The organism is Salinirussus salinus (assembly GCF_009831455.1).
GTDB lineage: Archaea > Halobacteriota > Halobacteria > Halobacteriales > Haloarculaceae > Salinirussus > Salinirussus salinus.
Window position 1 is genome coordinate 166996 of the sequence record NZ_WOWO01000001.1, and the last position, 53607, is coordinate 220602.

The 53607-nt window shown below is 69.2% G+C and carries 59 protein-coding genes and 1 tRNA gene (2 of these 60 cut by a window edge); 23 read left to right on the plus strand and 37 right to left on the minus strand.

Annotated features, from left to right (window positions below):
- Positions 1 to 660, minus strand: partial view of a DNA-directed RNA polymerase subunit B'' gene (locus tag GN153_RS00790; protein ID WP_159898807.1) — the beginning only. Its footprint begins 903 nt before the window's first position; 660 of the gene's 1563 nt are visible here — the first part of the coding sequence; its start codon is at positions 658 to 660; the stop codon falls past the left edge of the window.
- A complete protein-coding gene (locus tag GN153_RS00795) occupies positions 660 to 887 on the minus strand; it encodes a DNA-directed RNA polymerase subunit H (protein ID WP_159898809.1) in 228 nt (75 codons plus the stop codon). Before GN153_RS00795 ends, GN153_RS00790 begins: the two co-directional genes overlap by 1 nt.
- A 235-nt stretch (positions 888 to 1122) precedes the next feature.
- Between GN153_RS00795 and GN153_RS00800 the strand changes: the two genes are divergently transcribed.
- A tRNA-Asp gene (locus GN153_RS00800) sits at positions 1123 to 1195 on the plus strand.
- Positions 1196 to 1551: 356 nt separating this feature from the next.
- Here the strand turns inward: GN153_RS00800 and GN153_RS00805 are convergent.
- The gene (locus GN153_RS00805) at positions 1552 to 2763 is read right to left on the minus strand and encodes an APC family permease (protein WP_159898811.1); all 1212 of its coding nucleotides are present in this window, start codon (positions 2761 to 2763) and stop codon (positions 1552 to 1554) included.
- Between the two features lie 287 nt (positions 2764 to 3050).
- Between GN153_RS00805 and GN153_RS00810 the strand changes: the two genes are divergently transcribed.
- Positions 3051 to 3971 carry a sodium:calcium antiporter gene (locus GN153_RS00810; RefSeq protein WP_159898813.1) on the plus strand — a complete coding sequence of 307 codons (921 nt, stop codon included), beginning with the start codon at positions 3051 to 3053 and terminating at the stop codon, positions 3969 to 3971.
- 42 nt (positions 3972 to 4013) lie between these two features.
- Here GN153_RS00810 and GN153_RS00815 read toward each other — a convergent pair whose 3' ends face one another.
- Positions 4014 to 4487, minus strand: a complete 474-nt coding sequence (locus GN153_RS00815) for a redoxin domain-containing protein (RefSeq protein ID WP_159898815.1) — start codon at positions 4485 to 4487, stop codon at positions 4014 to 4016.
- 106 nt (positions 4488 to 4593) lie between these two features.
- Here GN153_RS00815 and GN153_RS00820 point away from each other — a divergent pair, with 106 nt between their 5' ends.
- The gene (locus GN153_RS00820; protein ID WP_159898817.1) at positions 4594 to 5628 is read left to right on the plus strand and encodes a sodium:calcium antiporter; all 1035 of its coding nucleotides are present in this window, start codon (positions 4594 to 4596) and stop codon (positions 5626 to 5628) included.
- 4 nt (positions 5629 to 5632) lie between these two features.
- Here the strand turns inward: GN153_RS00820 and GN153_RS00825 are convergent, their stop codons facing one another.
- Positions 5633 to 6289, minus strand: a complete 657-nt coding sequence (locus GN153_RS00825) for a helix-turn-helix domain-containing protein (RefSeq protein WP_159898819.1) — start codon at positions 6287 to 6289, stop codon at positions 5633 to 5635.
- 83 nt (positions 6290 to 6372) lie between these two features.
- Between GN153_RS00825 and GN153_RS00830 the strand changes: the two genes are divergently transcribed.
- A complete protein-coding gene (locus GN153_RS00830) occupies positions 6373 to 7734 on the plus strand; it encodes a cytochrome P450 (RefSeq protein WP_159898821.1) in 1362 nt (453 codons plus the stop codon).
- A gap of 60 nt (positions 7735 to 7794) precedes the next feature.
- Here the strand turns inward: GN153_RS00830 and GN153_RS00835 are convergent, their stop codons facing one another.
- The 4 genes from GN153_RS00835 to GN153_RS00850 form a co-directional block, all read right to left on the minus strand.
- Entirely contained in the window at positions 7795 to 7983 is a 189-nt protein-coding gene (locus GN153_RS00835; protein WP_159898823.1) for a hypothetical protein, read from the minus strand.
- 370 nt (positions 7984 to 8353) lie between these two features.
- A complete protein-coding gene (locus tag GN153_RS00840; protein ID WP_159898825.1) occupies positions 8354 to 9481 on the minus strand; it encodes an aminotransferase class V-fold PLP-dependent enzyme in 1128 nt (375 codons plus the stop codon).
- A 91-nt stretch (positions 9482 to 9572) separates the two neighbouring features.
- Positions 9573 to 9917 carry a fluoride efflux transporter FluC gene (locus GN153_RS00845; RefSeq protein WP_394350868.1) on the minus strand — a complete coding sequence of 115 codons (345 nt, stop codon included), beginning with the start codon at positions 9915 to 9917 and terminating at the stop codon, positions 9573 to 9575.
- A 22-nt stretch (positions 9918 to 9939) separates the two neighbouring features.
- Entirely contained in the window at positions 9940 to 10320 is a 381-nt protein-coding gene (locus tag GN153_RS00850; protein WP_159898829.1) for a fluoride efflux transporter FluC, read from the minus strand.
- A 105-nt stretch (positions 10321 to 10425) separates the two neighbouring features.
- Between GN153_RS00850 and GN153_RS00855 the strand changes: the two genes are divergently transcribed.
- The gene (locus GN153_RS00855; protein ID WP_159898831.1) at positions 10426 to 10869 is read left to right on the plus strand and encodes a DUF7382 domain-containing protein; all 444 of its coding nucleotides are present in this window, start codon (positions 10426 to 10428) and stop codon (positions 10867 to 10869) included.
- Here GN153_RS00855 and GN153_RS00860 read toward each other — a convergent pair.
- The 4 genes from GN153_RS00860 to GN153_RS00875 all read right to left on the minus strand — a co-directional run bounded on the left by GN153_RS00860 (position 10866) and on the right by GN153_RS00875 (position 13967).
- A complete protein-coding gene (locus GN153_RS00860; protein ID WP_159898833.1) occupies positions 10866 to 11597 on the minus strand; it encodes a protein-L-isoaspartate O-methyltransferase family protein in 732 nt (243 codons plus the stop codon). The two genes, GN153_RS00855 and GN153_RS00860, sit on opposite strands and share 4 nt — an antisense overlap.
- Before the next feature lie 44 nt (positions 11598 to 11641).
- Entirely contained in the window at positions 11642 to 12271 is a 630-nt protein-coding gene (locus GN153_RS00865; RefSeq protein WP_159898835.1) for a protein-L-isoaspartate(D-aspartate) O-methyltransferase, read from the minus strand.
- A 1-nt stretch (position 12272) separates the two neighbouring features.
- Positions 12273 to 12935, minus strand: coding sequence for an HVO_0476 family zinc finger protein (locus GN153_RS00870; protein ID WP_159898837.1), 663 nt, complete (start codon positions 12933 to 12935; stop codon positions 12273 to 12275).
- A gap of 75 nt (positions 12936 to 13010) precedes the next feature.
- On the minus strand, positions 13011 to 13967 hold the full coding sequence (locus GN153_RS00875) for an aminopeptidase (RefSeq protein ID WP_159898839.1): 957 nt from the start codon (positions 13965 to 13967) through the stop codon (positions 13011 to 13013).
- A gap of 90 nt (positions 13968 to 14057) precedes the next feature.
- Here GN153_RS00875 and GN153_RS00880 point away from each other — a divergent pair, with 90 nt between their 5' ends.
- From GN153_RS00880 to GN153_RS00895, 4 genes are all read left to right on the plus strand, one after another.
- Positions 14058 to 14534, plus strand: coding sequence for a hypothetical protein (locus GN153_RS00880; RefSeq protein ID WP_159898841.1), 477 nt, complete (start codon positions 14058 to 14060; stop codon positions 14532 to 14534).
- A 43-nt stretch (positions 14535 to 14577) separates the two neighbouring features.
- Positions 14578 to 14964: a DUF7522 family protein gene (locus GN153_RS00885; RefSeq protein WP_159898843.1), complete on the plus strand. Its 387-nt coding sequence runs from the start codon at positions 14578 to 14580 to the stop codon at positions 14962 to 14964.
- Between the two features lie 76 nt (positions 14965 to 15040).
- The gene (locus tag GN153_RS00890; RefSeq protein ID WP_159898845.1) at positions 15041 to 16291 is read left to right on the plus strand and encodes a DNA double-strand break repair nuclease NurA; all 1251 of its coding nucleotides are present in this window, start codon (positions 15041 to 15043) and stop codon (positions 16289 to 16291) included.
- A 112-nt stretch (positions 16292 to 16403) separates the two neighbouring features.
- Positions 16404 to 16601 carry a hypothetical protein gene (locus tag GN153_RS00895; RefSeq protein WP_159898847.1) on the plus strand — a complete coding sequence of 66 codons (198 nt, stop codon included), beginning with the start codon at positions 16404 to 16406 and terminating at the stop codon, positions 16599 to 16601.
- 43 nt (positions 16602 to 16644) lie between these two features.
- On the opposite strand, the gene GN153_RS00900 is transcribed toward GN153_RS00895, so the two are convergent.
- A complete protein-coding gene (locus GN153_RS00900) occupies positions 16645 to 16989 on the minus strand; it encodes a DUF7113 family protein (protein ID WP_159898849.1) in 345 nt (114 codons plus the stop codon).
- A gap of 100 nt (positions 16990 to 17089) precedes the next feature.
- Here GN153_RS00900 and GN153_RS00905 point away from each other — a divergent pair, with 100 nt between their 5' ends.
- Positions 17090 to 18934, plus strand: coding sequence for an ATP-binding protein (locus tag GN153_RS00905; protein ID WP_159898851.1), 1845 nt, complete (start codon positions 17090 to 17092; stop codon positions 18932 to 18934).
- A gap of 81 nt (positions 18935 to 19015) precedes the next feature.
- On the plus strand, positions 19016 to 19447 hold the full coding sequence (locus GN153_RS00910) for a universal stress protein (RefSeq protein WP_159898853.1): 432 nt from the start codon (positions 19016 to 19018) through the stop codon (positions 19445 to 19447).
- On the opposite strand, the gene GN153_RS00915 is transcribed toward GN153_RS00910, so the two are convergent.
- The 3 genes from GN153_RS00915 to GN153_RS00925 form a co-directional block, all read right to left on the minus strand.
- Entirely contained in the window at positions 19444 to 19965 is a 522-nt protein-coding gene (locus GN153_RS00915) for an NUDIX domain-containing protein (protein WP_159898856.1), read from the minus strand. The genes GN153_RS00910 and GN153_RS00915 overlap by 4 nt on opposite strands.
- Before the next feature lie 467 nt (positions 19966 to 20432).
- Entirely contained in the window at positions 20433 to 21485 is a 1053-nt protein-coding gene (locus GN153_RS00920) for a KaiC domain-containing protein (RefSeq protein WP_159898858.1), read from the minus strand.
- A 117-nt stretch (positions 21486 to 21602) separates the two neighbouring features.
- Positions 21603 to 21890, minus strand: a complete 288-nt coding sequence (locus tag GN153_RS00925) for a hypothetical protein (protein WP_159898860.1) — start codon at positions 21888 to 21890, stop codon at positions 21603 to 21605.
- A 127-nt stretch (positions 21891 to 22017) separates the two neighbouring features.
- Here GN153_RS00925 and GN153_RS00930 point away from each other — a divergent pair, with 127 nt between their 5' ends.
- Together GN153_RS00930 and GN153_RS00935 are read left to right on the plus strand one after the other, a co-directional pair.
- Positions 22018 to 22590: a response regulator transcription factor gene (locus GN153_RS00930; protein ID WP_159898862.1), complete on the plus strand. Its 573-nt coding sequence runs from the start codon at positions 22018 to 22020 to the stop codon at positions 22588 to 22590.
- A 72-nt stretch (positions 22591 to 22662) separates the two neighbouring features.
- Complete coding sequence (locus GN153_RS00935) at positions 22663 to 23232, plus strand: response regulator (protein WP_159898864.1); 570 nt, start codon at positions 22663 to 22665, stop codon at positions 23230 to 23232.
- A 23-nt stretch (positions 23233 to 23255) separates the two neighbouring features.
- Here GN153_RS00935 and GN153_RS00940 read toward each other — a convergent pair whose 3' ends face one another.
- Together GN153_RS00940 and GN153_RS17405 are read right to left on the minus strand one after the other, a co-directional pair.
- Positions 23256 to 23633, minus strand: a complete 378-nt coding sequence (locus tag GN153_RS00940) for a winged helix-turn-helix transcriptional regulator (RefSeq protein WP_159898866.1) — start codon at positions 23631 to 23633, stop codon at positions 23256 to 23258.
- Between the two features lie 63 nt (positions 23634 to 23696).
- On the minus strand, positions 23697 to 23867 hold the full coding sequence (locus tag GN153_RS17405) for a DUF7331 family protein (RefSeq protein ID WP_201287779.1): 171 nt from the start codon (positions 23865 to 23867) through the stop codon (positions 23697 to 23699).
- Positions 23868 to 24055: 188 nt separating this feature from the next.
- On the opposite strand from GN153_RS17405, the gene GN153_RS00945 reads away from it, so the two are divergent.
- The 3 genes from GN153_RS00945 to GN153_RS00955 are packed head-to-tail and all read left to right on the plus strand — an operon-like array spanning position 24056 to position 30878.
- Entirely contained in the window at positions 24056 to 25990 is a 1935-nt protein-coding gene (locus GN153_RS00945) for a COG1361 S-layer family protein (protein WP_159898868.1), read from the plus strand.
- A gap of 33 nt (positions 25991 to 26023) precedes the next feature.
- Positions 26024 to 28540, plus strand: coding sequence for an efflux RND transporter permease subunit (locus GN153_RS00950; protein WP_201287797.1), 2517 nt, complete (start codon positions 26024 to 26026; stop codon positions 28538 to 28540).
- Positions 28541 to 28577: 37 nt separating this feature from the next.
- Positions 28578 to 30878 (plus strand): DEAD/DEAH box helicase, encoded by a 2301-nt coding sequence (locus GN153_RS00955; RefSeq protein WP_159898872.1) that lies wholly within the window; start codon positions 28578 to 28580, stop codon positions 30876 to 30878.
- Positions 30879 to 30881: 3 nt separating this feature from the next.
- Here the strand turns inward: GN153_RS00955 and GN153_RS00960 are convergent, their stop codons facing one another.
- The gene (locus GN153_RS00960) at positions 30882 to 31295 is read right to left on the minus strand and encodes a DUF2237 family protein (protein WP_159898874.1); all 414 of its coding nucleotides are present in this window, start codon (positions 31293 to 31295) and stop codon (positions 30882 to 30884) included.
- A 71-nt stretch (positions 31296 to 31366) separates the two neighbouring features.
- Between GN153_RS00960 and GN153_RS00965 the strand changes: the two genes are divergently transcribed.
- Complete coding sequence (locus tag GN153_RS00965) at positions 31367 to 31696, plus strand: hypothetical protein (RefSeq protein WP_159898876.1); 330 nt, start codon at positions 31367 to 31369, stop codon at positions 31694 to 31696.
- 30 nt (positions 31697 to 31726) lie between these two features.
- On the opposite strand, the gene GN153_RS00970 is transcribed toward GN153_RS00965, so the two are convergent.
- Positions 31727 to 32398 carry an MBL fold metallo-hydrolase gene (locus tag GN153_RS00970; RefSeq protein WP_159898878.1) on the minus strand — a complete coding sequence of 224 codons (672 nt, stop codon included), beginning with the start codon at positions 32396 to 32398 and terminating at the stop codon, positions 31727 to 31729.
- Between the two features lie 162 nt (positions 32399 to 32560).
- On the opposite strand from GN153_RS00970, the gene GN153_RS00975 reads away from it, so the two are divergent.
- On the plus strand, positions 32561 to 32893 hold the full coding sequence (locus GN153_RS00975) for a cupin domain-containing protein (RefSeq protein ID WP_159898880.1): 333 nt from the start codon (positions 32561 to 32563) through the stop codon (positions 32891 to 32893).
- Positions 32894 to 32956: 63 nt separating this feature from the next.
- Positions 32957 to 33904, plus strand: coding sequence for a fumarylacetoacetate hydrolase family protein (locus tag GN153_RS00980; RefSeq protein ID WP_159898882.1), 948 nt, complete (start codon positions 32957 to 32959; stop codon positions 33902 to 33904).
- A gap of 34 nt (positions 33905 to 33938) precedes the next feature.
- Here the strand turns inward: GN153_RS00980 and GN153_RS00985 are convergent, their stop codons facing one another.
- Entirely contained in the window at positions 33939 to 35258 is a 1320-nt protein-coding gene (locus tag GN153_RS00985) for an MFS transporter (protein WP_159898884.1), read from the minus strand.
- A gap of 609 nt (positions 35259 to 35867) precedes the next feature.
- Here GN153_RS00985 and GN153_RS00990 point away from each other — a divergent pair.
- On the plus strand, positions 35868 to 36536 hold the full coding sequence (locus GN153_RS00990; RefSeq protein WP_159898886.1) for a cyclase family protein: 669 nt from the start codon (positions 35868 to 35870) through the stop codon (positions 36534 to 36536).
- Between the two features lie 38 nt (positions 36537 to 36574).
- Here the strand turns inward: GN153_RS00990 and GN153_RS00995 are convergent, their stop codons facing one another.
- Positions 36575 to 36832: a hypothetical protein gene (locus GN153_RS00995; RefSeq protein WP_159898888.1), complete on the minus strand. Its 258-nt coding sequence runs from the start codon at positions 36830 to 36832 to the stop codon at positions 36575 to 36577.
- A 212-nt stretch (positions 36833 to 37044) separates the two neighbouring features.
- Here GN153_RS00995 and GN153_RS01000 point away from each other — a divergent pair, with 212 nt between their 5' ends.
- Positions 37045 to 38442, plus strand: a complete 1398-nt coding sequence (locus GN153_RS01000; RefSeq protein WP_159898890.1) for a PAS domain S-box protein — start codon at positions 37045 to 37047, stop codon at positions 38440 to 38442.
- Positions 38443 to 38485: 43 nt separating this feature from the next.
- On the opposite strand, the gene GN153_RS01005 is transcribed toward GN153_RS01000, so the two are convergent.
- Entirely contained in the window at positions 38486 to 39454 is a 969-nt protein-coding gene (locus GN153_RS01005) for an aldo/keto reductase (RefSeq protein WP_159898892.1), read from the minus strand.
- A 447-nt stretch (positions 39455 to 39901) separates the two neighbouring features.
- On the opposite strand from GN153_RS01005, the gene argS reads away from it, so the two are divergent.
- A complete protein-coding gene (gene argS / locus GN153_RS01010) occupies positions 39902 to 41683 on the plus strand; it encodes an arginine--tRNA ligase (RefSeq protein WP_159898894.1) in 1782 nt (593 codons plus the stop codon).
- Between the two features lie 3 nt (positions 41684 to 41686).
- On the opposite strand, the gene GN153_RS01015 is transcribed toward argS, so the two are convergent.
- Positions 41687 to 42517, minus strand: coding sequence for a MinD/ParA family ATP-binding protein (locus GN153_RS01015; RefSeq protein ID WP_159898896.1), 831 nt, complete (start codon positions 42515 to 42517; stop codon positions 41687 to 41689).
- A gap of 159 nt (positions 42518 to 42676) precedes the next feature.
- On the opposite strand from GN153_RS01015, the gene prf1 reads away from it, so the two are divergent.
- Positions 42677 to 43915, plus strand: coding sequence for a peptide chain release factor aRF-1 (gene prf1 / locus GN153_RS01020; protein WP_159898898.1), 1239 nt, complete (start codon positions 42677 to 42679; stop codon positions 43913 to 43915).
- Positions 43916 to 43942: 27 nt separating this feature from the next.
- Here the strand turns inward: prf1 and GN153_RS01025 are convergent, their stop codons facing one another.
- The 12 genes from GN153_RS01025 to GN153_RS01080 form a co-directional block, all read right to left on the minus strand.
- Complete coding sequence (locus tag GN153_RS01025) at positions 43943 to 44362, minus strand: DUF6276 family protein (RefSeq protein WP_159898900.1); 420 nt, start codon at positions 44360 to 44362, stop codon at positions 43943 to 43945.
- 79 nt (positions 44363 to 44441) lie between these two features.
- Positions 44442 to 45131 carry a V-type ATP synthase subunit D gene (locus GN153_RS01030; RefSeq protein WP_159898902.1) on the minus strand — a complete coding sequence of 230 codons (690 nt, stop codon included), beginning with the start codon at positions 45129 to 45131 and terminating at the stop codon, positions 44442 to 44444.
- 60 nt (positions 45132 to 45191) lie between these two features.
- On the minus strand, positions 45192 to 46286 hold the full coding sequence (locus tag GN153_RS01035; protein WP_236544724.1) for a Brp/Blh family beta-carotene 15,15'-dioxygenase: 1095 nt from the start codon (positions 46284 to 46286) through the stop codon (positions 45192 to 45194).
- Complete coding sequence (locus tag GN153_RS01040; RefSeq protein ID WP_201287780.1) at positions 46262 to 46975, minus strand: lycopene cyclase domain-containing protein; 714 nt, start codon at positions 46973 to 46975, stop codon at positions 46262 to 46264. Before GN153_RS01040 ends, GN153_RS01035 begins: the two co-directional genes overlap by 25 nt.
- A gap of 52 nt (positions 46976 to 47027) precedes the next feature.
- Positions 47028 to 47834 carry a bacteriorhodopsin gene (locus GN153_RS01045; protein WP_159898904.1) on the minus strand — a complete coding sequence of 269 codons (807 nt, stop codon included), beginning with the start codon at positions 47832 to 47834 and terminating at the stop codon, positions 47028 to 47030.
- 208 nt (positions 47835 to 48042) lie between these two features.
- On the minus strand, positions 48043 to 49464 hold the full coding sequence (locus GN153_RS01050; RefSeq protein ID WP_159898906.1) for a V-type ATP synthase subunit B: 1422 nt from the start codon (positions 49462 to 49464) through the stop codon (positions 48043 to 48045).
- A gap of 2 nt (positions 49465 to 49466) precedes the next feature.
- Positions 49467 to 51227, minus strand: a complete 1761-nt coding sequence (locus GN153_RS01055) for an ATP synthase subunit A (RefSeq protein WP_159898908.1) — start codon at positions 51225 to 51227, stop codon at positions 49467 to 49469.
- Positions 51228 to 51229: 2 nt separating this feature from the next.
- On the minus strand, positions 51230 to 51553 hold the full coding sequence (locus tag GN153_RS01060; RefSeq protein ID WP_159898910.1) for a V-type ATP synthase subunit F: 324 nt from the start codon (positions 51551 to 51553) through the stop codon (positions 51230 to 51232).
- Entirely contained in the window at positions 51550 to 52617 is a 1068-nt protein-coding gene (locus tag GN153_RS01065; RefSeq protein ID WP_159898912.1) for a V-type ATP synthase subunit C, read from the minus strand. Before GN153_RS01065 ends, GN153_RS01060 begins: the two co-directional genes overlap by 4 nt.
- Positions 52614 to 53192: a V-type ATP synthase subunit E gene (locus GN153_RS01070; protein WP_159898914.1), complete on the minus strand. Its 579-nt coding sequence runs from the start codon at positions 53190 to 53192 to the stop codon at positions 52614 to 52616. The genes GN153_RS01065 and GN153_RS01070 overlap by 4 nt, the downstream gene beginning before the upstream one ends.
- A gap of 20 nt (positions 53193 to 53212) precedes the next feature.
- Positions 53213 to 53458: a hypothetical protein gene (locus tag GN153_RS01075; RefSeq protein ID WP_159898916.1), complete on the minus strand. Its 246-nt coding sequence runs from the start codon at positions 53456 to 53458 to the stop codon at positions 53213 to 53215.
- Positions 53459 to 53601: 143 nt separating this feature from the next.
- A protein-coding gene (locus GN153_RS01080; RefSeq protein WP_159898918.1) for a V-type ATP synthase subunit I crosses the window boundary here: on the minus strand, positions 53602 to 53607 show its final stretch. Its footprint extends 2268 nt past the window's final position; the window shows 6 of its 2274 coding nt (coding positions 2269-2274); the start codon falls outside the window, past its right edge; the stop codon is at positions 53602 to 53604.

The window sequence follows — 53607 nt, forward strand, 5'->3', positions numbered from 1 at the left end:
AGAAACCTGCAACAGGCCGTCGCGCTGGCGCTCGACGAGCACCAGGGCGCGATACCCGCGGCGCTGGCTGAAGGTCTTGGCGACCTCGATGGTGTCGCCGTACTTGGTGTCGGTCTCGGCGAGGATCTTGTTCGGTGCCAGGTCCTCGCTGGTCATCAGGACGCGCTCGGAGCCGTTGACGATGAAGTAGCCGCCGGGGTCGGCGGGGTCCTCGCCGATGTCGATCAGTTCCTCGCGGGTGAAGCCCGCGATGTTGCACTTCTCGGAGCCGACCATGACCGGCATCCGGCCGATCTTGGTCTCGGTCTGGTCGACGACCCGCTCCTCCTCCTCGATGCCGCCCTTGATGATGGCCATCTCCATGAAGACGGGGGCGGCGTAGGTGATGTTCCGGAGGCGGGCCTCCTGGGGGTAGAGCAGTTCCTCGCTGCCGTCGGCCTCCCGCACGCGGGGCGTGACGACGCGCACGTCCCCGAGTTCGACGTAGACGGGCTCCTCACCCTCCTTGTCGCCGATGTCGGTGTCGATGGTTTCCTTCTCGTCGACGACCTGTTGCATCCCCCGGTCGAGAAAGGCGTTGAACGACCGGAAGTGGTGCTCTGCGAGCCGTTCACGGGAGAAGTACTCCCGCGAGATCTCTCGTTTGTCCTGAATATCCATTATTCCACCACCAGTCGGTAGACCACGGCCGTGTCCGTGGTCCGTGAGTTTCGTTCGATGCGGACGACGTCGCCGACCTCGGCCCCGTCCGGCAGGGCGGGGTCGGCGCGCTTGATCTTCGGCAGGTCCGTCTTTTTGATGTTGTACTCCTCGAGCACGTCCTCGAGCGCTCCCTCGTCGAGGACGGTGTGGTCCGGTACGAGTTCGTGTTGGCTTACATCTACCATGGTGTGGCCGGCTGTAGAATGTTGGTCGAGATACTACAGCCCCATATATCGGGCGGCCACTTAACGCTTGCCAACTCCGCCGGCACGGGCTACCGGGCCCGGCCCGCCGGGCGGGCGAGCAGAGGGAAAAGTACCCTGTAGCCTACGCTTGTGCGGCCACGGTAGAAAAACTCTCGGGTGGCCCGCGGCGGTTTGGAAAGCCTTAAGAGTAAAACCGGGATACGTTGGGGTGCGAGCCCGGGTGGTGTAGTGGCCCATCATACGACCCTGTCACGGTCGTGACGCGGGTTCAAATCCCGCCTCGGGCGTACTTTTGCGGCGAGCGAACCCGCGAGCCGCAAATACGCAACGAGGGATTTGAATCACGCAAATCCGAGCGGCAGCGAGGATTTGCAATCGGGTTCAAATCCCGCCTCGGGCGTCTTCTGCGACGAACGGACGTGAGGCCGCTTCTTTGAATTCCACCCGCCAGCGGGGCGTCTCGTCGGCACGGAAAGACAGGCAGCGCGCTGGTTCACGCGGGACAGCCATATCTGTGCTCCCGATGGTGACGAGAGTGATCCGAGCCGCGTTCCGGGCCGTGTCGCGAAGGGGTTACCGAAGGCTACTGTGCCCCCGGAAGCAGAGGGCGTCTCGGGGACGGCCATGCGAACTGAGGGTCTCGCTACCACGAGAGGATGTAGAACGCGATCAGTCCGAGAGAGGAGAGAAGTCCGGCAACCGCCGTGACCGACACCTGACCGACGTTGAGGGGCGTTCGAAACCCCCGTTCCAGCTCCGGCCGCGAATACCGGAGTTTCAACAGCGCGGCGTTCACGAGCACGAAGACGACCAGCAGCATGAGGTTGGCCAGTCCGGCGACGACCCCGATATCTCCGAGAAAAATGAAGGGGAGCGTGGCGAGGCCGATAACCACCACTGCGTAGTGGGGCGTCTGACGGGACGGGTGAACGCGAGAGAAAACCGCCGGGAAGACGTTGTACTCCGATTTCGACACGCCGTAGAACAGGCGCGAAGTCGAAATCTGGAGGATGAGCACGGTGTTCGTCGTCGAGAAGAGGGCGATCGCGCCGAGAACTGTCGACCCGAGTGGCCCCCAGCCGACCCGGGCGACCTCTGCCAGCGGCGACGCCGAACGGCCCAGAACGCGCCAGTCGACCAGCGCGACCGCCGATAACCCGACCAGAACGTACAGGACCGTCGTAATACCGATCGAGAGGATGATCGCACGCGGGATCGTCACGGTCGCGTCCTCGGTTTCTTCCGAGAGGTTGACGACCGACCCGAAGCCGAGGTAGGCGAAGAAGATCAGAAACCCCGCGTGGACGACGCCAACTGCGCCGTTCGGGGCGTGGAGGATCTCGGCGTTACCCCAGGACCCACTCGCGATCCAGATGATTATCACCAGTCCGGCGACTTCGATGGCGGTGAAGAGGATGTTGATCTTGGTGGACAGTTCGATCCCCCAGAAGTTGACGACGGTCATGACGAGGACGAGGAGAACGGCGACCGGGACCGCCGGCACGTCGACGAAGGCGGAGAGATAGCCCGAGAAGGCCAGCGCAACCGCCGCGGACGAGATGACGCCCATGAACAGCCGGCCGAGGGCTGTCACGTCTGAGACGATGTCCCGGTCGAACGCCTCGCGAACGTAGATGTAATCACCCTCCGCGCTGGGAAAGAGCGAGGCGAGTTCGGCGTAGCTCAGGCCCGTCAGTGACGCGATCAGGGCGGCCAGCAGAAACGAGACCACGATCGAGTCGCCGGTCACGCCGGTCGCCTCGCCGAGGATCGCGTAGATCCCGGCGCCGAGGATCAGGCCGACGCCGTAGACGACGGCTTCGAGGAGTCCGAGTTCGCGACGTAACTCCGGCATCACTCACTCCGTCTCGGTGTCGGTACAAAAACACGATGTCCGAGGGGGTCGACGCACAGCGGGGCCGACCCCCGTACCGGAACGGAGGGAGCCGCCACGCCGTGTGTGGGTGGCCCACGAGTTCGTCTCGACGTGGACGACCGGTTTGTATCGTCGTGGATGACGGGTTCGTCTCGACGTGGATGCGAGCAGAATTGGTCGTAACTGTGTGCGGCGTCGTTGCCGAAAGAGGCATCTGCACCCCCTGCGATAGATGCTCACCACTCACCGCGAGGAGGCGGTCGATAATGCTACTGGAGGCGCTGTTGTTTTTGGGCGGCCTGGCAGCCCTCGCTGCCGGGGCTGACCGTGCAGTCACCAGCGCAGGTGACCTGGCGCTCTACTACGGCGTCTCGCCGTTTTTCATCGGCGTCACGCTCATCTCCATCGGAACCTCGATCCCGGAGATGGTCACCTCGGTCTACGCCGCTTACTACGGTGCCGGTGACCTCGTGGTGGGGAACATCGTCGGCTCGGAGACCGCACAGATCACACTCGCCATTGCCGTCGTCGCGTTCATCGCCCCCTTCGTCACCCAGCGACGCCATGTCCTCGTCTACGGGAGCGCGATGATCCTCGCGATGGTCATCATGCTGTTAACCCTCGACGACGGGGTCATCGGCCGCTCGGAGGGGTTTCTGATGATGCTGGCTTACCTCCAGTTCATCTACACGCTGTACACGAACAAGGGTGGCGAGGAGATCACCGAGGAGGTTATCGAGGAACCCCGGACGCCACGCGAGACGTACCCCTGGATCGTCGGAGGCCTTCTGCTGGTCGTCGTTGGCGGGCAAGTGATGGTCACGAACGGCGTCGCTATTGCTCGCCTGGTCGGTGTCCCCGAGTTCCTCGTCGGCCTGCTGACCGGTCTGGGGACGACTCTCCCGGAGGTCGTCGTCGCGGGCATCGCCGCCTACGAAGGTCGGGGCGGTATCTCCGTCGGCGCGATCCTCGGGAGCAACATCACCGACCCCGTGTTCTCGCTTGGGATCGGTGCCCTCTTTTTCGACGTGGTCGTCGAGGATATCTCCGCGCTGCGGCCATCGTTGACCTACATGCTCCTCGTCTCCATTCTGGTGTTGGGGCTGTTCTACTGGCGACAGGGCATCGACCGGAAGGCAGCCGTCGTCTGCCTGCTGTTGTATATTCCGACGTTTTTCTTGCTGTAGTCTCACGAGGGTTGTGGAGGGCTCGCCCGGCGACCGGTCCCGCTACACCGCCCGGACGGCCTCAAGGAGGGCCTTGTAGTCGGGTTCGTTCGTCGGGTCGTCGGCCACCCAGCTGTAGGTGACGGTACCGTCCTCGTCGAGGACGTAGACGGCCCGGTTGGCGGCACCGTACAGCCCCAGGTCGGGGAGGTCGAGCGAGAGGTCGTAGGCCGCGATGGCGTCACCGTCCATGTCGCTGACGAGGTCGAACTCGAGGCCGTACTCCTCGGCAAAGGCGCCCAGGGAGAACGACGAGTCGGTGCTGACCCTGAAGAGGGTCGCTCCCGCGTCCTCGAACTCGCCGAGGCGTTCCTGGAGCGCGACCATTTCGTTCGAACACGGCGGGGTAAAGGCCCCGGGGAAGAAGGCCAGCACGACCGGTCCGTCGCCGAGGTGGTCAGCGAGGGCGAACGTCTCGTGGTTGCTCCCTCTGTACGTGGCGGTGAACGTCGGCGCGGTCTCGCCTGTCGAAGGCATGACGAACGAGGCTACGGCCGCAGCGCTCATAACGCCTTGACCGAACAGCCTCGGGTCGCGTCCCGGATAGTCACAGTTACACGGCCCACCCTCGTTGGGCCCGACAATGGCACTCGGTGGGCTCCTCCCGAACACGCCGGTCGTCGACGTCGTCGTTGTCGTCGTCGCGACCGGGTTCGTCTGGCTCGGGAGCGGCTGGCTCGAGGAATCCGCCGAGCACCTCGCGGCGTACTACGGGCTACCGGCCGTCGTCCAGGGGTCGGTCGTCGTCGCCGTCGGGTCGAGCACCCCCGAACTCGCGAGCGTCGTCTTCACCGCCCTCGCCGGCATCTTCGACATGGGCGTCGGCGCGGTCGTCGGCTCCGCGATCTTCAACATCCTCGTGATCCCGGCACTCTCCGGGCTCGCCGCTAGGGGCGACCTGGACACGAACCGGACGCTCGTCTACAAGGAGGCACAGTTCTACATGATCGCCGTCGCCGCGCTCGTGTTGACCTTCGCGCTCGCGGTCATCTACGTCCCGCCTCCCGGCGGCCCCGCGCTCACCGGCCGGATCACGCGCCCGCTCGCCGTGCTCCCGCTGTTTCTGTACGGACTGTATCTGTTCATCCAGTGGCAGGACGTCAGCGACCACGACGCCGAGGACGTCACGGGGGTGGCCGTCGGCCGCGAGTGGGCGAAACTCGCCGCCGGCCTGCTCGTCATCCTCGTGGCCGTCGAGCAGCTCGTCGGGAGCGTCGAGTCGCTCGGAACGACCTTCGGGGTCCCGGAATTCCTGGCCGGCGTCACCCTCGTCGCGGCGGCGACGAGCCTCCCGGACACGCTGGTGAGCGTTCGGTCGGCCAGAGCCGACAAGGGGGTCACGAGCCTCGGCAACGTCCTCGGCTCGAACACCTTCGACCTCCTGGTGGTCATCCCGGTCGGGGTGCTCCTCGTCGGGACCGTGACTGTCGACTTCGCGGTTGCCGTCCCGATGTTCGGCGTGCTCACCCTGGCAACCGTGATTCTCTTCGCCTTCCTCCGGACGGACTTGGCGGTCACCACCGCGGAGGCGTACGCGCTGCTCGCGGTGTACGGCGTCTTCCTCGCGTGGGTCGTCGCCGAGACGCTCGGCGTCACCGGACTCATCAGGGGCGGGTGACGCGTCACCGTCGGGTGGAGACGACGGTGCCCATCACGGCCGCTTCGGCCTTCCGGAGGTGTGTGGAGACCGTCGACCCCGCGATGTCGAGTTCGTCGGCCACCTCCTCCAGGGTCGCCTCCCGGGGAACGTCGTAGTACCCGAGGCCGACGGCGGTCGCAACGACCTCCCGTTGGCGTTCGGTCAGCGCCGCTCCCGGATTCCGCCGCGGGTCGTACCCGCCGACGCGTTCCACGGTCGTGTCGATGCCCTCGGGGAGGTCGGCGAGCAGCGCGCGGAGGTCGTCGGGGTCACCGAGCACCTCGAAGACCGCGCTCCCGGCGTCGGTGTAGACGACCGGCGGCACGACGACGACCGACTCGCGGGCGAACGCGAGGATCCAGTCCCACTCCTCGCTGGTCGGCTCTGCGTGCACGAACGCCCAGACGGAGTCGTCGTCCGCCGGCGTCAGCGTGCAGTCAGCGACCGTCTCGACGTCCCGTATCCGCTCGCGGTAAGGCCCGGCGGGCCCGACGACGCGGAACAGCATCGCCGGCCGCTCGCCGACGAAGCGCCAGGTCCAGAGCTCCTCGCGGTCCATCTCCGGGTGCGTCACGAGGAAGTCGTGCATGGGATGGCGCGTCTCCGGGGAGAACTCGAGCCTGACGCACAGATACCGCATATCCGAGCGTGTGGCGGGCATCACTTAAACGGGGTCGTATGGCCGCCTCAACGCTCAGGGGCCACGGCCGCCAACAGTGAGGTATGAGCCAGCAGACCCAGCACGACCGGCAGCGCGAGCCACCCCTTCCCCCGAAGCGGACCGGTCTCCCGCTGGTCGGGAGCGCGGTACGGTTCGCGCGCGACCCGTACGCCTTCTACGAGAGCGTCGCGGACAACGGCGACGTGGTTCGGTTCTCGATGGGGAGCTACGACATGGTGGCCGTTCTCCACCCCGACGGGGTCGAGCAGGTCCTGGTCGAGGAGTTCGAGCGGTTCCGGAAACCCGACGACGCGGGCGGGGTCGACGTCCTCTCGGACGGATTGCTGCTGACCGACGGCGAGCGGTGGCAGGCACAGCGGTCGCGGCTGCAGCCGATGTTCTACCGCGAGCGGATCGAGACCTACGCCGAGACGATGGGCAGCTACGCGGCCGCCGCGGCAGACGAGTGGGCTGCCGAGGGAAGCGTCGCTCTCTCGGAGGCGACCTCGACGTACACGCTGCGGGTACTCGGGAAGACGCTGTTCGGCGTCAACACCGACGACCACCGGGAGGCCGTCCGGGCCGGCGCCGAGGCGATCCGCGAGCGCAGCAGCCGGAATCCGGTCTCACTGGACCTCCCCGACTGGCTCCCCACGCCCGGAAACCGGCGGTACCGGCGCGGCGTCACCCGGCTCGAAGGCGTCGTCGACGACCTCCTCGACGAGCGCCGCGACAGCCCGGACGGCGATGACCTCCTGTCGCTGCTGCTCGCGGCGACGGACGGCGAGGGGGAGGGGACCGGCCCGACCGAGAGCGAGATCCGCAGCCAGCTGATGACCTTCCTGTTCGCCGGCCACGAGACCAGCGCCACCGCGCTGACGTGGGCGCTGTACGAACTCGGGCGCAAACCGGAGGTCGCCCGGCGGCTCCGCGAGGAGGTCGACGACGTGGTGACGGGGCCACACGCGACGCTCGCCGATATCCCCGACCTGGCGTACACGGAGCAGGTCCTCAGGGAGACGCTGCGGCGGTACCCGCCGGCGGCTGCGGTCTTCCGGGAGGCCGACGAGGACGTGACCGTCGGCGGCTACCGGGTCCCCGAGGACAGCTACGTCGTCCTCCCGCAGTTTCACGTCCATACCGACGACCGCTGGTGGGACGAGCCGCTGCAGTTCGACCCGTCCCGGTGGGACGGTATCGACGAGCCGCCGGGCGACCGGCCGGAGTACGCCTACTTCCCCTTCGGCGGCGGGCCCCGTCACTGCATCGGGATGCGGTTCGCGCGCATGGAACTGAAGCTCGCGCTCGCGACGGTCGCACGGCGGTGCCGGGTGACACACGACCACGACGACGTCGCCGTCGACGTCGGGTCGACGGTCGCTCCCGGGGAGACGGTCCGTGCGACCATCGAGCGCCGGGAGTAAGGCCGGGCACGGGCGTATCAGCGAAACCGGGGCCGGGAACGAGTCCGGGGGGTGGCTCCCCTACCGGACGTCTTCGAGCGGGACTGCAGTCGAGACGTCGGCCGTGACCCACTCGGTCGTGAGCCGCTGGTTCTCCGGCGCGAAGACCGTCAGTTCGGCCGGGTCGGCCGCGTCGTCGTAGAGACACTCGAGTTCGAACTCCGGCGTCTCGCCCAGCGCCTCCGCCGGCGGCTCGTGTACTGCGTCCATCAGGTCGACGACCCCCCGCAGTCGGCGCACAGCCGCCTGCCTGCGCGGCCGACTTCGACGGGCACGCTGTTTCCACACCTCGGACACCGGGACCTGGTGCGTGCGTATTCGGTGTGTGACTGGACCGGCGATATTTCACTTTTTGCTGGCATACCAGTATGGAATGGCACTATTAACAAATATCTTTGGGTATTCATCCATACTTACCCCGCGAAAGACCACACACTGCCTTTCATTGTCGTCCACGCACGACGGACTGTCAGAAGCGGAAGTCAGTGGCTGGCGGGACCGACGGCTTCCGGGCTGGCGAACGGCCCGGTTCGGGACGAGGAAGGGGTGACTCCGGTCTGAGGCTCGCCGGCAGTGACGGCTACAGCGCGTCGAGGAGCGCGTCGATGTCCCCGGCGGTGTTGAAGACGTGGACCGACACCCGGCAGGCGTGGGGGTCGGGGATGGAGCGGATCCTGACGCCGGCCTCGTCGAGGCGGTCGACGACGGCGTCGGGGTTCTCGGCCGCGAAGGTGACCAGTCCGGACTCGTAGTCGCGGGGGCTCAGCAGCCGGTCGCCCAGCCCCTCCTTCAGCCGGTCGGTCAGCTCGGCGATGCGGGACTGGACGGTGTCCAGTCCCACGGCTTCGATGGTCTCGATGCCGGCCTCCAGCCCGACGTGGGGCGCCATGGCGTCGGTTCCGAGTTCGAACCGGCTGGCGTCGGGGTTGAACTCGTAGCCCGCGGCCGCGCCGCCGACTTCCCCGTCGACCTCGACGGTATCGGCGCCGAAGTAGCCGATCCGGCGGGGGTGGAGGGTCTCCAGCGCGGCGCCGTCGACGTAGAGAAAGCCCGCACCCCAGGGGCCGAGCAGCCACTTGTGCCCGGAGCCGGCGACGAAGTCGGCGCCCCACTCGGTCACGTCGACCGGCATCTGTCCGGGGGACTGGACGGCGTCGACGAGCACCTGCGCGCCGGCGTCGTGGGCGATGTCGACGGCCTCGGCGACCGGCAGCTTCGTCCCGTAGTTCCAGGACAGCGAGCTGAGACAGAGCAGCCGGGCGTCCGCGACCGCAGCCTTCAGCTCGTCGAGGTCGAGCCGGCCGCGGTCGGTCGACAGTTCCCGGACCTCGACGCCGTGGAGGTCCCGCATCCGCGCCCACGGGAGTTCGCCCGCGGGGTGTTCGAGGTCGGTCCGCACCACGACGTCGTCGGGCTCCCAGTCGATGCCGGTGGCGACGTGGTTGATCCCGTCGACGGTGCTGTCGGTGAGTGCTATCTCGCCCGGAGCGGCGCCGAGGTGGTTCGCGACTGCCTCGCGGGCGCTCTCGCGGGCGTCCGTGGCCATCCCGTAGACCCCCTCGCCACAGGGGGCGTCGAACTGCTGGCCTTCCAGGAAGCCGGTGGCGGCATCGACGACTCGCCGGGGGCTCGGGCTGCTCGCGCCGGTGTTGAGATAGATACAGTCCGCGAGCGCCGGGATGTCGGCACGGAGCGATCCGGGGTCCATATCCAGGGGTTGGACGGGGAGGGCTTGAATCCCTGGCTTGCCGGGTGCCGGCGCGCAGGGACCGGGGGGAGCGCCCGGGTCGTCTGCGGCTTCAGACCACACTCACGAGCAGTGCCCCGAGGCCGACAGCCAGCAGCGCGCCCGCGAGATTGACGGCCGCGTTGCCGAGCGCGCGGCCGGGCTCGCCGGTTTCGGCCAGCCGGACGGTCTCGAAGGCAAACGAGGAGAAGGTCGTGAAGGCCCCGCAAAAGCCCGTCCCGAGAAACTGCAGCAGCGGGGCGTCGACGGGTGCGGCGACGAGGGCCCCGAGCAGGAAGCTCCCGAGGACGTTGACCGCCAGGGTGTCTCCCTGGCGGGCGTCGACCCGCTCGCCGAGGAGGTGGCGGGCCAGCGCCCCGACCACGCCGCCGAGGCCGACGAGCAGTGCCGGGTTCACGACTCCCACCTCGCAGTCCTTCTCACGATACCCACCTCGCGACGACCTGCCCGAGCAGGACGGCCCCGAACCCGAGCCCGTAGTTCAGCCCGACGTTGGTGGCCGCCATCGCGGGCGCGAGCCGGCTGGTCTCCAGCGCGAAGGCACTGTAGGTTGTAAAGGACGAGCAGAAGCCGGTCCCGACGACCAGCCGCGTCTCCGGGCTGAGCAGGTTCGCCAGCCGCGCCTCGTACAGCAGAACGCCCAGCAGGAAGGTCCCGAGGACGTTCGCGGCGAGGGTCCCGACGGGAAACGACGAGGGGAGCCAGACAGCCAGCCCGTACCGCAGGACGGCTCCGGCGAACCCGCCGGCGCCGACAAGCGCCAGCGGCCGCAGGCGCGCGAGCCGGCCTGTCCCGGTCATCGGGCAGGCCGACGGGGGGTTGGTACTACCCTGTTACGGTCGCGGTCGTCCGCCGCCCCTGCTGTCGGCCGGACGTTTATGCCGGAAGCCGGGACCACCCGCCCCATGGCACGACAGGACCGTCTGTGGCGCGACGAGCGCGCCATCGAGGGACTTCCGATCCGGCTGGTCATCGCGCTCGTGGTCGGCGTCGCCAGCCTCGCCGTGATGATGAACACGATCCAGGGGCTCGGCGCACTCGGCGTCAGCGAACTCGACGTCCAGCCTTCGCCGGACGTCGTCGAGCCCGGGACGCAGGAGGTCAACGTCACCGTCGTCGACAGCGGCGGCGACGCGGTGGCCAACGCCACCGTGGTCGCGAAAAGCGGGAGCGCGCGGCTGTCGGGCGTCACGACCGCCGAGACCGGCGCCGACGGGACGGCGACGCTGACGATCGACCCCCAACTGGGCCCCAATCGTGTCGAGGGGACCGTGGAACTGGACGTGAAACCGCCCTCAGACAGCTACGCCGACCGGCGCGGGAACACGGACATCCTGGTGGTGAGTTAGTCCCAGTCGATCCAGTCCAGCTCCCAGCCCTTGCGCCGGCGGGCGGCCCGCTCGGCGAACTCCCGGTCCTCCCGGCGGGTGCGGTTGCGCTCGACGGTCGTGGCCTGCTCGCCCTCGACGAGCATCGGGGCGAAGGCACACCCGCCCAGCCGCTCGGCCTCGCCGTCGGGGTCGAGGACCGCCAGCGACTGCTCGCCGGCGCCCAGCGGCATCACCAGCCGGCCCCCGGGCGCGAGCTGGTCGAGCAGGGCACGCGGCGGCCGGACGGCCGCTGCCTCCAGCAGGATCCGGTCGTAGGGCGCGTACTCCGGGAGGCCCTCGGCGCCGTCCTGGCAGTCGACGAGGACGGCCCCGTAGCCGGCGCTGGCGAGATTCTCGCGGGCCTCGTAGACCAGCCTGCGGGTGATGTCCACGGCCTGAACGCTGCGCGGGTCGGCCACCTCCGCGAGGACGGCGGCGGTGTAGCCGACGCCAGCCCCCACGACGAGTACCGAATCGTCGGCTCCCGCGTCGAGCGCCTCGAGCAACCGCCCGACCGTGCTCGGGGCGAGCACGCGCGTCCCCAGCCGCTCGTAGGGGCGGTCGGCGTACGCTTCCCGGCCGTCGGGGACGAACTCCTCCCGGGGAACTGCCCGCATCGCGACCGACAGCTCCTCGCTGCGGACACAGCCTTTGCTCTCGTGTTGGAGGCTGTCGACCATGTCGTCGCGCAGCACCGCGGGTTCCATACCCCGGCTTTCGCGCCGACGGTAATGAATTCACTGGGCCCCGCTCACTGCAGCGGGACGAAGCGGACGCCGCCGTGGCGCTCGCGGTCGAGCCCGCCGTCCTCGCGCTTGCGGGCGCGGACGAGCGTCTGGGTGCGCTCGCCGATCGGCGCGAGCACGAGCCCGCCGGCCCGGACCTGCTCGACCACCGCTTCCGGGAAGTCGGGCGCCGCACAGGTGAAGTAGGCGCGGTCGTAGGGGGCGTGTGCGGGCCAGCCCTCCCGGCCGTCGCCCGCCCGGACCGATACGTCCCCGTAGCCCGCCTTGCGGAGGGTCTCGCGGGCCTGGCGGGCGAGGCTGTCGTGGTACTCGACGCTATAGACGTTCCCGGCACCGACGACCTCCGCTGTGACCGCCGCGTGGTAGCCACAGCCGGTTCCCACCTCGAGGACGCGGTCGCCCTCCTCGGCTTCGAGCAGGTCGGTCATGATGGCGACCATGTGGGGGGCGCTGATGGTCTGACCCTCGCCGATGGGGAGTGGGGTGTCGTCGTAGGCTCCCGCCTGCCGGTCGGCGGGGACGAAGGCGTGGCGTGGGACGGCCCGCATCGCCCGCTCGGTCGCCGCCGAGAGGTCCCGGCGGTCGGTCAGCCGGTCGACCAGCGCCTCCCGCTCCCGCCGGCGGTCCCCGCTCATCCTACCACGCCGACCAGGCGCTGGTCGACTCGTCGCGGGCGTACACCCTGTTGATGTCCTTCGCGAGCGCGCTGTCGCCGTCGTGGTCGAGCTTGTCGAACTCGTAGCCGACGGCGTCCTCCCGGAGGTGGATCCCCTCGACGGTGAACTCCTCGCCGGCGAGGTCGTCGGTCTCGCCGACGACGAACTCGTAGTCCCCCGGCACCTGCAGCGAGACGCTCCGGGTCTCGTCGTGCGTTCCCTCTTTGGGGTGGACCGTGGCGTCCACGGTGACGTTTCCCACCGCCCGCGTCCACAGCGTCCGGGCGTCCTCGACGGCCGCCTCCTCGGCCCGGCCCTCGTCGAGTTCGACGCTCGTGATACGGACCGTCATGATGGCCTCGTCGGTCTCCAGCAGGAACTCCTCGCCGACGGCGACGGTCTCGGCCGCCGGCGCCTCCACGGTCGACGAGAAGGAGTCGCCATCCTGCGAGACGACGACCTCGCGCTCGACGGTCCGTTGCTCCGGCAGTTCCTCCTTGTGGACGTGGCCACACTCGGTACAGCGGACGGTTGCCCGTCCGCCATCCGCGAGCACCTCGTGGACCGTCTCGACGTCCGGCGAACAGGCCGGGCAGACGAGCCCGACCCGCTCGGCCGTGTCGGAGGTCGATGTTTCTGTCATATCTACGCGTACGCGAGTGAGGTACAAAAGGCGTCGGCACTCGCGGCGTCCCGTCGGAGGCGGTCCCAGGTGTGGCTACCTCGGGCTCGGCAGCTCGAGTTGCTCGCCGTCCACGTGGACCGTCGGCTCCGTCAGGACGCCGTCCTGGTGGATCGGCGCCTCGACGTCGCCGCCGATGCCGTGGTCGTCGCCGATGGCGAAGTGAACGGTCCCGGCGGCCTTCTCGTCCAGGAGCACCGACCCCACCAGTTCGGTGACCGCGAGGTTCGTCCCGATCCCCATCTCCGCGAAGTTGTAGGCGGCGTCGCCGGCCTCCGCCGCGGCGGCCTCGACCGAGTCCCGGAGTCCCTCGTCCTCGATGGACGTGACCTGGCCGTCCTCGACGGTGAAAGCGACGGTCTCGCCCGCCTCGAGGCGGCCGTGGGGCATCATCGTCCCGTCGACGACGACCCGTCCGTCGGCGGTCTCCGGGCTGACGAACACCTCGCCAGCGGGGAGATTGGACATCTCGCCCGCCCCGTGGACGACGCCAGTGTCCTCGCGCCACTGCCGGTCGCCCGGCCGGACCGTGATGTCCGTCCCCTGGGGGGAGGTGACCCGGAGCTCGTCGGCGCCGGCGACGGCCTCGTGGACCTCCGCACAGACCGCCGCGATCTCCTGGTAGTCGGCGTCCAGCCCCGTCCGGAAGACCTCCTCGGTGATGCCGGGCAGCGTCGCAACGCGGGCGCCGGCCTCGTTGGCGCCGGTCCGGGCGCGGGTGTGGCTGAGGCTCTTGGTCGTCGGCGCGAGCACCACGTCCGCGCCGGCCATCGCCGCCGCGACCGGCGCGGGCGGCTCCGCGCCGTGTTGCTCGCCCGGCGGATACCGCACCAGCGCGGCGTCCTCCGTTACTCCGGCGGCGACCTCGTACAGCGCCTCCCCGATGGCCTGGCGCTTGTCGTCGGTGACGACCGCACACGACTCCCCGGCTTCCAGGCCCATGCACTGCCGGACGGCGGTCTCCGCCGGCTCCCGGAGCGAGCTGTCGCTCATGCCCGGACAGTACAGGTGGGACGGATTAGGTCTTGTCCACGCTGGCGCGGACCGGAAGGGTTGAAATGGGAGAGCACGCTACCGGTGAACGTGACCCTCGACGCGCTCCCGGACCGGCCGCGGGTGTTCGACGGGCCCCCGGACCGGCGGTTTCTCGCCCTGGCCGTCGAGACGCTCGTCCAGGACGTGTCCCTGGACGGCGACGCAGACGTCGCGAGACAGCTGGGCGGGTACGCCCTCGGCGAGGAGGACCCACCCGCGGAGGCGCCCGAGTACGTCAGCCTCGCGGGCGACCGGCTCGAACTGTCGAACCCGCCCTTCGTCCTCGGGGCCATAGACGTCGAGGGCGGCGACCCCGCAGGTGAGGGGGAGTACCGCATCGAAGCGGGCTTCGACTCGGAGCTGAACCTGCTGATCGACCCGCCGGTCGAGGTCGTCTTCGAAGGGGAGTTCGAGGCGGTCCTGGAGGCACTGGAGGACACGCTGGCCCAGGTCTACCGGACCAGGGGGCGGTACCTCGAGCAGGTCGACGCGGGCGTGACAGACCCGGGGACGGCCGGCGAGTAGGGAGAGCACCGAAGTTATGTATCCGGGCGGCGAGGGGGAGGGTATGGGCTCGCAACTGCTGTCGGAGGAGCTGGCCGAGCACATCGTGACGACCGCCCGGACGGCCACCGGCGACAGCCTCCGCTCGGTCACCTACTTTACCCGCTCGGATTTCGACCAGCTCTATCTGCGCGAGGACCTGGAGCGCGACGCCGACCTCAACACCTTCGTCGGCCACGAGTGGCGGGGGTACCGCGAGACACAGAACGCCTACCAGAACTCCGAACTCGGGGGGTATCGCTTTACCGTCCGTGCCTTCGAGAACGGCTACCTGCTCCGCGTCGCTGCCGACCGCCGGGGCGTGCTGATCACCACCGACGGTCTCTCGATGCAGAGCTACGAGGAGGTCGCGGAGGCGCTGAGCCGGATGCTCGAGGAAGGCGGCGACTGAGTCGGCGGCCGACCGGCGGACAGTACTGCCGACTGACGCGCCCGGAGGTTTTTGAGCGGGGCCCCGAAGTGAGGGTATGACGCTCGACCCCGTCCACGTCGACGGTATCGCGCAGCTTGCGGGCCGCGTGGGCCGGACCGTGGACGACCGCGACCACGGCGAGGCCGCCGAGGCCGCCTGGGAGTTCCTCGACCCGCTGTACGACGACGGGGAGACGGTGCTCGAACCCCTGGGGGAGCACCGCCGCCGGAAGGTAGCCATCGAGGATGTCGCGCTCACGGAGTCCCCGTTTCCCACCCAGCACGGCCTCGACGCGGGGACGATCAACCCCACGACATTCAAAAACGGGCTGGTGCTGGACGTCTCCCAGGCCGCGATGGCTGCCGAGCCCTCCGACGTGGACCTCCACCGCGGCCGGACCATCGTGATGACTGTCCACACCAACGACCGGACCGCCGCCCCGGGCGAGGAGGGGTGGCGCGGCGGCGACCGCGGCTACGCCCGCCGGCGGGTACTCCATGCGCCGCGGGTCGACCGCTACGAGCAGACCGTCGTCCACGCGCTGGCGCTGTATCTCGCCGAGAGCGAGCACGCCCTCGCGCAGGCGGAAGTGGTCGACGACCTGCTGGTGCTCGACGGCCCCTTGTACCCCACAGGACTGTTGAAGTGGGGGGAGCGGGACCCGGAACTCCGGCGGCTGCTCACCGACGAGAAACAGCCCCGGGACGTGCTCGCGAACTACCTCGACCTCGTGGAGACGTTCGTCCGGCGGGACGTGCCGCTGGTGGGCTTCGTGAAGAACTCCGCCTCGAAGGCCATCACGCGGGTGCTCCGGGAGAAAACCGGCGCGCCGTGGGTCGACGACGAGGCCTTCTTCCGGCGGGTGCTCGAACGCCTCGACGGGGACGGAGAGCCGAAGACGGACGCACTGACATTCACCGGGTGGTTCCGCTCGCGGCTTGGGACCGACGCCGCGCTGGGCTGTGGGGAACTCGAGGTGCCCCACGAGCGCACGCTCGACGCGGAGGCCTACGAGGTCACCTTCTTCGTCGTCTACGATCCCAGAGACGACCTGGTCTACCGCGTCGAGGCGCCCTACGCGTTCACCCGCGACCCGGACCTGCGGGCGGACCTGACCACCCACCTGCTGTCGGAGGTGGCCGGCGAGCGGGGGCCGCCGCTGGCCGTCGGGAAGGCCGACGAGCTCGCCCGGATCGACCGGCAGGGGAAACGCACCCTCCGGCGGCGCATCGAGCGGGAGTTCGACACCGACCGCCAGCGCTCCTACGACGACAAGCGGTGGTCGGCCCTGGAGGGGATGCTGTGAGAGTCGACACCCACGACTCGCTGTCGGGGCAGGTCGCGCTCGTGACTGGCACCCGCGCGCCCTTTACGACCAAAGCAACAGAATGATTGGTCGGTGCGTGGTACCACAGCACATGGACCTCGTTTTGAACGAAGTCACGAACACGGTCCACAGACACGAGACGGGTCGGCCGGGCCGGCAGGCCGTCTGCGGGTCGATGTTTCACGTGTCCCACGACAACCTCAGGGTGGTCAGGGGAGCCGAACCAGGGGGTGAGGCGGCCAGCGCGACCAAGTGCGGGCGGTGTTTCGAGGACGGCGGGAGTTACTGAGCCCCGGTCGGGATGGGTCACGACCGGCCCGGCCGGCGTGCGGTCAGTGCTCGACCGCCTCGGGGGCGACCTCCTCGGTCTCGAAGGTGACCTCGTCGGTGACGCCGATCCGGGCGAACTGCTCGCGGACGTGGGCTTTCGCCGCCTGGATGGCCCGCTCGCGGTCGTCGTAGCCCCGCGGGGCGGGCTGCTCGAAGGCGACCTGAACCGCGCCGTCGTCGAGTTCGAGCGTCTGCCCGCCGGTTTCGACGGCGTAGAACTCGTCACAGACCCAGACGTAGGGCGCGCCCACGTCGGGCGCTCCCCGGTAGGACGGCGGCGTCTCCCCCGGCTCGTACAGCGTCCCCGTCAGCCCCGTTCCCCCGGCCAGCCCGCGGATGAGCAGCATGTCACTGGGTAGGTGCGGGACGGGCAAAAGGGGCGCGGCCCCCGACCAGTTCCGCTGCGGTGGGGAAACGGGTATGTACCGGCGGGAGTATGCTGTGGACATGTCCGACCTCGGGGATTTCACGGAATTCGACGGCGACGAAGGGGGTGGCGCCGACGAGGGCGGCGCCGACAGCGACGGCGGGGGAGCGGAGGCCGAGACCGGCGGCCGCGACGGCGGCGGGCCGGACGCCGAGGACGGCTTCGAGCGCTTCGAGACGGCGCCGGCCGGCCGGGACCGCGGCGTCGGCGTCCTCTCGGCGGCCGACGGGCTCCGGATCGCCGAGGAGGAGGAGGAGACCCGCCTGCGGGCGTACGTGACCGCGAACAACCGTTCGGGCGTGCGCGTGGGGTCGTACCTGCTCGCCCCCTACCCCGACGACGAGCGGCTGTTCTGCCGGGTTTCCGCGCTGGAGTACGCCCAGGAGTACCGCGCCGACGACGCCACCGAGATCCACGCCCGCCGGGCGATGCGCTCGGAGGGGATCGACGAGGAGGACTTCAAGCTGATGGCGACGCTGGACCCGGTGGCGGTGCTGTACGAGGACGACGGGGACCTCAAGCGCCGGATGACCGACCGCGTCCCCAAGCCCGAGACGGTGGTCCGGGAGGCCGAGGACAAGGCCGACATCAAGACGGGGCTGAAGATGCCCGCCGACGGTGTCTTCCTGGGACACCTGGCGGTCGGCGGCGAGAAGGTTCGGACGGCCGCCGAGCCGCCGACCATCGACTACCGGCTCAAAGACGACTACGACTCGGGGGACCCGCTGGTCTTTCGGCACACGCTCGTGGCCGGGGGGACGGGGTCGGGCAAGACCCACGCCGCGAAAAACGTCCTCCGGCAGTACCTGGGCGACCGCACCTACCCCGTCGAGACCGGCGCCGACCGCAAGATCACGCCCGCAGTCGTCCAGTTCGACCCCCAGGACGAGTACGCCCAGATGCGCCACGACGGCGAGTACCCCGAGGACTTCGCCCGCCGGCTGGACCGGGAGGGGATCGCCCACGGCGGCCACGAGGACACCGTCGCCTTCGTTCCCACGGTCGGCTCCGCGTCCTACTCCGCGAGCGGCCACCGCGCCGAGGAAGTCCGCTTCACGATCCCCTTCTCGATGGTGTACGAAAACCCCTGGCTGATCGCCGGCAGCGGCCTCAACGACAACCAGTACGCCGCGCTGACCGACGTGCTCCTGCCCCGCTTCCGCAGCGAGTACGGCCGCGAGGGCACCTACGACCAGTTCCTCTCGATGCTGGACGACCCGGCGCTGCGGGAGGAACTCGACGAGAGCGGGCGGGTCCACGAGGCCACCTTCGACGCCGTCTCCCGGCGGGCCCGCGGGTTCGGGAACGTCTTCGACCAGGACGCCAAGCCGGTCACCGAGCGGGTCCACGAACTCGTCCGGCCGGGCGGGCTGACGGTCGTCCCGACCTACCACATCACCTCCAGCCGGGACACCGAGACGGTGGTGCTGGCGCTGTCCTCGCTGCTGGTCGACCAGAAACTCTCGAACGACCCCCGCTACGACCGGATCAAGGAGACCCCCCTCGTGGTGGGGATGGACGAGGCCCACAACTTCCTGACCGACGCCGACAGCGTCCAGGCCCGGAAGGTGATCGGGAAGTTCACCGAGGCCGCAAAGCAGGGCCGCAAGGAACGGCTCGGACTGTTTCTGATCACCCAGGACCCGCAGGACATCGCCGACCCCGTCTTCAAGCAGATCAACACGACGGTCGTCCTGAATCTCGGGGACGAGGACGCCATCTCCGCGGTCAACATTCCAACGAACCTGGAGTCGAAAGTACCCTACATGGAGAAAGGGCAGATGGTGGTCTACTCGCCGGACAACTCCGAGCCCGTCGAGCTGGTGGGGCTTCCACACTGCGTGACCAGACACGGGCGGAGCTGAGCCGGGCTGGTCGCCGCGGTCCACGACCGCCGCCCGGAAACGGAGGCAAACGTTATCCCGCGGGTGGCGGTAGCTCCGGGTATGGTAGAGCGCGTGCTCGTTCCAGTGGACGGCTCGGAGCAAGGGCTGGAGGCGACGGAGTTCGTCGTCGAGGAGTTCCCGGAGGCGACGATGGTTCTGATCCACGTCATCGACCCCGCCAGGGAGACGAGCTACCCTAGCGCCACCCTGCCGAGTTTCTCGGAGGAGTGGTACGAACGCGAGAAGGCGCGAGCCGAGGAGCTGTTCGAGGAGGTCGAGGAGGCGGTCGGGGAAGACGTCGCCATCGAGCGAGTCACCGAGGTCGGCAAACCCACGGACGTCATCGTCGACTTCGCCGGCGACGAGGACAACGCCATCGACCACGTCGTGATGGGTAGCCACGGCCGGAAGGGGGTCTCGCGGCTCCTGCTGGGCAGTGTCGCGGAGACAGTCATCCGGCGCTCGCCGGTCCCCGTGACCGTGGTGCGCTAGTACAGAAACCGGTGGGTACCGGGGATCTCGTCGGCGTCCTCGGGGAGTTCGGCGAACCAGCCGGCCTCCTCGACGGGGTCGGTCGCCGCCGCGGTGTCGACCTCGTACGCTCCGTCGACCGGCGGGCCCTCGAAGACGGCGAAGGCCCGCGTGGCCGTCCGGTCGCCGTCGGTGGCGGTCAGGTGGACCTCCCAGACGCCGGCGAGCGTCAGGTCGACCCGGAGGCCGAGCGTCTCGGGGACGTGCTCGCGGGCCGCCGCGACGAAGTCCTCCCCGGGTGCGACCGACGCCGTCGGGAGTTTCCAGCGGCAGGTGTCGGTCAGCCGCCGGAGGAGCACCTCGTCGCGGTCGTTTCTGATCCCGACGGAGGCGAGGTCGGGTAGGTCGGCCACGTCGTCGACGACCGTCCCGGGGACGGTGTCCTCCTCGCGGTGGAACGGGACGTCGTCGCGGTCGCGGAGCCGGTCGAGGTCGGTGAGCGGTTCGAGCGTGCCGACGGGAGGGGGAGTAGCTGTCATGTGGGGTCTGGCGGTCGGCCCGCGGTACACGCGCGGACGGAGTGGGTGGACGTCCCGGTGCACGCAGTCGGCGGACTGGGTTCCGATAGGACAGAACTGTGCCCGAATATAAAATAAAGTATCGCTTTTGCCGCGTGTTTTGTTTGCATGTAAAATTTGGTACGGAAGAGGAATAAAATCACCGGTCTCCGGTCGGCCGTTCTCGCCGCGCGAGCGTGCCCGAACGCGTCGGGAGCCACCGGCCGGGCGCGCGTCCCGTCGCGCGCCGCGGGGTGGGCCCCGACACGAACGGCGGCGCCGTGAGGGCGGGAAAAGCAGGCGGGCCCCAGCATCCGCGCGCCGCAGGCGCGCGGTTCACTCCGACCGAGCGGAGCGAGGTCGGAGGTCTTTTTCGCCCACGTTTTTCAAGGAGCGGTTCCGCAGCGAGCCGGAGGCTCGCGAGGAAACCCGACGCAGAAAAAGGTGGTCTAGAAGATGTTGGCCTGCTGGTAGACGGAGATCCCCTCGGCGGTGATCTCGTAGGGTTTGCGCTCGCGGGAGTGGTTGGCGTTGCGGATCTTCTGGATCTCCACCGCCAGCCGGGTCTCCTGGGACTCCCCGCGGATGTACTGGAGAAAGAGGACCGCGTCGGTCAGGTACTCGATGATACCGTGACGGGAGGCGTACTCGTTGTCCTCGCTGGCCTCGCTGGTGAGGAAGGTGGTGACGCCGGCCTCCTTCAGCGACCGCGTGAAGTCGAACACCTCGGTCCGCCGGCGGGCGACGTCGTCGTACATCATCTCCAGCAGCGAGACGGAGTCGAGCACGAGCCGGTCGGCGCCGAAGTCCTCGACCAGTTCGGGGAGTTCCCCGCGGATGTTGTCGAGGCTGTTTGCCATCTCGACGGGGTCAAGATCGACGACCGCCAGCGCGCCCTCGCGCTCGTAGCGGTCGAACTCCCAGCCCCGGCCGTTGGCGGTGTCCATGATGTCCTCGTAGCTCTGTTCGAGCGTGATGAAGACGCCCTGTTCCCCGTTCTGCAGCCCGTGGTGGAGAAACTGCAGCCCGAAGGTGGTCTTGCCGCTGCCGGCCCCGCCGATACAGACGATCAGGTGACGTTCGGGGACTCCGCCGAGGATCATGTCGTCCAGCCCCTCGATCCCGAGGTCGATGCGTGGAACGTCGGACTCGAAGTCCTCCTCGGCGAAGTCGGTCTCGCCGCTGCCCCCGAAGGCAGTCTCGAAATCGTCGTCGAAGAGGCTCTCGCTCCCTGCGTCGCCGAAGGAGACGGCGTCGTCGAAGGGGTCCTCACCGCCCGCCTCGCCGAAGGGGTCGTCGTCAAAGGGGGTGTCGTTGTCGCCGTCGAAGGAGTCGCCGTCGAAGGGGACGCCGTCGGACTCGGCGCCCGTCTCACCGGCCTCGGCCGCGCCCGGCGTTCCGGGCGGTCCCTCCCCGTTCTCGTCTTCGTCCTCGCCGTCCGCTCCATCGGGCTCGTCCGCCTCCCGGAGGGCCCGCTCGAACCAGTCCTCGTCCCCGCTCATGGCTCTCCCGTGGCGACAGCAGCCATACAGGGCAGTCGCGGCGGGGACGGATTAACTTTGCCCGGGCACGGGGACGGACTCGCACCAGCCGGGGGAGGCAGACGGGGGAGAACGGGGCTACCGCTTCGCGGTGGTGTAGAAGACCGGCCCGACGACCAGGAGGACGAGTCCGAGCATCTTGTACTGCAGGGGGCTTCCGAGGAGGTGTGTCGGGCCCTCGACGCCCATCGCGCTGGAGGGGGTCAGGAGGAAGATGATCCCGAAGAGGATGATGTGGAGCGTGGTCACTTTCCGGGAGCGCAACGGGAGCGTCGCGAGCAGCCCGAGGGCGAACACCACGACGAACGCGTCCCCCACGTTGTAGTTGAGGAGGAAGCTGTCGACGAGCTGGAGTGGCGCGAGCATCCGTGTCCGGAAGTCGCCCGCAGCCAGTCTTTAAACTTCCGCTACGCGGTCCAGCGGGACTGCCCCGGCAACCGGCGGACGGGGCGGATGACACACACTTATTACCGGCGGTGTCGTGGGATCCGCTGTGTCGGAGAGTCCCCAGGCGACCGTGCTCGTCGTCGACGACGAGCCCGAGGTGGCCGACGTGTACGCGCTCCGCCTCGAGACGGAGTACGAGACCCGCGTCGCCTACGGCGGGGAAGAGGCGCTGGAGGCCGTCGACGGGGACATCGACGTCGTCCTGCTCGACCGGCGGATGCCGACCCTCTCGGGCGACGAGGTCCTCGGGAAGCTCCGCGAGCGTGGCTACGAGACCCGGGTGATCATGCTCACGGCCGTCGACCCGGGGATGGACATCATCGACATGCCCTTCGACGACTACCTCTGCAAGCCCGTCGAGAAGGACGACCTGACGGCGGCCATCGGCCAGCAACTCCGCGCCAAGCGGTACGACGCCCGGCTCTCCGAGTACATGGAAGTGACCTCGAAGCTCGCGTTGCTGGAGGCGGAGCTGTCCACCCAGGAAGTCAGCGAGAACGAGGACCTGCAGGAGCTCTCCCGGCGGGCCGACGAGCTCAAAGCCCAGATGGACGAGGCGCTCGAGGGCTTCGAGGACATCGACACCGCCTTCCAGGAGATCGGCCGGCACCACAGCTGAGCCGGAGCCGGGAGCGCGGGACGAAGCGCCGCGGGACAAAGGGTCTATACAGTTGCTCTCCGAACTGTACCCGTGGCACCGAGTAGTCAGGTCGTCCTGGTCGTCGACGACGAAACGGCCGTGGCGGACACCTACGCGCTCAGGCTGGAGACCCTGTACGAGACCCGCGTCGCCTACGGCGGGGAAGAGGCGCTGGAGGCCGTCGACGGGGACGTCGACGCCGTGTTGCTCGACCGCCGGATGCCGGGTATGTCCGGCGACGAGGTCCTCGAGACGCTCCGCGAACGCGGCTACGACGGTGTGGTCGTGATGACGACCGCGGTCGACCCGGACCTGAACATCCTGGAGATGGACTTCGACGACTACCTCTGCAAGCCCGTCGACCGGGAGACGATCGTGGAGACGCTGGAACAGCACCTCGGCACACCCGATACCGACGACCGCCTCGACGAGTTCTTCCGGGTCGTCTCGAAGCTCTCCGTGCTCAAAGAGGAGAAGACGCGGGCGGAACTCGAGGCGAACGCGGAGTTCCAGCGGCTCCAGGAGCGGGCCGACGAGCTCGCGGGGGAGCTCCGGGAGCGCGTCGACGAGTTCGACGACCTGATGGAGACCCACCGGTCGATCAGCCGCGGGTCGTCGTAGTCCCGGGGCGCGAACCCGGCCCGTCAGACGACCGAAGAGGACCGGTCCTCGGCGGGCACCAGGTGGCGCTCGCCCCACTCCCGCATCGATTCGACCACCGGTTCGAGGTCAGCGCCGCGCTCGGTCAGCGAGTACTCCACCCGGAACGGCTTCTCGGAGATGATCGCCCGCTCGACCAGCCCCGCATCCTCGAGGTCGTCGAGGCTATCGGAGAGCACCTTGCTCGAGATGCCGTCGACGGACCCTTTCAGCGCGTTGAACCCCTGTGGCCCGCCCTCCAGCAGCCGGTGGACGATGACCGGGTGCCACTTGCGGCCGATCAGCGTCGCCGTCGTCGTGATGGGGCACCACTCGTCGCCCGCACACCAGACTGCGAGCCGGTCGCGGTCGCTGTCGTCCATGTCCGGCGGTACGGGGGACAGGCACTTAAAATCGGTTACCGGGTTGCTTCACGTAAGCTTAACTCACGCCATCGAGTCGGTGCTGACCGCGGCGTCGGACTGGACCCACGCCTGGTGGTTCTGCCGGTCGTAGATGACCACCTGGTCGCCGACTTCGAGCTGTGCGTACCGCTGGTCGGCAGAGGGCGGGTTGCCGGGGGCCTCGGAGGGGGACTGGCTGTCTGGTTCGCTCACACAACGAGGTTACGTCCGGATATTGTTAAGAGTTACCAAACACTTCCCGTACCCGGTTACCGGCGCGTAACCACGACGGACGGAGCCGGAGGTGGTGTAAGTATTTTAGAACAAACAGCACTCCCGTTTTTCTCCGTTTCGGACAGGTATACCCGTTGGGCATCACAACAGGGGGGACAACTGACTCCATGAGACACCTACGCCTGTTCGTCGCGGTGACGGTCGTCCTGTCGATGGCTGCCGTCCCCGCCCCGGCCGCTGCCGACGTGACCGGTGAGCCGGACCTGAGTGCCGTCTTCACCGACAACACCGTCACCCCCGGCGAGGAGAGACAGCTGCAGCTACAGCTGATCAACCGCGGCGACGTCGACGAAGGGTCGGCCCGGAACCCGCAGTGGACCGACCGGGTCACGACCGCGCGCGGGCTGACCGTCACCGTCCAGGACGACGACGTCCCCATCGACGTCAGGACCGGGACGCAGGCCGTCGGCTCGCTGCCCGAGGGAGCGGCCTCGCCGCTGTCGATCCCCGTCACCGTCGACGACGGCGCCAGCCCGGGGACCTACACCGTGGACGTGACCGTCGAGTACCGGTACACGAGCCGGATCGACGACAACGACGGCGACGAGACCGAGCGGACCGTCCGCCGGACGCTCCCCGTCACCCTCGAAGTCGAAGACGACGCCTCGTTCGACGTGGTCGACGTCGACTCGGAGGTCCGGGCGGGCGCGACGGAGACGGTCTCGCTGACCGTCGAGAACGGCGGCTCGGCGGCGGCGACCGACGCGACGCTCGCACTGGAGTCACCCAACGCCGACCTGACCGTCGGCGACGCGACCTCGGCGACGCGGTCGGTCGGGACGCTCGAACCCGGGCAGCGGACCACGGTCGACTACGAGGTGACCGCCGCGCCCTCGGCCCGCAGCGGGAACTACGCCCTGACGCTGACCGCACAGTACGAGGCCGACGGCGTGAGCAGGAGTTCGGACCCCACGACAGTCAGCGTCGCGCCCGACCCACAGCAGGAGTTCGGCGTAATGAACGCGACCAGCGCCGTGGCGGTCGGCGATACCGGGTCGGTGACAGTCCAGTTGCGTAACGACGGGCCCCTCGCGGTCGACGACGCCGAGGTCCGGCTGGAGTCGACGAGCGGGCAGCTCTCCTTCGGCGGGAGCGCGAGCGCCAGCCGCTTTGTCGGCTCGTGGGCCCCCAACGAGACCCGGACGGTGACCTACGACCTCACGGCGACCGGGGAGGCCGAACCCCGGGAGTACACGCTGTCGGCGACGGTCACCTACCGCGACGACGAGGGCGACGTCGCAACCGCCCCGAGCAGGTCGCTGGGTGTCGCCCCCGCTCCCGAGCAGACCTTCGAGGTGTCGAACACCTCGGCGACGCTCGCGGTCGGCCAGGACGGTCAGCTGCGCGGGACCGTCACCAACACCGGCGAGCGCCCGGCCGACAGCGCCGTCGTGGTCTTCACGAGCGAATCCGGGACGGTGACCGCCATCGAGACCGAGTCGCCGGTCGGGAACCTCGGCCCCGGCGAGTCGGCGAACTTCGCGATCCCGCTTGAGATCTCGAGCAGCGCCGAGCCCGGCCCCAAGCAGTTCTCGGTCGCGGTGCAGTACCGCAACGCCGACGACGAGCAGCGCCGGAGCGACGGCTTCGACGTCCGCGCCGACGTGGGGCCGGACACCGACACCTTCGGGCTCGACGTGACGGGCGCGTCGGTCCCCGCCGGCGAGTCGACGCAACTGGAGGTCGAGGTGACCAACAACGGCAACGAGGCGTACACCGACATCTCGGCGAAGCTGTTCGCCGAATCCCCTCTCTCGACCGGTGACGACGAGGCCTTCATCGCCCGGCTCGAACCCGGAGAGTCCGAGACCGTGGTCTTCAACGTCGGCGCCGGCGGCGGGGCGCTCGCCAAGACCTACCCGCTGTCGATGGACTTCCAGTACGACGACGAGGACGGCGACACCCTCACCTCCGACACGTACCGGCTCCCCCTGCAGGTGACCGAGAACTCCGACGACGGGGGGCTGCCGACCCTCCCGCTCGTGGTCGGGCTCGTCGTGCTCGTCGCCGTCGGGGTGTACGCCTACCGCAGGTTCGCCTGACCGATGACCCGGATCCGCGACCGGCTGGCCGCCATCGACCACCAGCCGCTGGTCGACTGGGCCGACGACCGCATCGTCAACCAGTCCGGTCGGGTCGTGCTCGTCTTCCTGCTTCTCACCGGCGTGTTCGCGTTCGGTCTTGGCAACATCTCCACCGAAGCCGGCACCAGCCAGTTCACCACGGGTCTCCCCTCCGAGCAAGCCCTGGAGGACGTCAACCGCGAGTTCTCGCCGACGTTCTCCCCCGACACCGGCAGCACACAGCTGATCCAGCAGGAGCAAAACGTCCTCGCCAAGCCCGCACTGCTCCGGATGCTCCGCCTCCAGGAGCGGGTCGAGGACCGCGGGGAGTTCCGCGTGACCGGGACCGGCAGCGCCGCACAGCAGGTCGCCCGGCAGCTCGACCCGACAGCGGGGACCCTCGAGGAGCAGGTCACCGCCGTCGAGCGAGCCAGCCCGACCCAGATCGACCGCGCGGTCCGCGAGCTGTCCGACCAGGGGTCGTTCACAAACGTCCTGAGCACGGACTTCAACGCGCGGGCAGCCAGCGCGGGCGCGACGATCGGGACGGTCTCCCACGAGGTGCCCGCGGGGCTGTCGGCCGGCGCCGGTCAGGGCGGGTCGAGCCCGCTGACCCCGATCCAGCAGCGCATCGACCGGATGGCCGGCGCCTCCGTCACCGTCTTCGGCTCCGGGATCCTCGCCGACGAGTTCTCCACGGTGATCACGGACTCGCTGCTCATCGTCGTCCCCGCCGCGGTGCTTTTCATCTTCCTGTTTCTGGTCTTCGCCTACCGCGACCTGATGGACCTGCTGCTCGGGCTGGGAGCGTTGCTGATGGCGATCATCTGGACGTTCGGGTTCATGGGCCTGGCCGGGATCCCCTTCTCACAGCTGCTGATCGCCGTCCCGCCGCTGTTGCTCGCCGTCGGGATCGACTTCGGCATCCACGCGATCAACCGCTACCGCGAGGAACTCGCGCTCGGGGCCGACATCGGACCCGCGATGCGGACCACCACCGACCAGCTACTCGTGGCCTTCTTCATCGTCACCGGGACGACCGTCATCGGCTTCGCCGCCAACTTCGTGAGCGACCTCCCCCCGGTACAGGACTTCGGGCTGGTCGCCTCCGTCGGTATCGTCTTCACGTTCCTGATCTTCGGGGTCTTCCTGCCCGCGGCGAAGGTCAAGCTCGACCGGGCTCGGCAGCGGTACCCGATCCCCACGTTCTCCCGGTCGCCGCTCGGCTCCGAGGGCTCGCTGCTCTCGTCGGTCCTCCGGGTCGGCGTGGTCGTCGGGAAGCGCGCGCCCGCTATCTTCCTGGCGCTCATGCTGTTGCTCTCGGTCGGTGCCGGCGTCTACGCCACCGGCGTCGACACCAGTTTCGCCCAGGAGGACTTCCTCCCGCCCGAGGATGTCCCCGAAGTGCTCTATGAGCTGCCCGAGCCGTTCCGGCCGGGCAGCTACAGCGTGACCGGGACGCTGAACCTCCTCGAGGACCGCTTCGCGGCCGCCCAGCAGTCCTCCGCGACGGTGTTCATCGAGGCGCCGATGACACGCGACTCCAGCCTGGAGTCTATCCAGCGGGCCGGACAGAACCCGCCGGACTCCTTCGTCTCCGCGAACCGGGAGGCGGAGTACCAGTCGGTCATCACGGTCATTCGGTCGCAGGCGGCCCGCGACCCCGAGTTCCGGCAGCTGGTCGACCGCAACGACCCCGACGGGGACGGGGTCCCCGAGGACAACCTCGGGGAGGTCTACGACGCCCTGCTCGACTCGCCGGCCCGGTCGCAGGCGCTGTCCTATCTCACGGAGGACTACCGCAGCACCCGGGTCGTCTACTCGATCGAGGCCGACGCCTCCCAGTCCGCGACCGAGCGCGACGCCCGACAGGTCGCCGACCGGTACCGCGCCTCGGCGACCCCCACCGGACAGACCATCGTCTTCCAGGCCGTCTCGGACCTGATCCTCGCCTCGGCGGTCACCAGCCTCGCCGTCGCGCTGGTCGGCGCGGCGCTGTTTCTGGTCTTCATCTACGCCGTGCTGGAGGGGTACGGCTCGCTCGGGATCGCCAACCTCATTCCGATCCTGGTGACCGTGGTCGCCGTCGCGGCCTCGATGCGCGCACTCGAGATCCCCTTCAACGCGATCACCGCCACCATCCTCGCGATCACCATCGGCCTGGGGATCGACTACTCGGTCCACGTCACCCACCGCTTCGCCGACGAGCGCGCCGAGCGGGAGCTGGTCCCGGCGCTCGACCGGACGGTCCGGGGGACCGGCGGCGCCCTGCTGGGGAGCATGCTCACCACGGTCTTCGGGATCGGCGTGCTCGCGCTCGCCCTGTTCCCCGCCATCGGCCAGTTCGGCGTCCTCACCGGCCTCTCGATCTTCTATGCGTTCATCGCCTCGGTGGTCGTCCTCCCCTCGGCGCTGGTGGTCTGGGACCAGTTCGTCAACGGCGACGGGGGTCTGGCGCCGCTGTTCGGGGTCGGCAGCCAGCCCTGGCGCGACGCCGGGGAGTTCCGGGTCGCCGAGCCCGAGGAGTGACCACAACCGCTAATCCCCCGCGGACCCTCGCCCGGACGTGGACGACACCGTCGAGTGGCTCCGCGAGCGCCGCGCCGACCGCGAGCAGGTCAGAGACCACCGCGTGCTCGCGGGCCGGGACGCACGCACCCGCGCGGTCGACTTGGACTCCCGGCTGGCGTCGGCACTCTCCGCCCGGGGAGTCGACGACCTCTACGGCCACCAGGCCGACGCCGTCGACGCGGTGCGGGCCGGCGAGAACGCCGTCCTCGCGACGCCGACCGCGAGCGGCAAGAGCCTCGCGTACACGATTCCGGCGTTCGAGCGGGCGATGGACCACCTCGGGACGACGCTCTATATCGCGCCGCAGGTCGCGCTGATAAACGACCAGGCCGAGACTCTCGCCGACCTCGCTGGCGACCTCGGGTTCGGGTCGCGGGTCACCGTCGACCGCTACACCGGCCGGCTCTCCCGCGCGGAGAAGGAGGCCGTTCGCGACCGCCAGCCCACCGTGTTGCTGACGACGCCGGACATGCTCCACTACGGGATCCTGCCCCACGCTCACCGACTGTGGGACTGGTTCTTCCAGCGCCTGGAGACGGTCGCCGTCGACGAAATTCATGCCTACCGCGGCGTCTTCGGCAGCCACGTCGCGCTCCTGTTGCGCCGGCTCAACCGCGTCTGCGAGCGCTTCGACGCCGACCCGCAGTACGTCTGCTGTTCGGCGACCATCGGCAATCCCGTCGAGCACGCCGCGACCGTCACCGGCCAGCCGCCGGACAGTTACCGCCTCGTCGACGAGGACACGAGCGCCACGGGGCCGACCCACTGGCTGTGCTGGAACCCCCCCGAGACCGACCGCGGGACCGGCCGGCGCCGGTCGAGTCACGCCGAGGCGAAGCGGCTGTTCGTCGACCTCCTCTCCCGGGGCCACCAGACCGTCGCCTTCGCCGCCTCCCGGCAGGGCGTCGAGCGGTACGCCAGCGAATCTGCCGACGCCCTCCGGGACCGGGGTCGGGACGACCTCGCAGCCTCGGTGGCGGCCTACCAGGCCGCGCTGCCCGACGAGCGCCGGGAGGCCATCGAGGCCGGACTCCGGTCCGGGGAGACCCGCGGGGCCTGGTCGACCTCCGCGCTCGAACTCGGGGTCGACGTCGGCGGGCTCGACGCCGTCGTGCTGGACGGTTACCCCGGCACCCGGATGCGGACCTTCCAGCAGGCCGGCCGGGCCGGCCGGGGGACCGACCCCAGCCTCGTCGTCCTCGTGGCGGGCGAGGACCAGCTCGACCAGTACGTGATGCGCGAGCCGGGTACCCTGTTCGACGAGCCAACCGAGCGCGCCATCACCAACCCCGAAAACGACCAGATCCTCCCCGCACACGTCCGGGCGGCCGCCAGCGAGAACTGGCTGCGCCCCGGCGACGAGGCCCACTTCGGCACCTCCTTTCCCGATGTCGTTTCCGAGCTGACCGACGCGGGCGAGCTGGGTCGGCGCTCGACCGACGAGGGCATCCGGTGGCTCTACGACGGCGCCGGCAGCCCACAGCAGGAGACGAGCCTGCGGACCGCCGACGACCGGACGGTCCAGCTGCGGACGACCGGCGGCGACGACGTGGGGTCGCTGGGCTTTGCGGACGCCCTCCGGGACGCCCACCCGGGCGCCATCTACCACCACCAGGGCCGGACCTACGAGGTGGTCGACCTGGACCTCTCCCATGGCGTGGCGACGCTCGACCGCACCTGGGCCGACTACTACACCCGCCCGCTCCACGAGAAGGAGATCACGGTCGAGCGGGACCTGCGGGAGGGGAGCTTCGGGGCCGCGCCGGCGGTGACCGTCCGCTTCGCCGAGGTGACGATGCGCAAGCGGGTGACGGGCTACGAGCGCCGGGAGGGCGGGGAGACGCTCGGGCGACGGGCGCTCGACCTGCCGGAGACGACCCTGGAGACGCGGGCGCTGTACTACGCCCTGCCCCCGGAACTCGAGACCCGGCTGCGCGGGGCCGGGGAGTTCAACGGCGGGATCCACGCCGCCGAGCACGCCATGATCGCCACCTTCCCGCTGCAGTTTCTCTGTGACCGCCGGGACGTCGGCGGGCTCTCGACGCCGGTCCACCCGCACACAGACCGCGCGACGGTGTTCGTCTACGACGGCCACCCGGGGGGTGTGGGACTGGCCCGGGCGGCCTTCGAGACCGTCGACGACCTCGCCGCCACGACCCGGAAGCTGGTGGCTGCCTGCGACTGCCGGGCGGGGTGTCCGGCCTGCGTCCAGTCCCCTCACTGTGGCAACGCCAACGACCCGCTGGACAAGGCGGTGGCGCTGGAGCTGCTGGAGACCGTGGCCGGCACGGACTGAGTGTCAGTCCTCGACGGCGTGGGCGCGCAGCGTCTCGCGGTCGACGTCGGGGTGGGCGAGTGCGGCCTCGTTGGTCGCCGGGAGGACGACCGGCGGCGCCCGGCCGACCTCCCGCGCCTCGACCCACCGCCCGACGCAGAGACACCAGCGGTCCCCGGGCTCGAGTCCCGGGAAGTCGAACTCGGGCCGGGGCGTCACGAGGTCGTTTCCCATCGCCCGCGAGAACTCGAGAAAGTCCTCGGTGACCTCCGCACAGAGGTGGTGGCGGCCGCGGTCACCCTCGACGGCGGTACAGCAGCCGTCCCGGAGGTAGCCGGTTGCGGGCTCCTCGCTGCACGGTTCCAGGGAGCCGCCGAGGACGTTCCGCTGGCGGTCGGACGCGGGGGCGGGCTCCGGGTTCGAGCCTGGGTCGGACACGCCGTCCGGTAGGGCCGGCGGGTCGATAAACGTTGGCAGGGATTCATAGTCCTCCGGCGACGATGGGGAGTGTGACCGAGGACCCTCCGGCGGACGCGCTCGCGGTGCTCGCGCAGCTGTTCGCCGAGGGACAGGAAGCACTGGCCGACGGCGACGTCGACGCCGCCCGCGAGACCGTCACCAGCGCCGAGGAAGTCGCGACCAACAAGCTCCCGGAGGGCGACCTCCGCGGACAACTGCTGCACGGCTGCGCGCAGGCCCGGGGGCTACTCGACCCCGAGACCGGCGGCGGGGGCGCGGAGGGAGACGACCCCGAAGGGACTGACCGGGTCGAACCCGACGCCGCCGCCGAGTACCTCGCGGCGATGGAGCGGCGACTCCCCGAGGCCGGCGGCGACTGAGGCATCGGAGCGGCCGGCGGAGGCGGTGCGCTACAGCTCCCAGTGCAGCCCCAGGTCCCGGAGCAGCCGGTCGACCGCGTCGCCGCCCCCGCCGCGGACGTCCTCGCCGTGGGTCAGCAGGATATCCTCGACGTCCAGTCCCGCGAGCGCGACCAGGTTGCGCCGGGCGCGCTCGGTGTCGCGGTTGAACATCTCGGCGGGCGGGGCGAGCGGCCCCGACCACCGCCGGTCGGGCGCGATGTCGCTGTCGGCCCGGACGACCGTGTCGCCCGCGACGAGCAATCCCCTGGATTCGTCGACGAAGGCCATGTTTCCGTAGGTGTGCCCGCGCACCCGGATCGCCCGAAAGCCCGCGACCTCCTCGCCGCCCTCGACCAGCCGGTCGGCCTCGAGGTCGGCGTAGGTCCGCTGGAGGAAGGCGTGGTCGCCGTCGGGGACGACCACCTCGGGGTCGAACCGCTCGACAACGCCCGGGAGCGCGCCGTAGTGGTCGGTGTCCTCGTGCTCGACGACCACGCGCTCGAGGCCCCCGGCGGCCTCCAGTTTGCGGAGGAGCTGGTCGGTGCTGAGCGCGTAGCCCGTCCCGAAGAGGGTGTCGTCGACGAGGTGACAGCCGATGGGCTCGTCGGGCGAGGCGGTGAGGTAGGCCGGCAGGTCCGGCCTGGGCATGTCGAACCGGGTCACGTTGTCACGGTCTGGCATGCGAGCGGTTTCGTCGGGGAGGCTCTTACTGGTTTGGGGCACGAGTGGTCCTGCCGGCGTCCGACGCGGCGTCGGGGCGCTGCCCGGGGACCGCCGTCGCTCAGTCGGCGTGGCGACCGAAGTGTTCATCGGACGGGGCACCTGTACTTCGAGTCGAGAACGATGGCCCACGTCTCTACCGCTGAACTGGCCGACCGACTCGAGCAGGACGGGACGAGTTACGTCGAGGTGCTGAGCGAGGAGTCGATGCGCGTCGAACTCGCCCGCTACCCCAACCCGGAGCCGAAGACCCCCCACAGGGAAGACGAACTCTACGTCGTGCTCTCCGGCTCCGGGATGGTTCACGTCGGAACCGAGACGTACGGCGTCGAGGAGGGCGACGTCGTCTACGTCGAACAGGGCCTCGAACACGACTTCTTCGACATCGACGAGGAGATCACCGCTCTGGTCGTCTTCACGGACTCGCAGGAATCCGTCCTCGACCGCCGCGAGTGAGGGGAGACTCGACCCGGTAGCTCCCGTCGAACCTTTTTGTCGTCGCCGCGAGTCGTGGGGAGCATGCGACTCGCCACGTTCACGGTCGGGACGACGGTCGGCCCCATCGACCGGGTCGGCGTCACGTACGGCGACAGCCTGGTGGACCTGACGGCCGGCTACGCGGCTCTCCTGGCCGCTGAGGGCCGGACCCGCCCGGTCGAGGCTGCGCGGGCGCTGGTCCCGCCGGACATGCTCGAACTGCTGCACAACGGCCCCGAGGCCATCGAGGCCGCCCGGGAGGTGCGCGTGGCCGCCGCCGACGGCGACCTCCCCGCGGAGGGACCGCGCGGCGGCCGGGTCGTCTACGGCGAGGAGGAGGTGTCCCTCCGGGCGCCGCTGCCCCGCCCGAACACCATCCGCGACTTCTCGGTCTTCGAGGACCACGGCACCGAGAAGCCCGACGCGTGGTACGACCTGCCGGCCTACTACAAGGGCAACCCCGACAGCACCGTCCCGCCGAACTCCGAGGTCGAGTGGCCCGACTACACCGACCGGCTGGACTTCGAACTCGAACTCGGCGTGGTGGTCGGTCGGGAGTGTCGCGATATCGACGCGAGCGAGGCCGGGGAGTACATCGCCGGCTACACAGTCTTCAACGACTTCAGTGCCCGCGATATCCAGAGCGAGGAGATGGAGATGGGTCTGGGCCCGGGCAAGGGGAAGGACTTCGCGAACGGCTTCGGCCCCTACCTCGTCACCGCCGATGCCTTCGACCCGGCCGACGCCCGGATGACCGCCCGGGTCAACGGCGAGGTCTGGAGCGAGGGCAACAGCGGCGAGGCCCACCACTCCGTCGGCGACATGCTCGAACACGCGGCGATGGGCGAAACCCTCCATCCTGGTGACGTGCTGGGCACCGGCACCGTCGGCGGCGGCTGTGGCTACGACCTGGACCGGTGGATCGACCACGGCGACACTATCGAACTGGAGATCGAGGGGATCGGGACGCTGCGACACACCGTCAGCTGAGACGCGACGGGTCGGGAGAACCGGCCGCAGCCGGTCAGTCGTCGCCCGGCGTCGCCATTCCCTCGGAGCCTGCGAAGGTGGCCCCGTACCGCCGGAGCACCCACACGGTCAGCCCGAGCGCGAGAAGGGCGATGGCGGCGATCAACAGGAAGGCCGTCCGGTAGCCGGCGCGCTCGATGACGACGCCGAAGACCGTCGGGGCGACCGCGCTGCCGAGCATGATCCCGACCGTGATGGCCGCGAAGTTCTGGCCGAGGTCCGCGCGCCCGGAGATCCGGTCGGCCAGCGTCGACCGCGCGGGGGCGCTGGGGCTGCGGACCCCGCCTATCAGGACGACCGCGCCCACGGCCGCGAGCGCCGGCAGAATTCCAGAGGCGAGCACCCCGACGACGAGCGCCACGAGCGCGTAGCTGGCGACCATCACCGGCCCCGGCGCGACCACGTCCGCGAGCGTCCCGCCGACGAGGATCATGACCGCGCTGGCGACGAACATCCCCGTCAGTGCGAGGTTGGCGACGCTCTGGGAGACGCCGTAGCCGTTCTCCAGGAAGACCGCGGCGTAGGAGGTCACTCCCCACGCGGCCGTCGAGGAGACCAGCGCCAGCGCCGCCAGCGCGACGATCGCTGGCGAGTCCGTCAGTTCGCCGACCCGCTCGCGGAAGCTCGACAGGGCCGCCCGCGCGCGGTCAGCCGCGCCCGCGTCGGCCGCGCCCGCACCGCTCGCGCCCGCGGCCGGGGTATCGCCCTCGACCAGCGCCGGCCGAGTGACGGAGCCGTCGACGAGGAAGTGGAGCGCGAGGGTCGCGAGAAGCCCGTAGACCGCGCCGACGCCGGCGAGCAGGCCAAGTGCCACGCGCCAGGAGTAGCCCGCCGCGAGCACGCCCGTGATGACCGCGGGCGCCGCCGCGAATCCGAGGCTGCCGGCGAAGCCGTGCACCGAGAAGGCCCGCCCGCGGTAGGACTCGGGCGTGGCATCGGAGAGCAGCGGGAAGTGGACCGGGTGGTGGGCGGCGACCCCGAGGCCGACGACGGCCTGGCCGACCACCAGCCACGCGAAGGAGGGCGCGGCGGCGACGATAGCGACGCCGAGGGTGCCCAGGCCCAGACAGGCCGCGAGCACGAGCGTCCGCGAGCGGGTATCGGAGAGGTAGCCGTAGGGGAGCAGGCAGGCGGTGTTGACCAGCGACTGGACGCCCATCGCCACGCCGAGCGCGCCCAGCCCGACCGCAAACGAGCCGGTGAGGACGGTGAGGATGGGCGGCAGGATCACGAGGTACATGTGGTTGATGAAATGCGAGCCACTGACCAGCGCGACCACCAGCCCGGACTCCCCGCTGACCTCCTCCGGTACCATCTATCGGGATGGCGGGCGCCTGGAGTAAAGTCGTTGCTACTGTCTCTCGCGGCACGCTCTCTGCATGGAGTACGGTCCGCGATTTGTGTGTAGCTGAATGAGTTCGCACTCGAGAAGACCGAGCAGCAAGAAAGCCCCCGGCGGCTGCGGTCCCGGGGCTCGCTGCGCTCCTCGCTTCGCTGCGGTGCTTACGTCGCCCGGGTTCCCCCAGCCGCCGGCCCCTTTCAGCCCCACCCGCGTGGAATGCCGGGCCAGCATTGGGCGCGCGCTGTCGCGGCTCCGGCCGCGACGACTGCCGTGCGAGGGATGAGCGACCGAGCGGAGCGAGGGAGCGAATCGGCTGGGGAGGTGTGTGGCAAGCGTTGCGCGAACGGAGTGAGCGCAACGGAGACGCGAGCGGCAACGCCGCGAGCGCGGGTGGGGCTGAAAGGGGCGAGCCGGTGGACGAGCGAGACGACGCAAGCACTACAGCGAACGCAGTGAGCGAAGCGCGCAGCGAGTCGTAGCCGTCCACCGGCTCGGGGCTTTCTTGCTGTTCCGAACGCAGTTCCAACTCTCACGGACACCACCCACCCCGAAGCTTATCCAGACCCGCCGCGACCAAACACCATGGCCTGGTACGACCTCACACAGCCGTTCCACGCCGGGATGCCCGGCTCGAGTTCCCTGCCCGAACCCGAGGTAGAGACACTCTCGACCGTCGAGGAGGACGGCAGCCACGTCCAGCGCTACGCCGCCCCGACCCACATCGGGACCCACGTCGACGCCCCCCTCCACTTCGTCGCCGACGGCGACACTATCGACGACCTCCCGCTGGACCGCTTCGCCGGCCCGGCCGTTGTCCTCGACCTGGACCGCGAGGAACCCGGCGAAGTCCCCCTCGAAGACATCGAGGCCGCGGCCGAGGCCGCCGGCGGCATCGAACCGGGCGATATCGTCCTCGTCCGCACGGGCTGGGGCGCGCACTTCGACGACGAGGAGACCTACCAGCGCTACCCCTGGCTCGCCCCCGACGCCGCGGAGTGGCTGCTCGACCGCGGGATACGGATGCTCGCGGTCGACACCATCAGCCCCGACCGCGCCCGGGCGATGCGCCCCGAGGACTGGGACGACTACCCCCACCACCGGGCGCTCCTGCCGGAGGGCGTCCTGATCGCCGAGCACCTCTACCTCGAGGAGGTCGTCGACGCCGGCCGGGACCTGGAGGTGATGGGGTTCCCGCTGAAGCTCCAGGGTGGAGACGGCGCCCCCGCGCGCTTTGTGGCCCGCGAGCGGTAGACTAACCGAAAGAAGGAGTCCTCGACCGCCGCACAGGCTCAGACCCCCGAGAGCTGGACCCCGCGGGCGACGGCGTAGACCAGTACGACGCCGGCGCCGACGGCGAGTATCAGCTGTGACAGCAGGGTGGACAGCACACCCGCCAGCCCGCCGACGAACAGCGCGACCAGGAAGACCAGCAGCGCCAGCCCGCCGAACAGCACGACGAGTGCGAGCACGGGGAGTGACTCCCGGAGGATCTGTCGGAGGTCCAGTTCGCCCGAGACGGGGTCGATGAACGGGGCAGTGTCTCGCATCGTCGGAACGTGTCGGCCCGTCAACCTGAATCTTCCCTCGCGCGTCCCTGACAGGGACAGCGACGCCCGCAGGCTGGCCGTGCTCGTGGCTCGCGAGGGGTCGGTGTGAGCAGCAGGATTTCTGCCGGGACGTGAGCAAGGAAAGAGTACTCCGAGACCGGACCGGCGAACATCGAATGCAGACTTATGTGAGCAAACGGAGTAGAGGTTGTATGTCGAGTGCGTTTCACCGGAAGCTGGTGGAAGAATCCACCGATATCGCGACGGTGATCGACTCAGACGGCACCATCACGTACGCGAGCACGTCAGTTACGGAGACGCTCGGATACGAACCGGAGGAGCTGGTCGGCGAGGTCGGCTACGAGTACCAGCATCCGGACGACCGGGAGGTCGTTGCCGACGCGATCGAGGCGGTCCAGACCGAGTCCGAGGGCGTTCAGGTAGTCGAGACGCGGTTTCGCCGGGCCGATGGCTCCTGGTGCTGGATCGAGGCGACGCTGCAGGACCGGAGAGACGACGAGGACATCGGGGGGATCCTGGTCAACAGCCGCGACATCTCCGAGCGAAAGCGCCGGGACGAACAGTACCGCGTGCTCGCAGAGGAGTACGAGACGCTCCTCGAGACGGTCGAGGACGGCATCTTCTTTCTTCGTGTGGAGTCGGACGGGTCGGAGTCCGTGTTCCGGTTCGAACGGGTCAACCAGGCCTACGAGGAACAGACCGGGATCACGACCGAGGAGATCAGCGGACAGACGCCGACCGACGTGTTCGGCGACGAACTCGGAGCGGAGCTCGAGGCGAACTACCGGCGGTGTGTCGCGGCCCGCGAGCCAGTGACCTACCAGGAGGAACTCCCTGTCGAAACGGGGGCGCGGTTCTGGCAGACGAGCCTCGCGCCGGTCGTCACGAACGGCGAGGTGAGCCGGATCATCGGCATCGCGCGAAACGTCACCGAACGTACCAGGCGGGAACGGCAGCTCCAGAGCCAGAAGGAACAGCTCGAGGAGTTCGCAGGGGTGGTGTCCCACGACCTGCGAAACCCGCTCAACGTCGCACAGGCGCGGGCGGAACTGCTCGGCGAGGACTGCGAGAGCGAGCACCTCCCTCCTATCGTGCAGGCACTGGACCGGATGGAAGAGCTCATCTCGGACACGCTCACACTCGCCAGACAGGGGCAGGTCGTCGCGGACATGGAGCCGGTCAGTGCGACCGAGCTGGTCGAGGGTTCCTGGGAGGCCGTGTCGACGGGCGAGGCCACCGTCCAGATCGAGGACGAGGTCACGATACACGGCGACCGGAGTCGACTCCAGCACGTGTTCGAGAATCTCTTTACGAACGCGGTCGAACACGGCGGGCCGACGGTGACCGTCCGGGTCGGACAGTTCGCCGAGGACGGTATTTACGTCGAGGACACCGGTCCGGGGATCCCCGAAGAGCGGGGAGCGGTCGTGTTCGAGCCCGGGCACTCCTCGGCGAGTGGCGGGACCGGGTTCGGGTTGACGATCGTCAAACGGATCGCCGAGGCACACGGCTGGGAAGTCGAGGTTGGCCGCGGGCGGGACGGGGGCGCCCGCTTCGAATTCACCGGACTCACGCTCGGCCAGCAGTGACCACGGGCCTGCCCCCGGCACGGCCAGTGGCTCCCGGCGCCCGCTACTCGTGGCCCGCCACCGGCAGCGGCTCGTACGGTTCCTCGAGGTACTCTTGGTCCGAGTCCGACAGCGAGAGTTCGGTCGCCTCGACGGCCTCCTCCAAGTGCTCGATGCTCGTGACCCCGACGATGGGCGCGTCGACGGTCTCCTGCTCCAAGAGCCAGGCCAGCGCGACCTGGGCCATCGTCACGCCCATCTCCTCTGCCAACTCCTGGAGGCGCTCGTTGATCTCCTCGCCGCCGCCCTGGAGGTAGGGCATCATCTCCAGATACTGGTCGGTCTCGCCACGCGTGGTCGCCTCGACCTCCTCGTGGGGGCGGGCGGCGACCCCGCGGGCAAGCGGGCTCCACGGGATGACGCCCACGCCTTCCTGTTCACAGAGCGGCAACATCTCGCGTTCCTCCTCGCGGTAGAGGACGTTGTAGTGGTTCTGCATCGTCGCGAACCGCTCGAGGCCGAGTCGGTCGCTCGCGTGCAGCGCCTCGGCGAACTGGTAGGCCCACATCGAGGAGGTGCCGATGTACCGGACCTTCTCCCGGCGGACGGCGTCGTCGAGCGCTCCCAGCGTCTCCTCGATTGGCGTGTCGTAGTCCCAGCGGTGGGTCTGGTAGAGGTCGACGGTTTCCATCCCCAGCCGCTCCAGGGAGTCGTCCAGCTCCTGCTCGATGGCCTTCCGGGAGAGCCCGGAGGCGTTGGGGTGGTCGGCCATCTCCCCGAAGACCTTGGTGGCGACGACCTGCTCGTCGCGGTCGTACTCCGCGAGTGCGTCGCCGAGGATCGCCTCGCTCTCGCCCGTCGAGTAGACGTTGGCGGTGTCGAAGAAGTTCACCCCGAGCTCGATGGCGCGGTCGATCAGCTCCTGGCTCTGTTCGGGGTCGAGCATCCACTCCCGGCCGGTCCCGAAGCTCATGCAGCCGAGACAGACCTGGCTGACGGTCATCCCTGTGTCGCCGAGTGTCGTGTACTCCATGGGCCGAGAGGGAGCGCCGGCCACAAAACTCCCGGGGGCGCGGCGACGGTCGTGTTTGTTTCTGTAGTCGTGCTGGCAGGGATCCCGGGACCAGCAGGCAAGCCCCGAAATGTTCGACTCGGGAGACTCGCTGCGCTCCTCGTCCACCGGAAGACTCGCTTCGCTCGCCTTCCGAGCCTTCCCTCGTTGCACTCGGGAAGACCTCGCACGGTGCTGTCGCGTGGGCGGGAACGAGTTCCCGCTCGCTCCCGTTCGCTTCACTCACGGGAACGGCACGAGGCCGCGACAGCGCGCGCCACATGCTAATTTCACATGGGCGGGACTGAACCGCCATCCCGCCAAACGAAACACCACCGCAGCGACCGGTTCCTGCCGGCCGTCCGCGGCCGCTCCCCCCGACCGGCCCGACTCCGTCACCCCTATGTCCGGTGCCGGGAAACGGGGGGTATGCTCCGCGCGCTCCGTTCGGAGGTCGAGACGGCCATCGAGGAGACGCTGGCCGACCTGGGCTTCCCGACCGACGACCTCGGCATCGAGCGGCCGCCGGCCGACGTCGACGCCGTCCTCGCGACGAGCGTCGCCTACCGGCTGGCCGGCGAGGCCGGCGCCCCCCCGCCGGAGGTCGCCGCCGACATCGCCGCCGCGCTCCGCGAGCGCGACCTGGCCTACGCCGGCGCCATCGAGGCCGAGGGGGCCTACGTCAACGTCCTCCCCGGCGAGCGCTACTACGCCGACACGCTCGAGGCCGCCCAGGCAGAGGACTATGGCCGGCTGCCCGACCGCGGGGTCGACCTTGTGCTCGAACACACCTCCGCGAACCCGACCGGGCCCGTGCACGTCGGCCGGGCGCGCAACCCCATCATCGGCGACGCGCTCCGGCGGCTGCTCGATTTCGCGGGCTACGATGTCGAGACTCACTACTACGTCAACGACGCCGGCCGGCAAATCGCCGTGTTCACCTGGGCCTACGGGACCTTCGAGGAGGGCGACCTGCCGGAGCCGGAACGCGACTCGCCGGAGTACGAGATGGTCCGGTACTACCGGAAGGGCAACGAGTACCTCGAGGAGGCAGACCCCGCGGACGTCGAGGAGGCCGAAGCCGAGATCCAGGCCATCCTCCAGGGACTAGAGGCCGGCGACGAGGGAACCTACGAGCGCGTCGCCGAGGTCGTCGACACCGTCCTCGCGGGGATGCGCGGGACGCTCGACCGCCTGCCCGCCCCCTTCGACGAATTCGTCCGCGAGACCCGGTTCATGCGCGACGGCTCGACCGACGACGTGGTCGCCCGACTGAAGGACACCGACTACGCCGTGAAGGAGGAGGGCGCCTGGCAACTGGAGTTCGAGGACATCGGGAAGAACCTCGTCTTCCTGCGCGGGGACGGCACCTCGCTGTACACGACCCGCGATATCGCCCACCACGAGTGGAAACTGGAACACTTCGACGAGGCCGTCACCGTGCTGGGCGAGGACCACAAACTCCAGGCCAGGCAGCTCGAGGCCACGCTGGACCTGCTTGGCCACGACACCGACCGGATCCGGACGGTCCACTACTCATGGGTGAACCTCCCCGAGGGCGGGATGAGCACCCGCGAGGGGACGGGGATCGACCTCGACGACCTGCTCGACGAGGCCGAAGAGCGCGCCCGCGCCGAGGTCGAAGACCGGATCGACGACCGGGTCCGCAACGACGAGCTCACGGAGGCGGACGTCGACCGGATCGCCCGCCAAGTCGGGATCGGCGCCGTCCGCTACGACATCGTCGCCAAACAGCCCACGAAGGGGATCACCTTCGAGTGGGAACGGGCGCTGGATTTCGAAGCCCAGAGCGCTCCCTACGTCCAGTACGTCCACGCGCGGGCCTGCGGGATCCTCGCGGAGGCCGAGGCTGCGGGATTCCCGGCAGCGAACGGGGCGGGAGCCGCCACGGGCACCGACGAGCCGGCCGACCCCGACCTCCTCGCGGAGCCGACCGAGCGCGCCCTCTTGGAGACCATCGCCCGATTCCCCGCGGTCGTCGAGGAGAGCGCCGCGGACCTCGAACCCCACGCGGTCGCGACCTACACCCGCGACCTCGCGGAGGCGTTCAACGCCTTCTACCGGGAGTGTCCGGTGCTCGACGCCGACCCAGACCTCCGGAACGCGCGGCTGGCGCTGGTGCGGGCTGCCCGGACCGCGACGGCCAACGCCCTGTTCGTGCTCGGCGTCGAAGCCCCCGAGTCGATGTAGGAGTCAGCCGAACAGCCCGCCGAAGCGACCGCCGGAGTCCCCGTCGTCCTCTTCGTCTTCGCCGTCTGCCGCCCCGCTGTCGGCGTCAGCGTCCTCGAACCAGGAGTCGTCGAGGGCCGCGTCGACATCTGCCGGGTCGCCTCCCTCGAAGAAGACCCCGGCGAGTCGCTCGGTGAGCGCCCGGTACGCCGCGGAGACGGGGCTGTCCGGGTCCTCCGAGACTACCGGTTCCGCCCCGGCCGCGGGCTGGTCGGGGACCGCACCCAGAACCGGGACGCCCAGCCGCGACTCGATGTCGGCCAGGTCGGTGTCGGCGGCGGCCCGGAGGACGACGGCCCCGACGACCTCGCCGTCGAGGCGGTCGACGAGGTCGGCGGTCTTGACCGCGTCGGCGAGAGCCACCTCCTCGGGCGTCGTTACCAGCACGACGCCGTCGGCGAGGCCCAGCGGGACCGCCATCTCGTGACTCACCCCCGAACCCGTGTCGACGACGACGACGTCGTACGACTCCCGGAGCTGGTCGAGCACCGCTCTGAGTCCGGCAGGGTCGGCGTCGGCGAAGGCGTCGAGGCTCTGCTCGCCCGGGAGGGCGGTCAGCCCCCCGCCGGCGTCGGTCAGCGTCTCCTCGACAGTTGCCTCGCCCGCGAGCACCCGGTGGATGCCGCTGTCGTACTCGACGCCGAGCATCTCGCCGAGGTTGGCCATCCCCAGGTCGGCGTCCACGACGACGGCGTCGTGTCCGCGCGCCTCGAGTGCGGCCGCGACGTTGACTGCCGTGGTCGTCTTCCCGACGCCGCCTTTGCCTCCCGCGACCGTGCAGACGTACCCCGCCATCGTCCTGTGGTGTCACCAAGCGAGGGCGGTTATATAAAGGCGCCGTCCGACTGGCGGGGGTCGGCCCCGGCAGGGGGGCCACAGCGCCACGAGCGTGTGGACCTGCCCCGGCCGGACGTGTCCAACAGGTACTTACAGCACTCGGACCAACTGACAGTAATGAGCGAGTCGACGGCCGAGCGGAGTGACAAACAAAAATACGAGTACCGGAAGGTCATCGAGGAGCTGGATGACTACCGGGGCTCGGGCACGCAGCTCGTCACCATCTACGTGCCCCCGGACAAGCAGATAAGCGACGTGGTCGCCCACGTCACCCAGGAGCACTCCGAGGCGTCGAACATCAAGTCCAAGGACACCCGCACGAACGTTCAGGACGCACTCAAGAGCATCAAGGACCGCCTGAAGTACTACCAGAACCCCCCGGAGAACGGGATGGTTCTCTTTTCGGGGGCGGTCGACACCGGCGGCGGTCGGACGGACATGGTCACCAAGGTGCTGGAGGACCCCCCCGAGCCGATCCAGTCGTTCCGGTATCACTGTGACTCGGAGTTTCTGACCGAGCCGCTGGCGGAGATGCTCGGCGACAAGGGCCTGTTCGGGCTCATCGTCCTCGACCGCCGGGAGGCAAACGTCGGCTGGCTCCGCGGAAAGCGCGTCGAGCCCGTCAAGTCGACGACGTCGCTGGTGCCGGGCAAACAGAAGAAAGGGGGGCAGTCACAGGCCCGCTTCGAGCGGCTCCGGCTGGAGGCCATCGACAACCACTACCAGGAGGTCGCGGAGATGGCCAACGAACTGTTCGTCCCCAAGCGCCACGAGATCGACGGCATCCTCGTCGGCGGCCCTTCCCCCACCAAAGACGAGTTCCTCAGCGAGGGGTATCTCCACCACGAGATCCAGGACAACGTCATCGGGAAGTTCGACGTCGCCTACACCGACGAGTCCGGGCTCTACGACCTCGTCGACGCCGCCGGCGAGGTGCTCGCCGAGCGGGAAGTGCTCCAGGACAAGCAGTTCATGGAGCGGTTCTTCAAGGAACTGCACGACGGCGACCTCGCGACCTACGGCTTCGGCCCGACCCGCGAGAACCTCATGATGGGCGCGGTCGAGACTCTGCTCATCAGCGAGGACCTGCGCAAGGAGGTACTCACCCACGAGTGCCCCAACGGGCACACCGAACACGAACTGGTCGACCCCGGGAAGGGCGGGGACCACGAGTGCTCGCGGTGTGGCGAGCCCACCGAGACCGAACGCGAGGACGCCATCGACCACCTGATGGAGCTGGCCGAGCAGCGCGGGACGGAGACGCAGTTCATCTCCACCGACTTCGAGAAGGGCGAGCAACTGCTCGCGGCCTTCGGCGGAGTCGCCGGGCTGTTGCGATATTCGACGGGCGTCTAACGTCGCTGCCGGCCGCCTGTGGTGAGCTCAGAGTAACTGTTCGAGCTGTTTCCGTCGGCCCGCCAGGTCGACCTCCGTCTCGATCTCCTCGTCTGCGGCGAGTCGGTCCAACACGAGCAGCGGGTCCGTCCCCGCGCGCTCGACCGCGCCGAGCAGGTCGGCGATCTCCGCGCGGTACAGCGCGAGATTCTCCAGGAGCCCGACCAGCAGCGCGAGCGGCACGGCCGCCGCCGGGTCGGCCGGGAAGGCGTCGCTCACGCGCTGGAAATCCGGGGAGTCCGCGGGCGGGTCCGCGACCGGGTGGAGGGCGAGACAGCGCGTACACAGCGCGACGCCTGTCCCCGCACCGTCTCCGCCGCTCTCGCCGCGACCCCCGCCGGGCAGGGCGTCGGCGTACTCGCCGGCCTCGAAGGCAACCGTCGGGCTCCCGCAGTCCGGGCAGTCCATGGTCGCCGTCAGGACGGGGAGACAAAAACAGGTGTCGACAGGAAGGACAGGCGAGGGGTGCGGTCGGGCGTGAGAGCGGTCAGTCGTCGGCTGTGACCTGCTCGCGTTCCCGCTCGGCCTCGGCGGCGGCCTCCTCCTTTTCCTCTTCTTCCTTCTTTGCCTTGATCTTCTTCATCCGGAAGATCTCCTCGCGCTCCTGCTCTTCGAGCTTCTGCTCGATGTACTCCTGGTTCTCCCGGAGTTCGGGCAGCAGCTTGAATTCGAGGGCGTTGACCCGCCGCTTCGTGGTCTCGATCTCCTCGAGCATCTTCTTCATCGCCGTCTCGACCTCGGCGGCGAGGATGATCTGCTCGAGCAGCTCCTCGTAGGCCTCGGCGGCCTCGTCGATGCGTGCGCTGGTCCCCATCACGCCGTAGCCGCGCTCGTCCAGCGTCTTGCGGACCTTCGATGACTCGATCTCGGGCACGACCACGCCCATGATGTTCTTGGACTGGGTGGTCAGTTCGGGGTGTTCCTTCAGCGCGGCCGCCGCCCCCCGGACCGCGACGTCGCCGTCCATCGCCCGCGCCATGTCGATGGCGTGCTGGGCGTCCTCGTAGGTCGCCTCCAGGTCCGACCGGACGTCCTGGGCCTGGTCGAGGATGTCCATGAACTCCATGATGAGCCCGTCACGCTTCTTCTCGAGCGTGTCGTGGCCCCGCTCGGAGAGTTCGATGCGCTCCTCGATGGCCATCAGGTTCTTCCGGGTCGGCTTGACGTCGTTACTCATTGTCGGGACATGTACGGGCGGCGGTTAACCGTTTTCGGTCCCTGGCAGGGCAGGCCCTTCTCAGCCGCGTGCGGGCGACCAGAGGCCCTGAGCGCGGTCCATCCAGAGCACGACCAGCACGTGGGGCAGCGTGAGGATGGCGATGAAGACCAGATACAGCCCCGTCGCCTCCCGCAGCGTGGGCTCGACGGGCACCGCGAGCCACAGCCCCGCGAACAGCACCAGCGCGAGCGCGGTCAGCGGCAGCGCCTCCTTCAGAAAGCGGGCGAGCGCACTCCACACGTCCCCGGCACGGAGGCTGTCGGCGGCCCGCCGGTCGACACCCACGGCACGGGCGATGTGCCGGACGGCGTGCCACAGACAGAAGTAGACCCCGATGGCGAACACCGGCGGGACGGTCAGGAAGTAGACCCACAGGAGGACGGTCTCGCCGGCGTCGACGAGCCACGGCCGGCCGCCGCCCGGGCCGTTGTCGCCGCCACCGGGGGGGCCGACGGCGAGCAAGTACCCGCGGGCGAGGACGGCGGCAGTCAGGAGGCCGAAGCCGAGCCCGAGCGCCAGCCGCGTCTCCCCGGCGAACAGCCACGCCAGGTCGGCGGCGGTCCCGCCGAAGGGGGTGACGAAGGAGTCGACGACCGCGCGGTAGACCTCCGGAAAGCCAAGGAGCGGGACGAGCATCGGCAGGCCGCCACGGACGAGGGCCGTCGCCAATCGGCCCGGGCGGTCGAGGTGGTCGGCCCCGAGCAGCCCGACGAGGGGGTACAGCTCCCCTTGGCCCCAGTGGAACCACGTCACGAGGATGAACAGGACGGCGGCGGGGACGGGGGCGAGAAACCACAGCAGCGTGTAGGCAGCCCCGGCGACCGCGTACAGAAGCGAGACGGCAGCGACCAGACCGAGGGTCACCTCGCCGGCGACCGCCCGCGGCAGGGCGACGTAGTCGATGGCGCCGTGCGGGAGGCCGAAGGCGACAACGCTCGCGAGAAGCGGGGCGTATCGCCAGGTCTCCGGAACCCGCACGCCCGCGGCGCCCGCGAGCGCGAGCGCCCCGAGCACGAGCCAGGGGCCGTAGAAGACCGGCCACCGAAGCGACGCCCGCGCCCGCCCGTCGGCGACCACGTGGTCGGCGGCTACCGCCACCGTCTCACCACCCACGGGAGCAGGACCAGCCCCTGGACCACGAAGAGGTTCGTCGTCAGGAAGAAGGTCATCTCCTCGACCGGGAGCCCCGGCAGGCCCAGTCCGGTCGTGTACCGGTCGGAGATCAGCCAGACTCCCTCGCGGAGCGCGACCCAGTCGGCGACCCACAGGTACAGCGTCGGGACGCCGACCGCGAGCGCGACGTGCCGGCGGACGGCGACCAGATAGCGCCAGCCGACCGCCCACTGCAGCGCCAGTACCGGCCCGCCCCACGCCAGGATCGCACCCAGGTAGAAGGTCGCGTCCGTCGTGAGCAGCGCCGCGCCGACCGCGGTCACCACCCCGCCGGCGGCCAGTCCGACCAGCCAGTCACGGCGGCTCATCCCGACCTCGACGGCCGGGGCGCGGAGGTGAAACAGCCAGAACGCCGCCACGACCGGCTGGAGGAGGATGAACAGATACTCGCCGATGGGAGCCAGCCATATCCGACCGGCGACCCGCCCCTCGCCGTAGGCCCAGACGCCCTGCGCGATGAGGTAGTTGTCCCAGGGGGTCGTGTACAGAACTGCCAGGGCCACGATGACGGCCAGCCCGCCCAGCTGCAGCCGCCAGTGGTCGACTCTGCGGGCGAGCAACGAGAGCGACAGCACGGACAGCACCGGGAGGAGAAAGAGGAGGTGAAACTCCAGGTAGGTGAGGTCCATCAGCTACTCGTCAGTCGGGCGCTCGCATCAAAAAAGACGCGGTAATCCGGCGTCAGTCGGCGGCCTCGGCCGCGGCTGCGGAGCCGGCCTGGTCCAGCGCCTCGCGGCTGGACAGCAGGATGATACCGAAGCCGATCTTCGCTGTCACGTCGAGCACCATGAACCCGGCCGTCTCGATGCCGAGTCCGACGGCGCCGATGCCCTCGGTGCCGATCAGCCACCAGACCGGGTAGACCAGCCAGAGGACGACGACCACGTTCCGCAGGGTGGTGAACGTCGACCGCGCCTGGCCGCCCAGCCGCTGGGCCTTCTGGGTCAGCGTGCCGAAGAGCATGTACAACAACACCAGCAGGAACGCAGTGCTGATGCCCCACCAGATGAGCCGGTAGGCGCCCGTCTCAAGCCCGAGCAGGTTGAGCTCCCCGGCGGCGAAGATGATGTTGTCGTGGGTCAGCGTTGCCAGCGCGCCGGTACCGATCATCGCGGCGTCGAGACCGACCAGCGCGGCCAGCTCGTTGCGGGTCGCCCCGGCCAGCAGGCCGAGGTCGAGCAACAGCAGCGGCGTGGTGAAGAACCAGTCGGTGTACCGCGCCCAGTAGATGGGCGTGGCCTCACCGCCGACTTCCAGCACCGCCACGCCGAAGCCGAGCAGCATTGCCAGGTAGTTCACGAACGCGATGGCCGCGATGAAGATCGTGATGATGTAGAACTCCTGGCGCTTCTCGTCGGTCTCGCCCCAGCCCGAGGCGATGAAGTACAGCATCCCCAGGAACATCAGGGCGGTACCCGCCGCCAGCGAGAGGTTCGTTAGCGAACTGACACTGACGTCGCCTGCCTGTAGTAGTACTGATCCTGCCATGGTCCATCTGTCTCTTGGGGAAGCGCTATATTAATACGCATGCCAAATATTTTGGGCACGCCCGGGATACACCCCGGAATCGCCCCAGTCCGGACTGGCGACCGGGTTCGGGTCCGGCGGGTCTAGAACGTGACAGATACGGAGAACGTACGTGACAGCGGACAGCGAGTGACAGCGAACGGAAACGGCGTGCCGGTGTATGGCGACGTTACGCTTCGGCTTCGACCTCGGCGCGCTCGTCCTCGCGGTAGTAGGTCTCGATGAACTCCTCGTCGACCCGGTTCAGTTCCTCCGGCGGGAGCATCGACAGCAGGTCCCAGCCGATCGACAGCGTCTCCTCGATGGTCCGGTTGGTGTCGAAGCCCTGCTGGATGAACTCCTCCTCGAAGCGGTCCGCGAAGTCCAGATAGCGGTTGTCCCGCTCGGAGAGGGCCTCGCGGCCGACGATGTTCACCAGGTCGCGCAGGTCGTTACCTTCCGCGTAGGCGGCGTAGAGCTGGTCGGCGACGTCCCCGTGGTCCTCCCGGGTGAAGCCCTCGCCGATGCCGTCGTCCATCAGCCGCGACAGCGAGGGGAGCACGTCCACCGGCGGCTCGACCCCCTGGCTGTTGAGGTCGCCGTCGACGATGATCTGCCCCTCCGTGATGTAGCCCGTCAGGTCCGGGATCGGGTGGGTGATGTCCTCGCTGGGCATCGTCAGGATGGGCAGCTGGGTGATCGAGCCCTCCTGGCCCTTGATCCGGCCGGCCCGCTCGTAGAGGCTCGCGAGGTCGGTGTACATGTAGCCGGGGTAGCCACGCCGGCCGGGCACCTCCTCGCGGGCGGCCCCGATCTCCCGCAGGGCCTCGCAGTAGTTGGTCATGTCCGTCATGATCGTCAGCACGTGGTAGCCGTGCTCGAAGGCCAGATACTCCGAGGTCGTCAGCGCCAGCCGCGGCGTGACGATCCGCTCGACCGCGGGGTCGTCGGCCAGGTTCATGAAGACGACCGACCGCTCCAGCGCGCCCGTGCGCTCGAAGTCGTCCATGAACTCGTTTGCCTCCTCCTGGGTGATCCCCATGGCGGCGAAGATGACCGCGAACTCCGTGCCCTCGTCGTCGCCCTCGCCGCTCTCTTCCTCGGGGACGGTCGCCTGCCGGGCGACCTGCAGCGCCAGCTCGTTGTGGGGCAGCCCCGACGCCGAGAACAGCGGGAGCTTCTGGCCGCGGATGAGGGTGTTCATCCCGTCGACCGCCGACACGCCCGTCTGGATGAACTCCTGGGGGTACTCCCGGGCGTAGGGGTTGATCGCCGACCCGACGATCGGCCGCTGCTCCTCGGGCTCGATCGGCGGGCCGCCGTCGATCGGGTCGCCCGCCCCGCTGAGAACCCGCCCGAGCAGGTCCTCGGTCAGGTCCATCTGCAGGGTCTCGCCCAGGAAACGGACCGAGGAGTCCTTGTCGATCCCCGAGGTCCCCTCGAACACCTGGATGGCGACGGCGCTACTCGAGGTCTCGAGGATCTGGCCGCGTCGGATGCTGCCGTCTGGGGTCTCGATCTCGACGATCTCGTCGTAGCCGATCGGCTCGTCGACCTCGGCGAACACCAGTGGTCCGCTGATCTCCGTGATTGTCTTGTATTCCTTTTGCATCGTTAGTACAGCTCCCGGGCCTGTTCGGTGATCTCCGCTTCCAGTTCCTCGATGTAGGCCTCCCACTCGTCCTGGACGGCGATCCGGTTGAGCCGTGGGAGCGCCTCGATCGAGGTGATCTCCTCGACGGGGACGCCGGCGTCGAGCGCGTCGAAGGCCTCGTCGTTGAACGTCTTGATCGCCGAGACGATCCCGTAGGTCTTGGCCGGTTCGCAGTAGGTGTCCACGTCGTGGAAGGCGTCCTGCTGGAGCCAGGCCTCCCGCAGGTAGCGGGCGACCTCCAGGGTCAGCTGCTGGTCCTCCGGCAGGGCGTCCTTGCCGACCAGCTGGACGATCTCCTGGAGCTCGTCCTCCTCGTCGAGGGTGTCGATCGCCCACTGCCGGGTGGCCGACCAGTCCTCGTCGACGTTCTCCTCGAACCACGGGTCGAGCTGGTCCCGGTACAGCGAGTAGGACTCGTTCCAGTTGATCGCCGGGAAGTGCCGGCGCTCGGCGAGGTCGGCGTCCAGCGCCCAGAAGGTCTTGACGATCCGCAGGGTGTTCTGGGTCACCGGCTCCGAGAAGTCACCGCCCGGCGGCGAGACGGCGCCGATGACCGACACCGACCCCTCGGTGCCGTTGGTGTTCCGGAAGTAGCCCGACCGCTCGTAGAACTCCGAGAGCCGCGCGGCCAGGTAGGCGGGGTACCCCTCCTCGCCGGGCATCTCCTCCAGCCGGGCGGAGATCTCCCGCATGGCCTCGGCCCACCGCGAGGTGGAGTCGGCCATCAGCGCCACGTCGTAGCCCATGTCGCGGAAGTACTCCGCGATGGTGATCCCCGTGTACACGCAGGATTCGCGGGCCGCGACGGGCATGTTCGAGGTGTTGGCGATGAGGCAGGTCCGGTCCATCAGCGCGTTGCCGGTGGTCGGGTCCTCCAGCTCGGGGAAGTCGTCGATGACCTCGGTCATCTCGTTGCCCCGCTCGCCACAGCCGACGTAGATGACGATGTCGGCGTCGGCCCACTTGGCGAGCTGTTGCTGGGTGACGGTCTTGCCCGACCCGAAGGGACCGGGGATGGCCGCCGCCCCGCCTTTCGCCAGCGGGAACAGCCCGTCGAGGATGCGCTGGCCGGAGACCAGCGGCGTGGTCGGCGTCTGCTTCTCCGCCGCCGGCCGGGCCTCCCGGACCGGCCACTCCTGGCGCATCGCGATCTCCTCGCCGGTGTCGAGTTCGACGACCGTCTCCTCGACGGTGAACTCGCCGGACTCGACGCCGACCACCTCGCCGCCCTCGGAGTCGGGCGGAACCATCACCTTGTGGTCGATACTGGGCGTCTCGGGGACGGTGCCGACGATGTCGCCGGCCTCGACCTCGTCGCCTTCCTCGACTTCCGGGGTGAACTCCCAGGTCTCCTCCAGGTCGATGCCCGGGGCGTCGACCCCGCGGTCGAGGAACGCGGAGTTCATCTGTTCCTCCAGCACGTCCAGCGGGCGCTGGACGCCGTCGTAGATGGTGTCCAGCATGCCCGGTCCGAGGTCGACCGACAGGGGAGCGCCGGTCGACTCGACGGGCTGGCCCGGCGAGATGCCGGAGGTCTCCTCGTAGACCTGGATGGTCGTCTCGTTACCCTCGATCTCGATCACTTCGCCCATCAGCCCCTCGTTGCCGACGTACACCACGTCGTTCATCCGCGCGTCGAGGTCCGTCGCCGTCACGACGGGGCCGGATACGCTCTCGATGACACCGTCCTCGCGGACGTCTGTGTCTGTTGCTTGACTCATAGTTATTGGTCGTCCATCAGGTCGATACCGATGGCTCGTTTGATCTGCTCGCGCAGGCCGCTGCTTCCCGCCTCCCCGCCGAGCGTCACCAGCACCGGGTCGACGCTCGTCTGGACCTCCTCCCGGACGCCCCGGGAGAGGTGCTCCAGGTCCTCGTCGTGCATCACGACGATCCCGACCTCGTCGTCGGTTAACAGCCCGTCGACGGCACCGTCGAGTGCCTCGTCTTTGTCCTCGTCGGGGACCTCTTCGAACTTCCTGACGCCGGCCAGCCGGAATCCAGTAGTGAACTCCGGGCTGCCGACGACGGCGATCTCCTGGCTCATAGCATCACCAGTTCCTCCTGGATCTCCTCCGGGGAGAGGCCCGCCTCGCGGCCGCGGGCCACCGCCCGGATGTTGTCGACCTCCCGCTCCTTGGCGAGGACGTAGGCCAGCACCGGACAGACCGACAGCGGGTACCGGCTCGACAGCTGTTCGGAGTACTCGAGCAGCGCCCTGTCGAGCGCGTGCTCGAACTCGATGATGCTGTCCGCCTCCTCGAGGACGTCGAGCGCCTCCTGGAGGTCGTCGCCGTAGCTGCTCTCGCGGACGAACGTCACGAGCTGCTGGGTGTTCTCGGCAACCTGGCGGACCTCGCTTTCGTCGAACAGCTGTCCGCCCTCGATGTAGTACTCCGTCGGGTCGATGTCCGCGCCGCTGCGGGCGATCCGGAGGACGTTCATCAGGTTCCGGAAGTCGATCTCCGCCCGCAGGAACTCGATGTAGAGCCCGACCGGGGAGTCGCCCTCGGGAGCGTCGGGCAGGCCGGCGAGTAGCGTCTCGTAGAAGGCGCGGTCGACGGCGTTCTCCAGCGGCACCAGCAGCCCGGTGTCCTCGTAGTCCGCCAGCGCCGTCTCCAGCCCGTCGCCGAAGACGGTCCGGTCCAGCGCCTCCACGGCCTCCTCGACCGACTCTGCGGCCAGCAGCGCCTGGAGGTCGTCGGCGGAGAGTTCGCCGGCACGGATGAGGTCGTCCTCGACCTCTTCGGGGTCGGCCCCGGAGTAGAGCCCGCGCAGCACCGTCTTGACGTTCCAGGCGTCGAACTTCCGGAGGTACCTGGCGACGTAGTCGTACAGGGCGCCCTCCGACCAGCGCAACAGGTCCTCGAAGTGTTTCGCGAGGTTCCGGTTGAGCGCGTACTCGATGAGGTCCACGCCGGCGTACCGCGAACCCAGCGCGTTCATCTCAGCCTCGTACTCGCTGTCCTCCATGAACCGGGCGATCTCGCCGGTCCCCATCCGCACCAGCTTCCGGTAGTCGTCGTCGTCGAAAAGCGCCGCCCGGCGCGACCGGACGCGGGAGGTCACGTACTCGTAGTTGCCGCCGGTACGCTGCTGTTCGGTGCTCATTGCTCGAACAGACGGTCGCTGACCGCTTTGAGGTTGTCCTCCCAGACCTCATCGAGCACGGAGTCGAAGGTGTTCTTGACGCGGACCCGCGACCCCGCGCTCTCGGCGACGACCCCGCCGAGGCAGTCGAACTCGCCGGCGTACTCGTAGCCGTCGTAGTCCTCCAGTATCGACTCGAGGAGTTCCTGGTCGTCGGCCCGGCCGTACACCTCGACGGTGTCGTCGTCGTCGAACTCCGCGGCGGCGTCCTCGAGCAGCGCCCGGGTCAGCTCCTCGCGACCGTCCTCCAGGCCGGCGATGGCCTGCTCGACCTCGTCGCGGACGTCCTGGAGGACCTCCCGGCGGGCCTCGAGGCGAGCCTGCTTTGCCTCCAGCTTCGCGCTGGAGAGTTTCTGTTCGCGTTCCTGCTCGACCTGTCGCGTGGCCTCGCGTTCGCGCTCCTCGCGGATGCGCTCGGCCTCCGCTTCGGCCTCGGCGACGACCTCGTCGGCTCGCTCCTCGGCCTCCGCGCGGATCTCCTCGGCCTGCGCGCGCGCTTCGTCTCGGATGTCCTCTACGACTGTATCGAGGCTCATGAGTGGTTCAGAAGACGGCGTTACAGTGTGAGGAACACGACGACCAGCGCGAGGATGACCAGCGTCTCCGGCAGGACCGTGAAGATGAGCGCACGGCCGAACATGTCGTCGTCCTCGGCGACCGCACCGACGGCCGCCGCGCCGATGCCCCGCTCGGCGAACCCGGCGCCAAGCGCCGCGAGCCCGACCGCGAGGGCAGCACCGGTTGTCGGACCGAACGGGACCTGAAGTACGACTGTCGCAAGCGCGAGTGCTGTCTCGATCATGGTTGTGTCTTAGGCAGTTATAGCGTCCCCCACCACATGCTTAAAACTTCTCAAACGGCCCGGAGGCCGGCCTCTCCCGGAGGTACGCGCCAGCGGTCGCTCCGGGAACCGGGGCGGGAGAGCGGCTGGCCGCGAGGACGCGGTCAGTC

Bases quoted from the DNA above. Each gene is read 5' to 3' on its own strand.
- GN153_RS01060 (WP_159898910.1), bottom strand. From the start codon at position 51,553: ATGAGCCAGGAGATCGCCGTCGTCGGCAGCCCGGAGTTCACTACTGGA.
- GN153_RS00860 (WP_159898833.1), bottom strand. From the start codon at position 11,597: ATGGAACCCGCGGTGCTGCGCGACGACATGGTCGACAGCCTCCAACAC.
- GN153_RS00810 (WP_159898813.1), top strand. From the start codon at position 3,051: ATGCTACTGGAGGCGCTGTTGTTTTTGGGCGGCCTGGCAGCCCTCGCT.
- GN153_RS00875 (WP_159898839.1), bottom strand. From the start codon at position 13,967: ATGAGCGACAGCTCGCTCCGGGAGCCGGCGGAGACCGCCGTCCGGCAG.
- argS (WP_159898894.1), top strand. From the start codon at position 39,902: ATGCTCCGCGCGCTCCGTTCGGAGGTCGAGACGGCCATCGAGGAGACG.
- GN153_RS00835 (WP_159898823.1), bottom strand. From the start codon at position 7,983: ATGGACGCAGTACACGAGCCGCCGGCGGAGGCGCTGGGCGAGACGCCG.
- GN153_RS00840 (WP_159898825.1), bottom strand. From the start codon at position 9,481: ATGGACCCCGGATCGCTCCGTGCCGACATCCCGGCGCTCGCGGACTGT.
- GN153_RS00995 (WP_159898888.1), bottom strand. From the start codon at position 36,832: ATGCGAGACACTGCCCCGTTCATCGACCCCGTCTCGGGCGAACTGGAC.
- GN153_RS00900 (WP_159898849.1), bottom strand. From the start codon at position 16,989: ATGCTGCTCATCCGCGGGCTGGCCGGGGGAACGGGGCTGACGGGGACG.
- GN153_RS00970 (WP_159898878.1), bottom strand. From the start codon at position 32,398: ATGCCAGACCGTGACAACGTGACCCGGTTCGACATGCCCAGGCCGGAC.
- GN153_RS00990 (WP_159898886.1), top strand. From the start codon at position 35,868: ATGGCCTGGTACGACCTCACACAGCCGTTCCACGCCGGGATGCCCGGC.
- GN153_RS00985 (WP_159898884.1), bottom strand. From the start codon at position 35,258: ATGGTACCGGAGGAGGTCAGCGGGGAGTCCGGGCTGGTGGTCGCGCTG.
- GN153_RS01075 (WP_159898916.1), bottom strand. From the start codon at position 53,458: ATGATCGAGACAGCACTCGCGCTTGCGACAGTCGTACTTCAGGTCCCG.
- GN153_RS00975 (WP_159898880.1), top strand. From the start codon at position 32,561: ATGGCCCACGTCTCTACCGCTGAACTGGCCGACCGACTCGAGCAGGAC.
- GN153_RS01000 (WP_159898890.1), top strand. From the start codon at position 37,045: ATGTCGAGTGCGTTTCACCGGAAGCTGGTGGAAGAATCCACCGATATC.
- GN153_RS01040 (WP_201287780.1), bottom strand. From the start codon at position 46,975: ATGGACCTCACCTACCTGGAGTTTCACCTCCTCTTTCTCCTCCCGGTG.
- GN153_RS00905 (WP_159898851.1), top strand. From the start codon at position 17,090: ATGTCCGACCTCGGGGATTTCACGGAATTCGACGGCGACGAAGGGGGT.
- GN153_RS00895 (WP_159898847.1), top strand. From the start codon at position 16,404: ATGGACCTCGTTTTGAACGAAGTCACGAACACGGTCCACAGACACGAG.
- GN153_RS00910 (WP_159898853.1), top strand. From the start codon at position 19,016: ATGGTAGAGCGCGTGCTCGTTCCAGTGGACGGCTCGGAGCAAGGGCTG.
- GN153_RS01070 (WP_159898914.1), bottom strand. From the start codon at position 53,192: ATGAGCCTCGATACAGTCGTAGAGGACATCCGAGACGAAGCGCGCGCG.
- GN153_RS00805 (WP_159898811.1), bottom strand. From the start codon at position 2,763: ATGCCGGAGTTACGTCGCGAACTCGGACTCCTCGAAGCCGTCGTCTAC.
- GN153_RS00940 (WP_159898866.1), bottom strand. From the start codon at position 23,633: ATGGACGACAGCGACCGCGACCGGCTCGCAGTCTGGTGTGCGGGCGAC.
- GN153_RS00815 (WP_159898815.1), bottom strand. From the start codon at position 4,487: ATGCCTTCGACAGGCGAGACCGCGCCGACGTTCACCGCCACGTACAGA.
- GN153_RS01055 (WP_159898908.1), bottom strand. From the start codon at position 51,227: ATGAGTCAAGCAACAGACACAGACGTCCGCGAGGACGGTGTCATCGAG.
- GN153_RS00925 (WP_159898860.1), bottom strand. From the start codon at position 21,890: ATGCTCGCGCCACTCCAGCTCGTCGACAGCTTCCTCCTCAACTACAAC.
- GN153_RS01025 (WP_159898900.1), bottom strand. From the start codon at position 44,362: ATGGACTGCCCGGACTGCGGGAGCCCGACGGTTGCCTTCGAGGCCGGC.
- GN153_RS00830 (WP_159898821.1), top strand. From the start codon at position 6,373: ATGAGCCAGCAGACCCAGCACGACCGGCAGCGCGAGCCACCCCTTCCC.
- GN153_RS01015 (WP_159898896.1), bottom strand. From the start codon at position 42,517: ATGGCGGGGTACGTCTGCACGGTCGCGGGAGGCAAAGGCGGCGTCGGG.
- GN153_RS01050 (WP_159898906.1), bottom strand. From the start codon at position 49,464: ATGCAAAAGGAATACAAGACAATCACGGAGATCAGCGGACCACTGGTG.
- GN153_RS00795 (WP_159898809.1), bottom strand. From the start codon at position 887: ATGGTAGATGTAAGCCAACACGAACTCGTACCGGACCACACCGTCCTC.
- GN153_RS00920 (WP_159898858.1), bottom strand. From the start codon at position 21,485: ATGAGCGGGGACGAGGACTGGTTCGAGCGGGCCCTCCGGGAGGCGGAC.
- GN153_RS00855 (WP_159898831.1), top strand. From the start codon at position 10,426: ATGGCACGACAGGACCGTCTGTGGCGCGACGAGCGCGCCATCGAGGGA.
- GN153_RS00820 (WP_159898817.1), top strand. From the start codon at position 4,594: ATGGCACTCGGTGGGCTCCTCCCGAACACGCCGGTCGTCGACGTCGTC.
- GN153_RS01065 (WP_159898912.1), bottom strand. From the start codon at position 52,617: ATGAGCACCGAACAGCAGCGTACCGGCGGCAACTACGAGTACGTGACC.
- GN153_RS00865 (WP_159898835.1), bottom strand. From the start codon at position 12,271: ATGAGCGGGGACCGCCGGCGGGAGCGGGAGGCGCTGGTCGACCGGCTG.
- GN153_RS01045 (WP_159898904.1), bottom strand. From the start codon at position 47,834: ATGGCAGGATCAGTACTACTACAGGCAGGCGACGTCAGTGTCAGTTCG.
- GN153_RS00825 (WP_159898819.1), bottom strand. From the start codon at position 6,289: ATGCGGTATCTGTGCGTCAGGCTCGAGTTCTCCCCGGAGACGCGCCAT.
- prf1 (WP_159898898.1), top strand. From the start codon at position 42,677: ATGAGCGAGTCGACGGCCGAGCGGAGTGACAAACAAAAATACGAGTAC.
- GN153_RS01030 (WP_159898902.1), bottom strand. From the start codon at position 45,131: ATGAGTAACGACGTCAAGCCGACCCGGAAGAACCTGATGGCCATCGAG.
- GN153_RS00870 (WP_159898837.1), bottom strand. From the start codon at position 12,935: ATGACAGAAACATCGACCTCCGACACGGCCGAGCGGGTCGGGCTCGTC.
- GN153_RS00980 (WP_159898882.1), top strand. From the start codon at position 32,957: ATGCGACTCGCCACGTTCACGGTCGGGACGACGGTCGGCCCCATCGAC.
- GN153_RS00885 (WP_159898843.1), top strand. From the start codon at position 14,578: ATGGGCTCGCAACTGCTGTCGGAGGAGCTGGCCGAGCACATCGTGACG.
- GN153_RS00890 (WP_159898845.1), top strand. From the start codon at position 15,041: ATGACGCTCGACCCCGTCCACGTCGACGGTATCGCGCAGCTTGCGGGC.
- GN153_RS00915 (WP_159898856.1), bottom strand. From the start codon at position 19,965: ATGACAGCTACTCCCCCTCCCGTCGGCACGCTCGAACCGCTCACCGAC.
- GN153_RS00945 (WP_159898868.1), top strand. From the start codon at position 24,056: ATGAGACACCTACGCCTGTTCGTCGCGGTGACGGTCGTCCTGTCGATG.
- GN153_RS00850 (WP_159898829.1), bottom strand. From the start codon at position 10,320: ATGACCGGGACAGGCCGGCTCGCGCGCCTGCGGCCGCTGGCGCTTGTC.
- GN153_RS01005 (WP_159898892.1), bottom strand. From the start codon at position 39,454: ATGGAGTACACGACACTCGGCGACACAGGGATGACCGTCAGCCAGGTC.